Consider the following 40,724-nt stretch of genomic DNA (forward strand, 5'->3'; position numbering starts at 1 on the left):
GGCTTCCGGTGGGCGTCCGCGTCGGCTGCCTCAGCGGCTTCCCCAGTTCCGGCCGCCTTCCCAGCGGCCCGCCGGGCGGCGACAAGGTCGTCGAGCAGGCGCGTCCGGTCGGCGTAACGCTGCCGGTAACGGTCCGCCCGCTCCGCGGGCAGCCTGATCAGCCGCGCCGGGTCGCCGTTGTCGGCCATGTCCGCCCGCTTCACGGCGACGGCGAGATCGTCGGCGGCGACCCGGGCGAGGTAGTCCTCCACCGGCTCCCCCGGGCGGTGGCTGAGCGCGTCGACCGCCGCCACGACCGCGGGCGGGTAACCAAGCGCGACCAGATCGTCCAGGGTGATCGCGGAGTCCTCGACGACGTCGTGGAGCACCGCCGCCATCTGCGCGTGCTCATGGTCGGCCCCGACGCCGTCCGCGATGGCGGCAACCGCCCGCATGACCCGCAGCGGATGGCCGATATACCCCTCGCCGATCTTGTCAAGCTGGCCGGTATGGGCTCGGGTGGCCAGGGCCACCGCGTCGTCCAAGGACGGAGTGTCGGAGACCATCCTGGGCACGCTACGCGCCCGCCGGCCACCTCGCACATCGGTCCCGAGCCGGCGAAACATCTCTCACCAGGCCTTTGAGGCTCTCACCAGGCATCAGTTACTTTCCGCGACGACTACTCTCCGCGAAGTCAGCGTCTCGGAGTCCAACCGGGTCAGCTGGCGGGCTGTGATCGGCCCAGGCCGTTGGCGACCCGGATGACGTCGACCACGCTGTCCATGATCTCGGTGAGGCCGTAGTCCTTCGGCGTGTACACCTCGGCGACGCCGAGGGCCTTCAGCCGCTCGGCGTCCGCCGGCGGGATGATGCCGCCGACGACCACGGGCACCTCCCCGACGCCGGCCGCGCGCAGCCCGTCGAGTACCAGGGGCACCAGTTCCATGTGCGAGCCGGAGAGCACCGACAGGCCCACGACGTGGACGTCCTCCTCCACGGCGGCGGCGACGATCTGCGCGGGCGTGAGCCGGATGCCCTGGTAGACCACTTCGAAACCGGCGTCCCGGGCGCGCACGGCGATCTGTTCGGCACCGTTGGAGTGCCCGTCCAGGCCGGGTTTGCCGACGAGGAACTTCAGCCGGCGGCCAAGCTCCTTCCCGGTCGCCACGACCCGTTCCCGCACGTCGGAGAGCTGCCGGCCGCCCGCGTGCACCGAGGACGCGGCGGACACCCCGGTGGGGGCCCGGTACTCGCCGAACACCTCCCGCAGGGCACCGGCCCACTCACCGGTGGTGACGCCCACACGGGCGCAGGCGAGGGTGGCCGGCATCAGGTTCGCGTCGGTCTTCGCCGTGTCCCGCAGGTTCTGGAGGGCCTCGTCGACGGCGCGCGCGTCGCGGCCGGCCCGCCATGCCGCAATGTCGGTGCGGGCGGCCTCCTCCACGGCCGGGTCCACCGTCTGGATGGCCGTGGTCAGGTCGGCGAGCAGCGGGTTCGGCTCGGTGGTGGTGAAGGCGTTGACGCCCACCACCACGTCCTCGCCCGACTCGATACGCACCCGGCGGGTCGCGTGCGAACGGACGAGCTCGGACTTCATGTAGCCGCTTTCGACCGCGGCAACCGCGCCGCCCATGGCCTGCACCCGGTCGATCTCGGCCTGGGCGGCCTCGGCGAGCTCGGCCACCCGGCGCTCCACGACGACGGAGCCCTCGAACAGGTCGGGGTACTCCAACAGGTCGGTCTCGTGGGCGAGGATCTGCTGGATGCGCAGGGACCACTGCTGGTCCCAGGGCCGGGGTAGGCCGAGCGCCTCGTTCCAGGCCGGCAGCTGCAGCGCCCGGCAGCGGGCGTCCTTCGACAGCGTCACGCCGAGGGCTTCCAGCACGATCCGGATGACGTTGTTCTCCGGCTGCGCCTCGGTCAGGCCGAGGGAGTTGACCTGGACGCCGTAGCGGAACCGCCGGTGCCGCGGGTCCTCGACGCCGTAGCGGGTCCGCAGCAGGGTGTCCCACAGCCGCGTGAACGCCCGCATCTTGCACAGCTCCTCGACGAAGCGGACGCCGGCGTTGACGAAGAAGGAGATCCGGGCGCACACCTCGCCGGTGCGTTCCGCCGGCACCTGCCCGGAGGCGACCACGGCGTCGAGCACGGCGATGGCCGTGCACATCGAGTAGGCGATCTCCTGGACGGGGGTGGCACCCGCCTCCTGCAGGTGGTAACTGCAGATGTTGATCGGGTTCCATCTGGGGATCTCGGTCACCGTGTAGGCGATCATGTCTGTGATCAGCCGCAGCGATGGCGCGGGCGGGAACACGTACGTCCCGCGGGAGAGGTACTCCTTGATGATGTCGTTCTGGGTGGTGCCGGTGAGCGCGGCGACGTCCGCGCCCTGCTCCTGTGCGACGACCTGGTAGAGCGCGAGCAGCCACATGGCCGTCGCGTTGATCGTCATCGAGGTGTTCATCCGGTTTAGCGGGATGTCGTGGAACAGCGCGCGCATGTCGCCGACGTGGGCGATCGGCACGCCGACCTTGCCCACCTCGCCGCGGGCGAGCTCGTGGTCGGGGTCGTAGCCGGTCTGGGTCGGCAGGTCGAAGGCGACCGAGAGCCCGGTCTGCCCCTTGGCCAGGTTCCGGCGGTAGAGGGCGTTGGTCTCGGCCGGGCTGGAGTGCCCCGCGTAGGTCCGGATGATCCACGGTCGGTCCCGCTGGGGACGAGCCTGCTCGGTGAGGTCCTGCCGTGCCGCATCCGCCATCGCCGCACCCGTTCCCGAAGGGATTGTCGGACGTCCAGAAGCGTACCGGCGCGGGTCGTCAGCCGCCCGAACAGAGCGGAGGGCGACCCTGCCACACGGTGAACAGGCCGGTGGGCAGGCCGTCGCAGGCGCCGGGGCCCTGCGCGATCCGCTGCCACGGGCCGTTACCCGTCCGCTTCCACACCTGCGGGTTCGGCGGGGCCGGGGTGACGCCCGCGACCTGCGCGAGGCCCACGGCCCAGTACTCGTCGGCGGGGCTGTCGACACCCTCGACAGCCCCGTAGAAGAGCTTTCCCTGCGGTATGACGACGTCGTCAGTGGCCACCCCCGCGATGCCGCCTTCCCGCAGGGCGTACGCGAGGCTCGCGCTGAAGGCCCGCCTGTCCACCAGCCGCACCCGCATCTGGTGGGCCGCGCCCGGCTGGCGGCTGCCCTCCCAGGCGGACGGTTCCAGCGGCGGCTGCGCCTCAGCCGGAGGCGCGACCGTGGGCGCCGGCCGGGGGGCGGGTGTCTTCGTCGGTGCCGTGGCCAGGCCGATGGCCGCTCCCAGACCGATCGCGGCGGCGAACGCGCCCGCGATGACCAGCGGGCGGCGCGGGTCGGTGGGCTGGCCACCGCCTGCGCGGTACGCGGGACCATCCGCTGGGTTCAGCCGCTGCGCATCGACGTCGAGCATGTTCCTCCCCGGCCGGCTCCATCATCCCATGGTGCACGGCCGCGCCCCGTCACCGGGGCACCGCCGTTCACGCTGGTCGGCCACAGCCCACCACACCGGCCGATCCGACGTGCCGGCCGGTCGCCGCGTAGCGGCCGGTTACCGCGGATCAGGCATGACCGACATGGAACAGGTCGGCGTCCTCGACCTGGAGGAAACGTCCGAGACGGTTCGCCGACAGCAGCCGGCCCAGATCGTCGGGTACGTCCACGAGCACCATCGACCGCCCGGAACGCCGGGCCCGCCGCACCCCGCCGAGCAGCACGCCGAGCGCCGCCTGGTCGGCGAGCTCCAGACCGGCCACGTTCACCCGCAGCCGCCCCCGGCCGCAGTCGATCGCGGTGTGCAGGCGCAGCCGCAGATCACCGACCGTCCGCACGTCGACCCGGCCGTGCAGGCGCACAGTCTGCAACTCCCTGCCGCCGTCGTTACGAAACGTCACGTTTTTGCCCATCAGGCCTCCCGTCCCCCCGTCCCCCCTGATCCACGCCCTGACCGGTCGGGCATCCGCAAGCACCCGGGGCCTTCCTTCCGGCGACACGGGCGAAGCTGCGTTCGTGTCACCTGAAGGCCGGCCAGGGCATGCCCGGCGATCAGAGGTTGTCGGACGTGGCCGGCCGTGTATCTCGGCCGACGGTTTCCATACCCTCCGTTTCGATCCGTGTCACGTCAGCGGCGAAGCGTGTGACGCCTCATCTGTAATGCCAGTATCCATGGTCGCAGAGTGGCCGTTCAGATGGGCTGATGTGTACAACGGCAGGATTGTCACGCACGGAAGTACCGCAACTTGACAGGAATATAAACACGCAACACGAACAACTATAACGCTATGTTTACCCAAGATTACGCTTACGACTGCGACGCGACCCACGCGCGAACGCCTGCGCGCGGCCGGCGGCGCTGAGACGATGAAGACCGTCCGGCCCGCCGGCCCGGACAGCCGGGAGGTGACGGTGCCACTGAACAGCCTGCACTACACGATCGGTCCGGCCATCGCCGTCGCCGCCACCGCCGTACTCGTGGCGGTGTGCAGATGGGTCTTCACACCGACCCGGACGCGCGGCAACCCGGACGTCCCCTTCCAGCATGCCGACTTCGGCATGCTGGTACCTGTGGCCACGCTGCGCACATCATCGGACGCGGACCGGCTGCGCCAGCTCCTGCGCCAGCACGGGATCCGGTCGACCTCGGGCACGGCCGCACTCGGCCCGATCCAGGTGAACGCCGACGGGAAGCTACGGCGCCACCACACCGCCGCCTGGCACGTCATGGTGTTTCCCGAGGACTCCATGCGAGCCCGCGCGGTGGTGGCTGGCACGGAACGGGACTGGGCCTGACGGACAGGACCGGGCCTGACAACAGCCGGGCCCGCGTCCGCCCCGTGCCCGGTCCACGCCCGTGCCCGCTGGGCCCGGGCCAGCCTGCTCGACGGCCGGCCCGCTCAGCGATCGTCCCGCCGTGCGTCCGGCCCACCGCGTGGCTCCCGCCGGATGTCCGCGCCGAGCAGGCGCAGCTGCTCGGCAAAGGCGGCGTAGCCACGGTCGATGTGATGGACCTCGCTGACGCTGGTGATCCCCTCGGCCACCAGGCCGGCCAGCACGAGCCCGGCCCCCGCCCGCACGTCCGAGGCCGCCACGTGCGTACCGACCAGGCGGTCGCTGCGGCGCACCACGACATGGTGGCCGTCGGTGCGCAGGTCCGCGCCGAGCTTGCTCAGCTCACGGCAGAACACGAAGCGGCTGTCGAAGACGTTCTCGGTGATCAGGGAGACGCCCTCGCTGACCGCCTCCAGGGCAATGGTCTGCGGCAGGAGATCCGTCGGGAAGCCCGGGTAGGGCAGGGTCACCACGTCGATCGAACGCGGCGGGCGCTCCGCGCGGACCCGGAAGCCGTCCGGCCGGGTGTCCACGGTGGCGCCGGCCGTCGTCAGCTTGTCGAGCACGATCTCCAGATGGTCGGCGCGGCCGCCCCGGACCAGCACGTCGCCGCCGGTCATGAGCGCGCCGATGGCGAACGTGCCGGCGACGATCCGGTCCGCGACGGTGTCGTGCGTGGTCGGCCGCAGCTCGTCGACCCCCTCGATGACCAGCGTGGACGTGCCCGCGCCGTCGAGACGCGCGCCCATGGAGACCAGCATCGCGCACAGATCGGCGATCTCGGGCTCCCGGGCGGCATTGTCGATCACCGTGGTGCCCTTGGCGAGCACCCCGGCCATCAGCAGGTTCTCGGTGGCGCCGACGCTGGGGAAGTCCAGCCAGATCGACGCCCCCTGCAGACGGCCGGACGAACGGGCCACCAGGATCCCGGACTCGACGTCCACCACGGCGCCGAGCTTGGCCAGCCCGCTGACGTGCATGTCGAGCGCGCGCGCGCCGATGGCGTCCCCACCGGGAAGCGCCACCCGTGCCTCGCCGCACCGGGCGACCAGCGGCCCGAGCACCACCACCGACGCCCGGATCCGCCGGACGAGATCGCTGTCGGCCGCGGCGGTGGGCCGCTCCGGCACGTCGATCGACAGTGAGCCCTCGGCAACGTCCCGCTCGACGCTCGCCCCGAGCGCGCGCAGGACGTCGGCCATGACGTTCACGTCAAGAATGTCGGGTACCGAGCGAAGAGTCGTGCGGCCGCACGCCAGCAGGCTCGCGGCCATCAGCTTGAGCACGGAGTTCTTCGCTCCCGGGACATCCACCCCGCCGACCAGCTGACAGCCGCCCGTGGCGACGAACCGTTCCACGGAAGTCGATGGTAGGGCCTTGTCGGCCGCTGTCCGGGGTCGGCCCACCGGCACGGCAAGGCCGGATCGGCACCCGGCCGGCCCGCCCCGCCCGTCCCCAGCAGGGCCAACCGGCCGACTCGCGAGAAAAGCCCCGTCTGTCTCGGCCCACCGCGAAAATCCCGTGACCGCCATTCCCGTGCGGGAAGTTTTTGCCACCGAGAAAAATCCGCTCAAGTACTGATACGGGACCCGGGTGGCCGCCGGGGCCACCCCACCTGGCGGCACCAGCACCGAAACGCGGGCCGGCCGGCAAGCCGCGATCACAGGAACTCGCGCGCGTGAGAACCGGCGGAGCGCCTACAGTGTGGCGACATGGCCATCCACCTGACCCGGATCTATACGCGGACCGGGGACGACGGTACGACCGCGCTCGGCGACACCTCCCGAGTCCGCAAGACCGACCCGCGGCTGGCCGCGTACGCGGACGTGGACGAGACGAACGCCACCATCGGTGTGGCGCTGGCCCTCGGCGCCCTCAGCGAGGACGTTCGGGCGTTACTTGCCCAGGTGCAGAACGACCTCTTCGACCTCGGCGCCGACCTGTGCACACCGATCGTGGACAGCCCGTCGTTCCCTCCGCTGCGGGTGAGCCAGGCCTACATCGACCGCCTTGAGGAAGCCTGCGACCGGTACAACGAGCGTCTGCCCAAGCTGAACTCGTTCATCCTGCCGGGCGGTTCACCCGGCGCCGCCCTGCTGCATGTCTCGCGGACGGTGGCCCGCCGCGCGGAACGCTCGGCCTGGGCGCTGCTGGAAGACGATCCGGACCGCACCAGCCCCCTGCCCGTCCGCTATCTCAACCGGCTTTCGGACCTGCTGTTCATCCTCTCCCGTGTCGCCAACCCCGGCGGCGACGTCCTCTGGCAGCCCGGCGCGGGCCGCTGACAACCCAGCAGCTGACAACGCAACAAAGGCCGGTGGCGACGCGGTTGTGGTTCTCCGCGTCGCCACCGGCCTTCTCGGTGCCGCTGGTCCGGGTCAGGTGGTGGGGGTCGACAGGGTCGCGTGCTCGGCGAGGATGCTCACGCCCTGGTCGGTCACGGACAGAAAACCGCCGTCCACCGCGACGGTCAGGGTCTCGCTACCGATCTTGATCCGCACCTCACCGCCCTGGACGAGAACCCCGAGCAACGGGACGTGCCTGGGCAGCACCCCGATCTCACCCTCCGTGGTCCGAGCGATGACCATGTCGGCATCCCCTGACCACACCTCCCGCTCCGGCGAGACGATCGCCACCCGTATCGGCATCGCGTTGCCGTCCTTCCTGCCGTCACATCACAACGTTCGCGTTAGAGGAGTTCCTTGGCCTTCTTCTCGGCGTCCTCGATACCGCCGCACATGAAGAACGCCTGCTCGGGGAGGTGGTCGTAGTCGCCTTCGGTCAGTTTCTTGAAGGACTTGATCGTCTCTTCGAGCGGGACGAAGGTGCCCGGGATACCGGTGAACTGCTCGGCGACGAAGAACGGCTGCGACAGGAAGCGCTGGATGCGCCGCGCCCGGTTGACGAGAATCTTGTCCTCCTCGGACAGCTCGTCGATACCGAGAATGGCGATGATGTCCTGCAGGTCCTTGTAGCGCTGCAGGATGCGCTGCACCTCGCGGGCGACGTCGTAGTGCTCCTGCCCGAGGTAGCGGGCGTCGAGGATGCGGGAGCTGGAGTCCAGCGGGTCGACGGCGGGGTAGATCCCCAGGTCGGAGATGGCCCGTGAGAGCACCGTGGTGGCGTCGAGGTGGGTGAAGGTGGTGTGCGGCGCCGGGTCGGTGATGTCGTCCGCGGGGACGTAGATCGCCTGGAGCGAGGTGATCGAGTGGCCGCGCGTCGAGGTGATCCGCTCCTGCAGGACGCCCATCTCGTCAGCCAGCGTCGGCTGGTAGCCCACCGCGCTCGGCATCCGTCCGAGCAGGGTGGAGACCTCCGAGCCGGCCTGGGTGAACCGGAAGATGTTGTCGATGAACAGCAGCACGTCCTGCTTCTGGACGTCGCGGAAGTACTCCGCCATGGTCAGCGCCGCGAGCGCGATCCGCAGCCGGGTGCCGGGCGGCTCGTCCATCTGGCCGAAGACCAGCGCGGTGTCGTTGATGACGCCGGCCTCGGTCATCTCCAGGAACAGGTCGTTGCCCTCACGGGTACGCTCCCCGACCCCGGCGAACACCGAGACACCGCTGAACTGCTTGGCAACACGGTTGATCATCTCCTGGATGACGACCGTCTTGCCCACGCCCGCGCCGCCGAACAGGCCGATCTTCCCACCGCGGACGTAGGGCGCCAGCAGGTCGATGACCTTGATCCCGGTCGGGAACATCTCCGTCTTCGACTCGAGCTGGTCGAAGGCGGGCGCCGTGGCGTGGATCGACCGGCGCACGTCGGTGTCGACACTGGGGACGTCCAGCGGCTCGCCGAGCACGTTGAACACGTGCCCTCGGGTGGCGTTGCCGACGGGGACGGTGATCGGCGAACCGGTGTCCTGGACGGGCGCCCCACGGACCAGACCGTCGGTCTGCTGCATGGAGATCGTCCGTACGGTGTTCTCACCGATGTGCTGCGCGACCTCGAGGGTGAGAGTCGCGGTCTGTCCGTTGATGGTGCGGTCGACGCGCAGCGCGCGGTAGATCTCGGGGATCTCCTCGGGCGCGAACTCCACATCGACGACCGGGCCGATTACACGGGCGACCCGGCCGATCCCAGGGGCCTTGCCCTCCGCCGCGGCGGGCGAGGTGGTGGTGACGGTCATGGCGTCCTCAGTTTCACTTGTGCCCTGAAGTCACCGGCCGCTACCTGAAGGATGCCGGTGGCTTCGGGCAGTTTCACTTGTGCCCTGAAGCCACCGGCCACTCCGTGTGGATGCCCGCAACATCAGGTCTGGTTGATCTTCTTGGCTATGATGGTCGTCGATGCCGGTGCTTCCCTCGGGACCCGCCCACGCCAGAGGCATGGCCGCGCCGCCTTCAGCTCCGCTGCCCTGCCTGAGCCAGCTTAGGAGGCCTGAGCGAGTGCGTTGGCGCCTCCGACAATTTCCGATATCTCCTGCGTGATCGCGTCCTGACGGGCCGCGTTGGCCCGCCGGGTGTAGGTCTTGATCAGCTCACCCGCGTTGTCGGTCGCGGACTTCATCGCCCGCTGCCGCGCCGCCGACTCGGATGCCGCAGACTCCAGCAGGGACGCGTACAGCCGGCTTTCGACGTACCGCGGCAGCAGGGCGTCCAGGACACCTTCGGCGGACGGCTCGAACTCGTACTGCGGGAGCGGGCCACCGGGCGGGGGCTCGGTGGTCTTCTCCAGCACCAGTGGAAGGATGCGGTGGGCAACCGGCCGTTGCGTCAGCGTGTTCACGTACTCGGTGAAAACCAGGTGGATCTCGTCCACGCCAGCGGCCTCACTCGACTCGACGAACCGCGCGATGAGCGCGTCGGCGACTTCCTTGGCGTTGTCGTAACCGGGCTGCTCGGAGAAGCCGGTGAACTCCCCGGCCAGTTCCCTGCCACGGAACCGGTAGTAGGTGACGGCCTTGCGGCCGACCGCGTACAGGACCGGTTCCTTGCCCTCGGCGCGCAGCAGTTCCAGCAGCTCACCGGTGCGACGCAGCACGTTGGCGTTGTAGCCGCCAGCAAGACCACGATCGCTGGTGATCACGAGAACCGCCGCGCGGCGAGCCTCGGGGTGCTCGGTCGTCAGGGGGTGGCGGACCGTGGTCTGCGACGCGACCGCGGAGATCACCCGGGTGATCTCGTCGGCGTACGGCCGGGACGCGGCCACCCTTGCCTTGGCCTTGACGATCCGGGACGCCGCGATGAGCTCCATCGCCCGAGTGATCTTCTTGGTCGACTGTACCGACCGGATGCGGCGCCGGTATTCGCGGAGCTGACCGGCCATGGCTTAGTCCTCGTCCCGCGGCTTCGGCTGGTGCACCTTGATCGACTCCTGCTCCACCTCGGCGGGGTCCAGGGTGTCGGGCACCGGCTCGTTGATCAGGGGCTGACCGCCGGAGAGCGCGAACTCGGTCTTGAACTTCGCGATCAGATGCTCGAGCGCGGCAAGGGTGTCGTCGTCGAGCTTGCCGGTCTCGCGGATCGTCTTGAACAGCCCTGGCTGGGTCCGCTCGACGAACTCGAGGAACTCGCTTTCGAACCGGCGGATGTCGCCGATCGGCACCTCGTCGAGGTGGCCGGTCGTCCCCGCCCAGATCGAGACGACCTCGCGCTCGACCGAGAACGGCTGGAACTGCGGCTGCTTGAGCAGCTCGACCAGGCGCGCGCCCCGGTCGAGCTGGGCGCGCGACGCCTTGTCCAGGTCGGAGCCGAACGCCGAGAACGCCTCCAGCTCGCGGTACTGGGCAAGGTCGAGACGCAGTCGGCCGGCGACGGACTTCATCGCCTTGACCTGGGCGCTGCCACCGACCCGGGAAACCGAGGTACCGACGTTGATGGCCGGCCGGACACCCTGGTTGAACAGGTCGGTCTCGAGGAAGATCTGCCCGTCGGTGATGGAGATGACGTTCGTCGGGATGTAGGCGGAGATGTCGTTGCCCTTGGTCTCGATGATCGGCAGACCGGTCAGCGACCCGCCACCGAGCTCGTCCGAGAGCTTCGCGCAACGCTCGAGCAGCCGGGAGTGCAGGTAGAAGACGTCGCCGGGGTAGGCCTCACGGCCCGGCGGGCGACGCAGCAGCAGCGAGATGGCCCGGTATGCCTCGGCCTGCTTGGACAGGTCGTCGAAGACGATCAGGCCGTGCTGGCCGTTGTACATCCAGTGCTGGCCGATCGCGGAACCGGTGTAGGGCGCAAGGTACTTGAAACCGGCCGGCTGGTCGGCGGGAGCGGCGACAATGGTCGTGTAGGCCAGCGCGCCGGTCTCCTCCAGGGTGTTCAGAACGTCCCGGATCGTCGACTTCTTCTGGCCGATCGCCACATAGACGCACTTGACCTGGAGCTTCGGGTCCCCGGTCGCCCAGTTCTCGCGCTGGTTGATGATCGTGTCGAGGGCGACCGAGCTCTTGCCGGTCTGCCGGTCGCCGATGATGAGCTGGCGCTGGCCACGCCCGATGGCGGTCATCGCGTCGATGGCCTTGATGCCGGTCTGCAACGGCTCCTTGACCGGCTGGCGCTGCACGACCGTGGGCGCCTGCAGCTCAAGGGCCCGGCTCTCGGTCGAGACGATCTCCCCGAGGCCGTCGATCGGGCGGCCGAGAGGGTCGACGACCCGGCCGAGGAAGCCGTCCCCGACCGGGACGGAGAGGATCTCGCCGGTGCGGCGGACCTCCTGCCCCTCCTCGATGTGCTCGGACTCACCCAGCAGAACGCAGCCGATCTCGCCCACGTCCAGGTTGAGCGCGAGGCCGAGCACCCCGCCGTGGAACTCCAGCAGCTCGTTGGTCATGGCGTGCGGCAGACCCTCGACCCGCGCGATGCCGTCGCCCGCGACGACGACCCGGCCGACCTCCTCGCGCTCTCCGGCGGATGCCTGGTAGGAGTCGACGTAGTCCCGGAGGGCGGCGCGGATTTCCTCCGGTCGGATGGAGAGCTCAGTCATCGCTTTGGTCCTTCAGCAGATGGTGCGGGCACGTCCCGCAGATCGGGCGGCGAGATCTGGATGTCCACGGGAGCGCCCTACCGCAGCAGTCGCCGACGTGCGTCGGTGAGGCGGCGCAGGACACTGCCATCGACCACCTCGTCACCGACCCGCACGACGACGCCCCCGAGAACAGCGGGGTCGACGTCCACCTGGAGCTGCACATCACGGCCAAAATAACGGCTGATCGCCGTCCGCAGCCGGTAGATCTGGTCGCCCGCGAGTGGGACGGCGCTCAGCACCACCGCGACCAGACGGTTGCGCCGGGCCGCGGCGATCGTGGTGAGCTGTTCGAGCCGGCGCTCGAGGTCACCGTGGTAACGTTCGGTAACCGCACGCTGGACGAGCCGGACGGTTACGGGGTGGGCCTTGCCGTCCAGCAACCTGGCTACCAGCGCCTGCTTGGCCGACACCGGGGCGGCCGGGGCGCTCAGGGCCAGCGACAGCTCCGGCGTCCGGTTGAGCAGCCGGCCGAACCTGAACAGCTCGTCCTCGACGTCGTCGAGGACGTTGTTGCGCTGCGCCTGCGCGAGCAGGACCTCGACGGCGAGCTCGGCCAACGCCTGCTGGAGGTCCAGCGGCCGAGCCCAGCGCCCGGTGACCGCGACCTGCACGATCTCCAGTGCCGTTGGCGAGATCTTCGAGCCGAACAGCCTGGCAGCGAGCTCGGAACGGGCCGATCCGGGCACACCCGGATCAGTCAGCGCGCGGCGGACGACCAGCTCGCGGTCGAGCAGGTCCACCACCCCGTCGAGGTCGTCCGCGAGCCGGGCGAGGTTGGCGGCGGGCCGCGGGGTCGTGGTACCCGGCGGCGGGAGCGCGGTCAGCTCGTCGAGCCGAGCCCGCGCCACCGCCAGTGAACGACGGCTGGATCCGTCCACGCCTCAGCCCCCCGGGCCGGCCGGTGCCGGGACCGTCGTGCCGTCCGCCGGACGGTCCAGCCCGGCGATGAAGTCGTCGATGAGCTGCCGCTGGCGGTCGTCCCGCTGCAGCTCATGACCGACGATCTTGGTGGCGAGTTCGAGCGCGATCTCGCCGATCTCACGTCGGATCTGGGCGACGACCTGGGCCCGCTCGGCGGCGAGCTGAGCCTCGCCACGGGCCTTGATCTCGGCAACCTCTTCGCCGGCCTGCGCGCGTAGCGAGTCGAGAATCTGTTGCCCCTGCTCACGGGCGTCCTGACGGATGCGCCCCGCCTCGTCCTGGGCCTCGGCGAGCTGCCGGCGGTAGGAGACGAGCAGGTCCTCGGCCTCTCGCTGGGTGCGCTCGGCGCGTGCCAGGTTGCCCTCGATACGGTCGCTGCGCTCGGCGTACGTCCGTCTGATCTGCGGGTAGACCTTCCAGAAGAAGAAGGCCACCAGCAGACCGAAGGCCAGGATACCGATGAGCAGCTCGCTCACCGGCGGGACAAGGACGTTTTCGTCCGAGTGCCCACCACCCTCCTCGGCCGCGAGCAGCAGTGTCGAGATAGCCACGGTGTCTCCCCCGGCCTAGGGGAAGACGAACGGGACGACGAAACCGATCAGGGCCAGTGCTTCCGCGAGCGCGAAGCCGATGATCATGTATCGGAAAGCGACCTGCTCCGCTTCTGGCTGCCGGGCGATGGCCTGCACACCGAGCCCGAAGATAAGGCCGATACCGATGCCGGGCCCGATGGCCGCGAGGCCGTAGGCCACCGCGCCGAGAGAGCCGCTCACCTGGTCGGCAGCAGCAAGCACCAAAGAGGTGTCTGCCATGTCATTATTCCTTTTCCAGTCGGGCACCGCGACCTGCCGCGGTGCTGATCGGGGTGTCCGAACCTTATGCGTGTGCCGCGGCGGATGCGCCGCTGACGGCGGGCACCTGGTCGACCGAGTGCGAGCTGTCGTGCTCGTCCCCATGCTCCTCAAGCGCGCCGCCGATGAAGGCGGCCGTGAGAATAGTGATGATGTACGCCTGCAAGAAGTCGATGACGAGCTCGAAACCGGTCAGCACGATCGTCATGAGCAACGAGGCGACACCGAAGACGAAGGGCGGCTTCGGCAGCAGGTAGTCCGCACCGAGCGAGAACACCAGCAACAGGATATGGCCGGCGAACATGTTCGCGAACAACCGAACCGCCAGCGTGAACGGGCGCACGATCAGAGTCGACAGAAGCTCGATCGGCCCGAGCAGCAGCTTGACGGGGAAGGGCGCCGTCGGCGCCGGATTGACCATGTGGCCGAAATACGCGCGGGCGCCGACAGCCCTGATCCCGGCGCGGTTGAACAGCACGTAGGTGATGGCGGAGAGAACGATCGGAATCGCTATCCGCGAGGTCGGCGGGAACTGTGCGCCGGGGATGATCGCAAGCACGTTGGAGACCAGTACGAAGGTGAACAGCACCACCAGGTAGGGCGTGTACTTCCGGCCCTGCTCTCCGATGACGTCCCGGGCGATCGAGGTGTCGATGAAGTCGTAGATGGACTCACAGACGTTCTGCACCCCGCGTGGCACAACCGTCGCGCGCCGGAAACCCAGCCAGAAGACCACGCCGACGACGAGCGCGGCGAAGATCCCCAGAGCGGTCGCCTTGTTCAGGTAGAAGTCGACCGATCCGAGCTCGACGTCGAACCAGTGGGGTGTCTGGAACACCTCCTTGGTCGGGCCGTGGAAGCCCTCGTCCGCGAGGACCGGGGGGACCGGCACGACGTACACCTCCATGATCAAAATATACTCTCACCAGCGGAAAAGAGACGCAGCCGTACCAGCGGCGGCGTGGACTCACCCTATCTGGTCCAAGCGAACAGCCATGCCCGGCGCAGGCCGCATCCCACTCGCGCACCTGGCATACCAGACATGACGATCACCGGACACAGCCGGCCGCCAGGCATGACCATCTATCGATACCCTATGATCATGAACTGACAAGACCACCAAGAGATACGACTCACACCGGATGTCAGCGAGCCGACACTCGGTACTGGCGATACTATCCACACCCCGACGCCATCGGCATCAAGTCCGGGCCGAGCAGAGGTTGCTCACTCGCCCGTTCACACAAACGGCACCCAAAAGTTTCCTGCCGTTGCCCCAGGATAGACGCTTCGAGACCATGCGATCACACAGCGCAACAGTCCGCGCCTGCCCAACGGGCCAAAAGACTATCGATCATGATCGGTGTACACCCGGGAACCATCCGCACGGCACCGCCGGGCCGCGGGCCACCGGCCCGGGTCACTGGCGCCGCATCGCCCGGTAGATCACAAGATAGAGCGCGGCCCCCATCCCGACGACAACGCCCACCGGCAGGAAGACCGTGCCGATCCCGGTGACACGGTCGATCCCGTAGCCGACCAGCCCCCAGAAGCCGGTACCGGCGAGCAGCGTGCCGAACGCGCTCCACATCTCGCCGGAGATCAGGCCGGGCCGGTACGGGCGACGCGGCCCACCACCCGTACCGGAGCTGTTTCCAGCGTCCCCGGGGGTGTGTTCGGCGTCGCTCACGTGTTCAGGGTGTCATGTGGGGAGTCGCCCCGCGCGCGGAAGGCGTCCGGGTCGTAGAACGGGACCCGGGTGTGGGTGGCCACCCACAGCTCGGCACCGACCCAGCCGAGAACACCCACCAGGACGGCCCAGGAGAAGGCGATCAGGTCGACGCTGTCGGAGCCCTCCAGGGTCACCAGCAGAACACCCAGAATGATGGTCTTCATCAGATAGGTGCCCAGCGCCGCGGGCAGCACCATCGCCCGCATCCGGCGGGCGACCACGCTCACCGCGACCTTGCTCGCCGTAAAGAACAACGCGACGAGAACGAGACCGGCGGCAACGGCGGCGAGCCCATCCGCGCCACGGGCGAAGCCGGCGATCGGCAGTGCCGGGACCGCGACGGCGGCGAGCACCAGCAGACCGGTTCTGACCGTCCGCCCAGCAGCGGTGATCATGCGCGCCGCACGGATCGTTGACCGGCCAGCAACAGCACCAGCAGCCCCGCGAGACCAAGGCCCACAACACCGGCGAGGATCGGCAGCGGCTGCCGGGAAAAGGACGCGGCGACCCCGCCGAAACCAAGCAGCGCCGCCCAGAAGTACATGATGAGCACGGCCCGGACGTGGGATTTCCCGATTTCCAGCATCCGGTGGTGCAGGTGCATCTTGTCCGGGGCGAACGGGGACCGGCCGGCTCTGGTCCGGCGGACCACCGCCAGCCCCAGGTCGATGAAGGGCACGGCGAGCACCGCCAACGGGATGGCCAACGGGATCAGGGACGGCAGGGACCGGGACGGCCCAGCATATCCGCCATAGGCCACCTGGCCCGTCACCGAGATCATGGATGCGGCGGAGAGCAGGCCGACCAGCATCGAGCCGGAGTCCCCCATGAACAGCCTCGCCGGGTTGAAGTTGTGCGGCAGGAAGCCGACGCACACACCGGCGGTGACCGCGGCCAGCAGCGCGGCCGGCGCGGCCCGGGAGAAGTGGTTGATAACAGCGACCTCGTAGGCGAAGTAGAACGTGGAGCCCGCCGCGATGGCCGCGACCCCGGCGGCCAGACCGTCCAGCCCGTCGATGAAGTTCATGGCGTTGACCAGGATCACCGTGGCGAGGATCGACAGTGGCACGGCCGTCTCCGGCCCGAGGCTGAAGGTCGTGTCGCTGTCCGGGTTCACCGCGAAGGACCACTGGATGCCCAGCAGCACCATCACCCCGGCGGCCACGACCTGGCCCGCGAGCTTTGTCACCGCGTCCAGCGGCCACCGGTCGTCCACGACGCCGAGCAGGCAGATCAGCGCGCCGGCGATCAGCACCGCGTGCGGCTCGGCCCAGTCCTCGGAGACCGCGGAGAGGAACGGGAGCTGGTCGGCGACGAGCAGCCCGGCTGCCAGCCCGGCGAGCATGGCCAGACCGCCCAGCCGTGGCGTCGGGACCGCATGGACGTCACGGTCCCGGACACCGGCGACCGCTCCGACCCGGACCGCGAAACACCGTGCGACCGGCGTGCACAGGAACGTGATCGCCGCCGACACCGCGAAGACGAGCAGATACTCCCGCAATCTTCTAACGCACCCGCTTCTTGGGGCGTCCACCGCTTGCCGACGCCGACGCGCCCGCCTCCGGGCGCGTCCGTCGTGTCACCGTGGGTGCGGCCATCGCGAGTACGGTCACCGGGGGTAGGCGGGGTGTCGGGCTGTCAGGGCGGCGACGCTGGCGGCCACGTCGGCGGCCGCGTCGGGGTCACTGACGACGCGGGCGATGAGCGCGGCGATGTCCTTCATCTCGCCCTCCTTCATACCCTGGGTGGTCACCGCCGGCGTACCCACCCGGATCCCGGAGGAGACCGCGGGTGGCTGCGGGTCGTACGGGATTGCGTTCTTGTTCAGGGTGATGCGGGCGGCGTCGCAGCGGGCCTCCGCCTCCTTGCCGGTGACCCCGAGCGCGCGCAGGTCGAGCAGGGCGAGGTGGGTGTCGGTTCCGCCGGCGACCGGGCGCACCCCTTCGGCGGCGAGCGCGTCCGCGAGCGCCTGGGCGTTGCGGATCACCTGCTGGGCGTAGTCCTGGTAGGCGGGGGTGGCGGCCTCCCGCAGGGCGACCGCCTTGGCCGCGACCGCGTGCATGAGCGGGCCGCCCTGACTGAAGGGGAAGACCGCCTTGTCGATGCGCTGGGCGAGCTCCTCCCGGCAGAGGATCATCCCGCCCCGCGGGCCGCGCAGCACCTTGTGGGTGGTGAAGCTGACGACGTCGGCGTAGGGCACCGGGCTCGGGATGGCCCCGCCCGCGACCAGGCCGATGAAGTGGGCGGCGTCCACCATCAGCCAGGCCCCGACCTCGTCCGCGATCGACCGGAAGGCGGCGAAGTCGATCAGCCGCGGGTAGGCGGTGGCGCCACAGATAATCATTTTGGGCTGGTGCTGACGGGCGAGGTCGCGCACCTCGTCGTAGTCAATCAGCTCGTTGTCCTCGCGCACCCCGTACGCGGCGACGTTGAACCACTTGCCACTGAAGTTGACCCGGCTACCGTGGGTGAGGTGGCCGCCGTGTGGGAGGGACATCGCCAACACGGTGTCACCGGGCACCAGCAGCGCCGCGTACACCGCGAAATTGGCCTGCGCCCCCGAATGCGGCTGCAGGTTGGCGTGCTCGGCGCCGAAGAGCTCCTTCGCCCGGGCGATGCCGATCTCCTCCGCACGGTCCACGACCTGGCATCCGCCGTAGTACCGGCGGCCGGGATATCCCTCGGCGTACTTGTTCGACAACGTCGACCCGAGGGCCGCCAGCACCGCCGGTGAGGTGAAGTTCTCGCTGGCGATGAGCTGGAGCCCGCCTCGCAGCCGGTCCAGTTCGTCCAGGAGGACACCAGCGATCTCGGGATCCTCGGCGTGGAGCTGGTCGAAGTCCGGGCCCCAGAACGGGGTGCTCATAAGCTGCCTCTCCTGCTGCGTCAGTTCACTGTGCTGCGTCAGTTCACCGCGGCGGGTACCCGAAGTGATGGGACGACCGCGCGCAGCGCCGCCAGGTCGACGGCGCCGACCCGCAGAACCCGCGGGACGTCATCGGTGCAGTCGACGATCGTCGAGGCGACGCCGAGCGCGCAGGGCCCGCCGTCCAGGTACACCTCGACGGAGTCGCCGAGCTGGGCGAACGCGTCGTCGGCCGTGGTCGCCGGCGGCCGGCCGCTGATGTTGGCGCTGGACACCGCCATCGGGCCGGTCCGGCCGAGCAGTTCGATCGCCACCGGGTGCAGCGGCATCCGTACCGCGACCGTGCCCCGGGCGTCGCCGAGATCCCAGCTCAGCGACGGCGCGTGCCGCACGATCAGGGTGAGCCCGCCCGGCCAGAACGCCCGTACCAGGTCACGGACCTGCTCGGTCACCCGCTCCACCAGGCCGTCAAGGGTGCGCCACGAACCGATCAGCACGGGCACGGGCATCTCCGGCCCACGGCCCTTGGCCGTCAGCAGGGCCCGGACCGCGACCTGGTCGAAGGCGTCGGCCCCGATGCCGTACAGCGTGTCGGTGGGTAACACCACCAGGCCACCGTGACGGACCGCGCGGGTGGCCGCCTCGAGCCCGGCCACCCGTACCTCGGAGTCCGTGCAGTCGTAGCGTCTGCTCACCGCTCCTCCCCTGCTGTCCCCGCTGCCCCCCGGGCCGGGCCCGGCCCACCACGGGGCCGGCAGGTTGCCGTGACGAACCGGTCCCGTCCGGTCAGGTCCTGGTGGTCGTGGACATCATCCCAGCGACCGTGCGTCCGCAGCAGGGCAGGGGCCGCCGAGCCGTGCCGGTCGGCATGTTCGATCACCAGCCGGCCACCGTCACGGAGCAGGTCGGCCGCCACCGCCGCGACGGCGCGCACGCCGGCCAGGCCGTCCGGCCCGCCCCACAGGGCGGCCGGCGGGTCGTGATCGCCGACCTCCGGCTCGAGCGTGCCCCGTTCGTCGTCGCACAGGTACGGAGGGTTGCTCACCACCAGGTCGACCCGGCCGAGCAGGTCAGCCAGCACCTCGGTGGCGGCCATCACGCCCGCGGCGCCCGGCGTGCCGCCATGCCGGGACGCGGCGCCGCCGGACAGGTCGATCCCCACGTCGGCGTGGTGCACGGTTATCGCTCTTCCGGTGAGTACGACATTACGCTTCGCCCACAGCAGCGCGTCCGGATCGCTGTCGACGGCGTACACCCGGGCCCCCGGCAGCTCGTCGGCGAGCGCGAGGGCGATCGCCCCGGAGCCAGTGCACAGGTCCACGCAGACCGGCCTGTCCCACCCGGCCGCGCGGACGGTGTCGATGGCCCAGCCGACCACCGTCTCGGTCTCCGGCCGGGGCACGAACACACCGGGGCCGACGGTCAGGGTGAGATAGCGGAACCCGACCGTGCCCACCAGGTGCTGCAGCGGCACCCTGGCGGCCCGGCGGGCCACCAGGCCGTGGAGGAGTTCCCGCTCGGCCGGAGTCATCGCGCCCGCCAGCGCCAGCCGCCAGCGGGGCTCGCCGGTGGCGTGGGCGGCAAGCTGCTCCGCGTCCGCCCGGGGGCTGGCCACCCCGGCCGCGGACAGCACGGCGGCCGCCGCGTCGATCTCGGCCCGCAGGTCCGGGCCCGGCTCAGCGCCCGGGCGCCAACCCGGAGCGTGCGGAGTGCGCGGAGCGTGCTGAGAGTGCTGAGAGTGCGGAGCGTGCTGAGAGTGCGCCGAGGGTGTCCGTACCCGTGCGCCGGCCCGGTCCGGCCCGGCCGCGGCGGAGGTCACGTCGCCACCTCGACCGACAGCCTGGTCTGGAGGTCCGCCGCAATCAGCGCGTTGAGGACGTCGTCGAGCTCACCGTCGAGCACCTGGTCGAGGTTGTACGCCTTGTAACCGACCCGATGGTCACTGATCCGGTTCTCGGCGAAGTTGTAGGTACGGACGCGTTCGGAGCGGTCCACCGTGCGGACCTGGCTCGCCCGCGCCGCCGACGCCTCGGCCTGCGCCCGCTCGCGGGCCACCGACAGCAGCCGGGCCCGCAGGATGCGCAGGGCCGACTCCTTGTTCTGCAGCTGGCTCTTCTCGTTCTGGCAGGACACCACCAGCCCGCTGGGCAGGTGGGTGATCCGCACCGCCGAGTCCGTCGTGTTCACGCTCTGCCCACCGGGGCCGGAGGAGCGGTACACGTCTATCCGCAGGTCGTTGGGGTCGATGTCGACCTCGACATCCGCCGCCTCGGGCAGCACCAAGACGCCGGCCGCCGAGGTGTGGATGCGGCCAGCCGACTCGGTGACCGGCACCCGCTGCACCCGGTGGACCCCGCCCTCGAAGCGCAGCCGCCCGAAGACCCCCTCGGAGGCGCCTCGGCCGGCCTTCACCGCCACGCTCACGTCCCGGTAGCCGCCGAGGTCGCTGGGGTTCGCGTCGAGGATCTCGGTTCGCCAGCCGCGGCGTTCGGCGTAGCGCAGGTACATCCGCAGCAGGTCGCCCGCGAACAGGGCCGACTCCTCACCGCCGGCGCCCGCCTTGATCTCCAGGATCGCGTCCCGGGCGTCGTCCGGGTCGGTGGGTACCAGATGGGCGCGCAGTCTGTTACGCAGTGTCTCCTGCTCGGCCTCCAGTTCCGCGACCTCCGCGCGGAACGAGGTGTCCTCGGCGGCGAACTCGCGGGCCGTCGCCAGATCCGCGGCCACCCGGTCCAGCTCGCGGGCGGTCTCCACGGCCGGGGTCAGCTCCGCGTACCGGCGGCCGAGGCTGCGGGCCAGCGCCGGGTCGGCGTGCACCGACGGGTCGGCGAGCCGGCTCTCCAACTCGGCGTGCTCGGTGAGCAGAGCGTCGAGCGGAGTGGTCATTTCGGGCGTCTCCTGGTCCTGGGACGTTCGATCAGCGGGCGGCGCCGGGCGTCACGAGCCGGACGGCGCTGTTCCCGGGTGCTCCCAACGTCGAACTGTAGGCCCGGCCGGGCCAAGCCGCAGCCGGGACGAGCCGCAGCCGGGACGAGTGCGCCCGTGCCGTCACCGCTACGGCACGGGCGCGTGCTGTCTGGCCGGCCGCGGCGTGTTGTCTGGCCGCGGCGTGCTATTTGGCCGTCGTGCCCGGCTTGTCACCGGGACGGCGGCGACCGAAACGCCGTTCGAACTTCTCGACCCGACCACCAACGTCAAGAATCTTCTGCTTGCCGGTGTAGAACGGGTGGCACTGCGAGCACACCTCTGCGTGGATCACAGCGTCCGACTTGGTGCTACGGGTAGTGAACGTGGAGCCACAGGTACAGACGACCGTGGTCTCGTGGTACGTCGGGTGAATGTCAGCCCTCATGATCCTTCTTCCCGAAATGGCCGCCGGGTCGCCCTGTCCCCTGAACGAGGGCGTGAACCGGTGCCGGGTGTCGACGCTCCAGTCTGCCAGAGCCGGGCGCGCCCTCGGGGCGGGCATCCCGCGGGGGGTGTCGCGGGAACCCTGGACGATCGGTCCCGGCTCGGCCCCCGTCCTGGTTCAGTCCTGGCCCGGGGTGGTCTTCGCGATCTGCATCAGGAACTCGTAGTTCGTCCGCGTCTGCTTCAACCTGTCCAACAGAAGATCCAACGCCTGCTGGGACTCCAGGGTGTGCAGGACTCGACGCAGCTTGTGCATGATCACCAGCTCGTCGGGTGCGAGGAGGATCTCCTCCCGACGGGTTCCGGAGGGGTTGACGTCGATCGCGGGGAAGACCCGCTTGTCAGCGATCTTACGGTCGAGCTTGAGCTCGGCGTTGCCGGTGCCCTTGAACTCCTCGAAGATCACTGTGTCCATCGTCGAGCCCGTCTCCACCAGCGCCGTGGCGATAATGGTCAACGAGCCGCCGTTCTCGATGTTCCTGGCGGCGCCGAGGAACCGCTTCGGCGGGTAGAGCGCGGTGGAGTCCACACCACCGGACAGGATCCGGCCGGACGCCGGCGCGGCCAGGTTGTACGCCCGACCGAGACGGGTGATCGAGTCGAGCAGGACGACGACGTCCTCGCCCAGCTCCACCAGCCTCTTGGCCCGCTCGATGGACAGTTCGGCGACGCTGGTGTGGTCGGACGGCGGCCGGTCGAACGTCGAGGCGATCACCTCGCCCTTGACCGACCGCTGCATGTCGGTCACCTCTTCGGGACGTTCGTCGACGAGAACGACCATCAGGTGGCATTCCGGATTGTTCGTGGTGATCGCGTTCGCGATGGCCTGGAGCACCATCGTCTTGCCTGCCTTGGGCGGGCTGACGATCAACGCGCGCTGGCCCTTGCCGAGCGGCATCACCAGGTCGATGACCCGGGTCGTCAGCAGCTGCGGCTCGGTCTCCAGGCGCAGCCGCTCCTGCGGGTAGAGCGGGGTGAGCTTGGTGAACTCGGGGCGGCTGCGCGCCTCCTCCGGCTCCAGGCCGTTGACCGTGTCCAGCCGGACCAGCGCGTTGTACTTGTCCCGCCGCTGCTCGCCCTCCTGCGGTGCCCGGACCACCCCGGTGATCGCGTCACCGCGGCGCAGACCGTGCCGGCGGACCTGGGCCAGGCTCACGTAGACGTCGGTCGGGCCGGTCAGGTAACCGCTGGTACGCACGAACGCGTAGTTGTCGAGGACGTCGAGGATGCCGGCGACCGGCACGAGCACGTCGTCCTCGCGGACCACCGGCTCCGACTCGGTGAAGCCGCCGCCCTGGCGTCCACGGTTACGGCCACGCTCCCGGAAGCGGCCCCGGTTACGCCGGTTCCCCCCACTGAAGTCGTCGTCGCGGCCTGCCTCACCCCGGTCGGGCTGAGCCCGCTCGGTCTGGCCACGGTCGGAAGAACCACGATCGGACTGCCCACGATCGGACTGGCCGCGATCGGAAGAACCACGGTCGGAAGAACCACGATCGGACTGCCCACGATCAGACTGGCCGCGATCGGACTGGCCGCGATCGGAAGAACCACGCCCCTGGCGGTCGTTCGCCGGGCGGTCGCCCTGCTGGCGCCCCTGACGTTCACTGGACGCGGGACGTTCGGCTGACGAACGGTCGCTATCGGGCTGCTGACGGTCACGCCTGTCCTCGCGGGCCCGGCCGTTACCGTTCTCCGACGGGCGGGGAAGGCTGGCCGGTTCAGCCACCACCGTCTCCGCCGGCACGGCGGTCACCGGCGCATCCTTCACGCTGGGTAGTGATTTGGTGGGCACGTTGTCCGTCACGGCGGCGGGCTCGGCCGTAGCCGGTGCCACAGCCGGTGCCACGACGGCTTCCAGCGTGCCGGCGGCTCGCGGGCTGTCGGCGCTGCTCGTCGCATCGGAGGCGGCCACGGCAGCGGGCTGGCCCTGTCCGGGGCCGGCCAGGGCGTCGGTCAGGGTCGCCTGCTCGGCCGGGGCGACGGACGGGCTGCCCGACCCGCGGGAGGCGGCCCGGCGGCTGCGGCCACGCGTGGGTGCCTCGGTCGGCGCGGCCGCTGCTGGCGCGCCGGTGACCGGCGCGGTGTCGAGTGCCGACGCGGCCGGCTCCGGCTGCGCGGCGGGAACAGCCGCGGCGGACGACGTCACGGCCGAGGCCTCGCCGCCGGCCGCGCTGTTGGGAGCCTGCACGTTCTGGATCGCCGCGATGAGCTGCCCCTTTCGCAGACGTCCCACGCCCTGGATACCCAACGAAGCCGCCATGGCCTGCAACTCCGGTAGCAGCATGGCCGAAAGGCCGGTGCCGGAGCGCCGGCGTCGTGTGGAGCCGGTGTCCACGGACGACGTCGGTGTCTGTGACCCCGCAGACTCACGTGCGCTGTCAGGCAGCACGTCGGTGGTGTCGCTCAAGATGTTCCTTCCCTGAAGGGACCGGCTTACGGGAGCCGGGTGATACTTGTTGACCTTCTTCGCCTGGGCATCCCACATGGAAACGATGTTCAGCGCCGGTGGGCAGGCAGAGCGCCCATAACGGCGCCAACGGCTGAGTACCGCGTGCGAACTCGTCTGTCCCGCTGAGGACTTGACCGGTGCTGGCCGAGGCTTCGATGACGAGGCTGAGGCACCAAGTCCGGTACCAGGTTCCGGCTACGAGGAGCCGGTGGCACCGGCGGGCGAGCACGCGCCGCGGCGGCAGCGGGTGCAGTCATCAGACTATCCAGACGCAGTCACCTGGGCAACATCCTTGCCGACGTATTGCTTCGGAGTCATCCGTTTCCCACCCGGGCCGGGGCCATTTCAGCCAGCGTGCCGTACTCGCGAGGAGCGTCCACCGGACTTACGGGACATGCCGGACAGGCGCACCGGGCGCGGAACGGACACGCCCGCGCCTACCGCCCGGGGAGCTGTGGAGGATTCCCCCCGCCGCGGCGGTCACCGGTCGTGACGCCGCCCGCCGGCCAGGCACCGGCGGCGGTGGAGGCAGCGGCGGCGCTGTCAGCCGACGACGAGCTCGACCCGCGCCCCGTCTCGGTCGACGGGCAGGTCGAACACGCTGAAATCGCTGCCGGCGCAGGTCCGCGCGAGGGCGGCCTGGTCCTGGTCGACGGCCAGTGCCAGCACCGTCGGTCCGGAACCCGACAGGACGGCCGCCAGCCCCGCCGCCCGCAGCCGGGCGAGCAGATCGCTGGTCTCGGGCATGGACGGCAGCCGATAGGGCTGGTGTAGCCGGTCATCGACGGCCGCCAGCAACGCGTCCCGCCAGGACACAGCGCCCGGCCGGACGTGTTGATTCCCGACCTGCTTCCCAGTCTGGCTGCCGGCCGGCCTCCCCGCGGAGAAGCCGGCCAGCCGGTCGTCGGCGAGGCCGGCGTAACCGTTCTGTCCGTCGCCACGCCGACGGCCGTTCCCCGGGCCGGCAGCGGCGCGGTCGTTGTTCTCCGGCCCGGGCGTCCCCGGGGAGGCCACCGCGGCGGTACCGGCTCCGCCGGAGCGGGGCCGCGGGCCTCCCGACATCGCCATCGCCAGCAGCGCGGCCCGCCCGGCGCTCATCGCTGCGTCCGCGTGGGGCACCCCCGCCGGCAGGGCCACCCGTGACTGTGCCGTCGACTGACGGCGGGTGGGCACGAACACGACCGGTCGCAGATCCTCGGGAGGGTCGGTACGGGCCACCCGCGGCGGGCCGTCGCTGTCGTGCCAGGCGATGGTGAAACCGCCGTAGAGGGCGGCGGCGACGTTGTCCGGGTGCCCCTCGAGCCGGCAGGCGAGCGTGAAGACCTCCGGGATGTCCGGGCGGCCGCCGCCCAGCGCGCTCGCCGCGAGCAGGCCGCCCACGATCGCCGCGGCCGACGAGCCCAGGCCACGGCCGTGCGGGATGCGGTTGACGCAGTTCAGCCGGATCCCGGCCGGGGTGATGCCGGCCGCGGCGAAACCGGCCCGCAGGGCACGGACGACCAGATGGGTCTCGTCACGGACGCCGTCGTCCTCACCGGTCACCTCGATCGACAGGCCGGCACCGGTGACGGTGACGGTGAGCTCGTCGTACAGGCCGAGCGCGAGGCCGCAGGCGTCGAAGCCCGGGCCGAGGTTGGCGCTGGTCGCCGGTACCCGCACCCGGGCCGCCTGGGCCGTCCGGGACGCGGCCAGGAGTGGCGCGGCCGCCGGGCGGTTCACGACCCGTGCAGGTCGAGCGCCGTGGCCGCGGCCGCCACCGTCGCCGGTATGGTCACCGGCCTGGCCGCCCCGCTGATCGCCCACTCGGGGTCCTTCAGCCCGTTGCCCGTCACGGTGCACACCACCCGCTCGCCGGCCTCGACCCGGCCCGCTGCCCGGGCCTGCAACAGCCCGGCGACGCTCGCCGCGCTGGAGGGCTCGACGAAGACGCCCTCGCGGTGCGCGAGCAGCCGGTAGGCCGCGAGGATCTGCCGGTCGGTCACCGCGTCGATCCCGCCGCCGGAGTCGTCCCGGGCCCGCACGGCAAGGTCCCACGACGCGGGATTGCCGATCCGGATCGCGGTGGCGATCGTCTGCGGACGGTCCACCACGCTGCCGCGCACGATGGGGGCGGCACCGGCCGCCTGGAAACCGTGCATGCGAGGCCGGCCGGCGCCGCTGCGCGCGTCCTCCTCGACGTAGCCGCGCCAGTAAGCTGTTATATTTCCCGCATTTCCGACAGGCAGGCAGTGGACGTCGGGAGCCGAGCCCAGATCTTCGACGATCTCGAAGGAGGCGGTCTTCTGCCCCTCCAGGCGGAACGGGTTCACCGAGTTGACAAGGGTGACCGGGAAGGTGTCCGCGAGTTCGCGGGCGACCCGCAGGCAGTCGTCGAAGGAGCCGTCGAGCTGTAGCAGGCGAGCCCCGTGGACGAGGGCCTGCGCCAGCTTCCCCAGCGCGATCTTGCCGTTCGGCACCAGCACGGCGCAGGTCAGCCCGGCACGAGCGGCGTACGCGGCGGCGCTGGCACTGGTGTTGCCGGTGGACGCGCAGATCACCGCCTGGGAACCCGCCTCGACCGCACGGCTGATGGCCATCGTCATCCCGCGGTCCTTGAACGAACCGGTCGGGTTGGCACCCTCGATCTTGAGATGAACATCACAGCCGGTCAGGTCGGACAGGTGAGCCGCGGGCAGCAGCGGGGTCCCGCCCTCCCGGAGGGAGACAACCGGCGTGTCCGGGGAGACCGGAAGCCGATCACGGTACTCCTCGATCACTCCCCGCCACACCCGTCGCGTCCTGGCGGCCGGGGGCGCCTCGGGGGCGTGCGCTCCTCCGGCGGCCCCTGCCTCCCCGGCCGCGAGTGCCGCCACGGTCGCTCGTGCCGTTGTCGGCGCCGTCGCGGCACGCGACTCGGTCGGCACCGTCCCTTCTGGGGATGTCGTCGGCGCTGTCGCCGCGCGCGATGTTGTCGTCACAGCTCACCTCCCTCGACCCGCATCACGCTCGCGACGGCGCGGACGACGTCCAGTTCCCGCAGCTCCTCGACGGTCGCGGCCAGGGCCGCGTCGGTGGCCGCATGCGTGATCAGGACCAGACTCGCGTCGTCGCCGTGACCGTCCTGGCGGACGCTCTGGATGGACACGTCCTGGCGCGCGAACGCGGCGGCGACCGAGGCGAGCACCCCGGTCTTGTCCGTCACGTCCAGGTTGATGTGGTAGCGCGTCACGGTCGCGCCCATCGGCAGGACGGGCAGGGCCGCGTAGGCGGACTCCCCCGGGCCACGCCGGCCGGCCAGCCGGTTGCGCGCCACCGCGACCAGGTCGCCGAGCACCGCGGACGCCGTGGGCGAGCCACCGGCCCCACGACCGTAGAACATCAGCTGGCCGGCCGCCTCCGCCTCGACGAACACCGCGTTGAACGCGTCCCGGACCGCCGCCAGCGGATGCGCCCGCGGGATCATCGCCGGATGCACGCGCACGCTTACTCCAGGTGCCTCCACCGACCGTTCGGCGATGGCGAGCGCCTTCACCGTGCAGCCCATGGCGCGGGCGCTGGCGATGTCCGCGGCGGTGACGTCGCCGATGCCCTCCCGGTGGACGTCGTCCAGGGTCACCCGGGTGTGGAACGCCAGCTGCGCGATGATCGCCGCCTTCGCGGCGGCGTCGAAGCCGTCGATGTCCGCGCTCGGGTCGGCCTCGGCGTATCCGAGCGCGGTCGCCTCCTCAAGGGCCTCGGTGAAGCCTGCGCCGGTCTCGTCCATCCGGGTGAGGATGTAGTTGGTGGTGCCGTTGACGATGCCGAGCACCCGGCGGACCCGGTCACCGGCGAGGCTCTCCCGCAGCGGGCGCAGCAACGGGATCGCGCCGGCGACCGCCGCCTCGTAGTAGAGGTCCACGCCGTGCGCGGCGGCGGCGTCGTACAGGGCCGCGCCGTGGGTGGCCAGCAGCGCCTTGTTCGCCGTCACCACCGACTTTCCCGCGCGCAGCGCGGCGAGCAGCCAGCCGCGGGCCGGTTCGATGCCGCCGACCACCTCCACGACGATGTCGATGTCGTCCCGGGTCGCCAGCGCCGCCGCGTCCCCGGTGAAAACCGCTGGATCGACTGGGATGTCGCGCGCGATGGACGGGCGGCGGACGGCCACGCCGGCCAGTTCCAGCGGCGCGCCCACCCGGGCGGCGAGATCCTCGGCATGGGTGTGCAGCAGCCGGACGACGTCGCTGCCGACCACACCACACCCCAGCAGCGCAATCCTCATCATCGCCGGTTCCTCATCGCGGATTCCTCACCGGATTTCTCACCATGGCCTGCCCCACCATGACCATGCCCACCGTGCGTCGCTCCCGTCGGGAGCGTCGGCGCCGGCCGCGCCGACGTGGGGACAAGACACCTCGTGGCGCCGACGGACGCGCTGGCACAGCCGCCGGTGGGCGCCGGCTGGCGGACGGGTGAACGGGCCTGGTCACGCACGACAGTCACATCCTCGTCGGAGCCGACACGCCCAGCAGGTGGAGACCCCCGGCAAGCACGATCCTGGTCGCGTCGGCGAGTAGCAGCCGCGCCCCGGTGAGCGCCCCTGCCGCGTCGTTTCCACGGGGCAGCACCTCGCATACCCCGTGGAAACGATGGTAGGTATCGGCAAGCTCTTCGAGGTAACGCGCGACCCGGTACGGTGCCCACAGCTCAGCCGCGGCCGCGACGGCCCTCGGCAGATCACCCAGCGCCCGCAGCAGATCGCCCTCACGCGGATGGGTCAGCAGGGACACGTCCGCGCCCTCGACATCCACCCCCAGCCCCAACTGCCCGGCATTACGCAGCAGCAGACAAATCCGAGTATGAGCGTACTGGACGCGGAAAACCGGATTGCCGTTGGCCTGCCTGGTAATGACATCGAGGTCGATGAGGTCGATATCGCGCGCGCCGGCGCTGCCCGGTGGGAGGCGGGCAAGCGAATAACGGGCCGCGTCCGTTCCGACCGTGCTCACCAGATCGGCCAGGTCAGCCAGGCCAGTGTCAGCCAGGTCGGTCGGGTCGGCCGTCGAACCGGTTACGGCGCGCACGCCGCCAGCGTGATCGTCGCCGTCACGGCGGCCGGCGTGATCATTATCGCCATCCGGCCACGGGCGACCGGGCGTGACGCCGCGGGCCGCGGTGTCACGGGCCGCGGTGTCACGGACATAGCCGTCGCCCGCCCGCACGATCATCCGGGCGATCTCTCCGCGGGCGTCACTCGCCAGCCGGATGTTCAGGAAGCCGCCAGCGGCGACATCGACGCCGGACACCGCCTGATCCAGCCGAAGCCGGGCCGCGACCGCTTCCGCGATCTCCCGCGGTGGCCGCCGCGCCGGCCGGGCGAGCCGGAGGGCGATCGCGGTGGTGTAGTCACCATGGCCGGCGATCCTGGGACGTTCGACCGGCACCATCGTGGGTGCCTCCACGTCGAGCTCATCGTCGGCGACAAGATCGCAGACGATGGCCCGGAGGGTTTCCGCGAGATCGGCCGGGGTCATGGCGTGATGCTATCGGCGCGCAACGGTCCCGGCCGGGCTACCGAACCTCGGACAGGCCGGCCGTGGCCTCAGACCGGCTGGTCACGGCCGGCGGCGAGGCGGCGCACGACCCCGATCAGCTCGTCCGGATCGAAGGGCTTGGTGAGGTAGTAGTCCACCCCCAGCCGCTCCCCACGCCTGAGGTCCGCGGCCTGGGCGCGCGCGGACAGCAGGATCACCGCGATGTCCGCCGTGGCGGGATCCTCGCGCAGGCGGGCGACCACGTCCCAGCCGTCCAGGTGCGGCATCATGACGTCCAACGTGATCACATGCGGCGCGACGGCCCGGACCCGCTCCAGACAGTCGAAGCCGTCGACCGCGGTGTACACCTCGAAGCCCTCCAGCTCGAGGTTGACCACCACAAGCTGGCGGATCACAGCGTCGTCGTCGACGACGAGGACGCGCGGGGCTTCGCAGTACACATCCGGAGCTTACGGCCACCTGGCCGGATGACTACCCCCACGGGCCTGGTACGGTAAGACCCGTCGTCCTGGAGCCCCCGTAGCTCAGGGGATAGAGCACTGCCCTCCGGAGGCAGGTGCGCAGGTTCGAATCCTGCCGGGGGCACACAGCGTAGTATCTTAGTTATAGAGAGTTCATAAATCGAGTGCTTCTCACTCAGACTAGCTATTTTGGGGCACAGGTCGACTGCCTTTCGCTGGTTCTGAGTTCGATTCTGTCACCCAAGTCAGGCAAAGATTCCTCGTCGGGTTACGCAGGTTCGAACCCGGGTTTTTCCGGTTCCCGGCGGGTCGCCCCCTCCGGCGGGTACGGCACCCGCCTCGCCAGCGGCTCCGTTGGGCGGGCCGACCCCTTCCCCGCCCGCCTGTTCCCCCGCACCCACTGACCGGGCCTGATCCTCGACGCCCACGCTGTTGGGCCGGATATTTGCCGTGGCGGACGAAGTACCACTAGCTTGGGCGGGCCTGTTGGCGGCGCCAGCGGGCTAGCAGGGCTGGCATTTCGGCCTGCAGGAACTCGAAGAACGCGAGCGACTCGGCCAGCCGCGTGCCGGCCGGGCTGGCGGCCCCGACCGCGTCGATACCGGCCCGGGCGGTGACGATCCACCGGTCGAGCACCTGCTCGCGGCGGGCGACCATCTCGTACCAGCTGTCGTCCTCGAAGACGTAGTGCTCCCGGCGGGAGCCCGGCTGGCGTTCACGGCGCAGGATGCCCAGACCGGTCAGATAGCGCACGGCCGCGGAGACGGCGGCCCGGCTGATCCGCAGCTGGTCGACGAGTTCCTCGGCGGTGAGCCGGGCGTCGTCGGTGGCCAGCAACGCCGCGAACACGAGCGCGGGCATCCGCGGCATGCCGGCGTCCACGAGCGCTCCGGCGAAGCGTTCGACGAACCGCTCCACCGCTCGCGGATCCCCCTCCGGCCGGCGTCCTTCAGCTGCCTTCACTTCGCCGCCTTCACTATGTTCATAAAATCGTGAAAGTTCCGTAGAATGTAAAGATCATGTATGCAATCTACACCGAGGGCCTGACCAAGCACTACGGCGACACCGTCGCCCTCGACCGGCTCGACCTGGCGATCGCGCCCGGTGAGGCATACGGCTACCTCGGCCCGAACGGCGCAGGCAAGACCACGACGATCCGGCTGCTGCTCGGGCTGCACCGCCCGACGGCCGGCCGGGCCCGCCTGTTCGGGATCGACGCCTGGGCGGAGCCGGTCGCCGCGCACCGGCGGGTGGCCTACGTCGCCGGCGAACCGGCGCTGTGGCCGTCACTGACCGGGACGGAAACACTGGAGTTTCTGGCTCACCTGCACGGTGGGGTGGACGTGGCCTACCGCGACGAACTGGTCAGCCGCTTCGAGCTCGACCCGCGCAAGAAGGTACGTGCGCTGTCGAAGGGCAACCGGCAGAAGGTCCAGTTGATCGCGGCCCTGGCCACCCGCGCCGATCTGCTCATCTTTGACGAGCCGACCAGCGGCCTGGACCCGCTGATGGAGGTGGAGTTCCGCCACTGCGCCGAGGAGGCCAGGTCACGCGGCCAGACGATCCTGCTCTCCTCGCACATCCTCAGCGAGGTCGAGGCCCTCTGCGACCGGGTCGGCATCCTGCGCCGCGGCCGGCTGGTCGACGAGGGCACCCTGGCCCAGCTGCGGCACCTGCACGCCCAGACCGTCGAGGTCACCTTCACCGGCCCGGCGCCCCAGCTGCCGCCGTTGCCCGGTGTGCAGGTGCAGCCGGTCGGCCCGAGCGGCCTGCGGCTGCGGACCACCGGGGGTGTGGGCCCGGTCATCGCGGCGCTCGCCGGGCACCCGGTCGCGACCCTGACCAGCCAGGAGCCCTCCCTGGAGGAGATCTTCCTGCACCACTACGCCGACCCGGCCCGGGGCAGGATCGATGACTGACCCCACCGTGACGGCCCCGCCGGCCGTGCCGGCGGCACCCCGCTCCTGGCCGGGACCCGGACGCGGACGCGGTGGTGGCGTGATGGTCCCGCTGGCCGGGCGGGCCCTACGTGACGCCCGGACCCGCACCGTCGTGTTCGCCTACCTCTTCGCCGTCTACTCCTACGTCCAACCGGTCGGATACCGGCACACCTATCCCGAGACCGCCGACCGGCTGGCGTTCGCCCGCGGCTTCGCCGACAACACCGGCCTACGGCTGCTCTACGGGCAGCCCCACCAGATCCAGACCATCGCCGGCTACGCCGCCTGGCGGGTCGGCGGCGTGCTCGCGATCGCCGCCGCCGTGTTCGGGCTGCTCGCCGCCGTGCGGGCGACGCGCGCCGAGGAGGACAGCGGCCGAACCGACCACCTGCTCGCCGGCCCGGTCTCCCGCCGCGTCCTGTACACCGCCGCCTACACGGCGATCGCCGCCGGTGTCGGGGCGCTGTGGCTCGCGGAGTTCGCCGGCCTTGTCGTCACCGGGCTCCCCGTCGCAGGCTCGGCCTGCCTGGCCACGGCGGCCGCGTCGGTCGCGGTGACCTGCGCCGGTATCGGCGCGCTGGCCGGCCAGCTCGCCGCGTCCCGGCGCGCCGCGCTTGCCCTCGGCGGTGCCGTGACCGGCGTGCTGCTGCTCCTGCGCGTCCTCGCCGACACCGTCGCCGGGCTCGGCTGGCTGCGCTGGCTGACCCCGCTGGGGTGGGCCGAGCAGCTGCGTCCCCTCACCGGGGCCCGGCCGCTGGTCCTGCTCCTGCCGGTGGTCGTCACTGGCGTGCTGCTGGCCGTGGCGACCCGCCTGGTCCGCGGACGCGACATCGGCGCCGGGCTGCTGCCCAGCCGCGACAGCGCCGACCCCTGGCTGCACCTGCTGCGGTCGACCACGTCGCAGGCGCTGCGTGGCCAGGGCGGCGTCCTCGCCGCGTGGCTGGGCACGGTAGCGATCTTCATGTTCGTCCTCGGCACGGTCTCGCACAGCATCTCCAGCGCCGACGTGCCGCAGAACGTGCAGCGCGAGATCGCCAAACTGGGCTCCGGGTCGATCCTCACGCCCACCGGCTACCTCGCGTTCCTGTTCCTGTTCGTCACCCTGGCGGTCAGCCTGTTCGCCTGCGTCCAGATCGGCGTCCTGCGTCAGGACGAGGCACAGCATCTGGAAACCCTGCTCGCGCAGCCGCTCTCCCGCGGGGGCTGGCTCGCCGGACGGTTCGTGCTCGCCGGCGTTGCCGCCACCGCCATCGCCCTGACCGCCGGCCTGGCCGCCTGGGCCGGCGCCGCCGCCTCCGGTGTGCGCGTCGCGCTGCCGAGCCTGCTCGAAGCCGGTGCCAACACCCTTCCCACCGCCGGCCTGTTCCTCGGCCTCGGCGCCCTTGGCTACGCGCTCGTGCCCCGGGCCGCCAGCGGCATCGCCTACGGTCTGGTCGCGGTCACCTTCCTCTGGCAGCTCGTCGGCTCTCTGCTCAGCCCACCGCGGTGGCTGCTCGACCTCACTCCCTTCGCCCACGTCGGCCTCGTGCCGGCCCAGCCGTTCCGGCCGGTCGCGGCAGCCGTCATGGTCGGCATCGGGCTGCTCGCCGGCCTCGGCGCGCTCGCCTCGTTTCTGCGCCGTGACCTGACCACTACGTAGGAAGCGCGGGGACAGCGGCGCGAGGGATGCGGGAGGGATGCAGGAGGCCCCGCCTGGGCGGCGCGGGACGCCGTCCGCGCTGCCCGCCCCAGCCGCGGTGTCGGCCCCGCGCCAGCCTGTACCGGGCGCGTACACGCACGTCCGGCCGCGTTCGCCCCTGCGCTGTTCCCGCTCCGGTCCTGCGTCGGTTTTATGCCAGTCTTATGCCAGTCTTGTGGCGTCCTTGTGGCGAGCGTCCACCGCCGGTCAGGTACTTTCCTGTGGAGGCCGCACCCACCCGGAGATCTCTTCAAGATCACCAGGAAAGTATCGGAAATTTACGCCAGCCAGCGTCAAGCACGTTCCCGCGGACAGGTCGAACCATTCTCGCCGGCATCACTCGGCAAGATCATGATTAGGATTCCTTGACCCGAACACGGCTCTGCTCCTAACCTGTTACGCGCTGCCGTTCCCCTCGCATTATTTGATGGCGAGGAGACGCCCAGACATGACACGTGCGGGCGTGGAGAAATCTCAGCGGACGCTGTCGGGTTATCTGTGCATATCCGCGGCGTCGGCGCTCTTCGGGCTCGCAGGCGCGGTCGCGAAGGTGCTGTTCAACGACAATATGTCCGCGGTTTCGCTGACCGCTCTGCGCTCTTTCTGCGCGGCCGTCGCGCTTGTCCCGGTCATCGTGTTCGCGCGCGCCAGAATCCTCCCGGTGAATCGGGCCCAGCTCGGGCATCTCGGCATCATGACGATCCTGTTGATCATGGTGAACCTGACATTCTACATAGCCATCAGCAGGACCGACGTGGCCGTCGCCATCATGCTCGAGTACACGGCACCGGTCTTCGTCATCCTGATCGGGCTGGGCCAGGGCACTCATCTGCTCAACCGGGCTAGCGTCACCGTGCTCGGTATGAGCGTCCTCGGCTGCTATCTGCTCACGGGCGCGTACGACGCCGACATCTTCCGGGCCAACCGGTTGGGGCTCGCGGCCGGGCTGCTGTGCGGGCTCGCCTTCGCCCTTTACAACATGGCCGGCAACCGGGCACGACGACTCGACCTTGAGACAACGACCCTCACTTTTCACACCTTCGTGATGTCGGCGGTCGGCTGGCTCGTACTCGTCCCCGTCCTCCCGCTCGACCGGATCGACTATCGACCGTCCACCGTTGCCTACATCCTCTTTATCGGGGTCTTCGCCACGGTCGTGCCGTACTGGCTGCTGTTGCGCGGACTGCGACAGGTGGACGCGTTCCCGGCGACGGTCATCGGCATGCTCGATCCCGTCGTCGCGGGGCTCGCCGCGTATCTGCTCGTCGACGAACGACTTGCGCTCCCCCAGCTCGCCGGTATCGCACTGCTCCTGGTCGCCCTCGTCCACATGCACTGCAACGAGCGTTTCCTGCTTCGGGAACGTCCCGGCGAACCGGCGGGAACCGGGCAACGGGAAGAGGCCGTCGTGAACTGACCGGCGGACCGGGCGTCAACCGTTCTGGTGCCGCGCCGGATCCACCGGAGAAAGGGCGTGAGAACCCATGGGCAAGAGCATCACCGTGGCCGATCGGAAGAACCTGCCGCACATCGTCGCGGCCCGCCAGCGAATTGAGGATCTCTGGGCCAGGGGCACCGACTACTGCGAAAGCACGGTAGCCGAGGCACAGGCGCATGCACGCATGCTGCACCTGGACATGGACTTCACCGGCGAGTGCCAGCTCAAGTGCTTCTACTGCGACCGCACCCCGGACCGCTACAGCGACGTGCCGAACCGCACCGAGCTGACGACCGAACAGCACAAGGACATCATCCGCCAGGCCAGGGAACTCGGAGCCACCACCATCGAGTTCCCCGGGGCGGGCGAACCGATGATCGATCCCGGTTTCTGGGAGATTCTGGAGTACATCCACGACAACGGCATGATCCCGGTCGTCTTCACCAGCGGCTGGCATCTCAACGAGCTGACGATCGACCGGCTGTACCGGCTCGGCGCAACCATCTTCATCAAGCACAACTCCGACGACCCACGGGTGCAGGACAAGATGGTCGGCGTCAAGGGCTACGGCAGGGTCGCCACCAGGGCGCTACACCTGCTCGTCGAACGGGGATTCGCCTCGACGATACCCACCCGCATGGCCATCGACATGGTCGTGACCCTGCATTTCCAGGACATGGAGGAGATCGACACGATCTTCCGCTGGTGCCGCGACAACAACGTGCACAACTACATCATGACCCTCATTCCCGAGGGTATGGCCGACCACCGGCAGGTTCTCTTCGAGAAGCGGCGGGCCGACGAGCTCATCGAGTTCATGACCCGGATCGACCGCGAGGAATACGGCCTGGAATACGTTCCCAGCCGGCCCATGGGGGGCGGTTACCGGTGCCGCCAGGTCAACGTGGGCCTGTTCGTGAACCTCTTCGGCGAGGTGTACGACTGCAACGGCCTCGGCCGCCTGCTGGGCCATCTGCGCCACGACAGCCTGGCCGACATCTGGCAGTCGACCTATGCCCGGCGCGTGCGCCAGCCCGACCAGAACGGCTTCTGCCTGCTGCGCGAACGCCAGTGGCGGGGCGTCGATCTCGGGCCGATGGACCGCAAGACCGAGCAGTACCTGCACTGGCGTAACCGGCACGAAGCCGACCCGGTGATGGAGAACGCGCTGGACGAGATCTCACAGGTCGAGATCCACCGGCGGGGTGCCCGCAGCCGGGCGGTCGACGTGGAAATCCTGCCGGCGGGCGCCCGCCCCGCCGACACGCTGCCCGCGCAGGCGCCCGCGAAGCCGTAGGCGAGAAGATACCGGCGAGAGGAAGAACGCACGATGCACACGAAGGTCGTCGACGACCCGACAATATGCTGGGTCGCCGACAGCTGGGTCGACCAGACCACGCCGGACGACGCCGTCTTCTCGTTCCTGCGGATCCCGTTCGACTACGCGGTGAGCCATCGACCGGGAACCCGTTTCGGGCCCGAGGGCATTCGGACCGCGTTCAACGGGTTCTCCCTCTACTGCACCGATAAAAGAGTCTCGCTGGACCACGTCCGACTGGTCGACCTCGGCCGGGTCGACGTCGTCCACTCGCTGCCGGAAACCTACGCGAATATCACCGAAGCCGTGGCCGGAATTCCCCCGGAACAGCATCCGGTCTTTCTCGGTGGTGACCACTCGATCGCCGACCCGATTTTCCGCGGCCTGCTCCGGCGGAACCCGGGCCGGCGATTCGGACTGATCGTTTTCGACGCCCATTTCGACGCCCGCCCGCCGATCCCCAGGAAGGAACACTCGGGCCACTGGATGAAGACCCTGGAAGATGTCATCGACTACTCGGTGACCGCCCAGCCCGGCATCAGCGCCCCCATCTACTCCGAGTACTACATGCGTTCCGCGGAGGAGCAGGGGGTGCTCGTCCGCACGCCCTACGAGATCCGTCGGCGTGGCTGGTGGGAGACTCTGGAAGAAGCGATCAGCCATGTGTCCCGGGACACCGACGGCGTGTACATCTCCGTCGACATCGACTGCCTGGACCAGGCGTTCGCACCCGGCACCAGCGTCCCGAACGGCAGCGGTCTGCTCACCCACGAGGTGGCGGACGCCGTCTTCGAGATCAGCGGCGCCGTCCCCGTGGTGGGCATCGACATCAACGAGGTGAGTCCCCCGCTGGACCGCCTCGACCAGATCTCCCAGCTCGCGGCCCATCTGCTCCTCAACCACATGGCCGGTGTCGTCGCCGGCAAGTGGGCCTGACCGGATCCATGCCCCGTCACCCGCGTCCCCCACCCACAGCCCGTCGCCCGCGGCCCGCCGCCGTGGTGACGGGCTGGTTGCCTGGCTGCCACGGCCCGGCCTCCCAGAGCCCGCCCCCGGCCGCGCGCCGGTCGGGGGCGGGCTCTTGCGTTCCGACGTCGAACCCGACGCGCGGACAGCTGTCTGTCACCGCCCCGGCTGCCCGATACCCGCGTTGGCCGGTAGCCGCCGGCTGTAGGTGGAAACCGCTGCCATCGCGACGCTTTCCACCTACGGCTTCCGCGCCTGTAGGTGGAAAGCGCTGTCATCACGACGGAATCCACCTACGGCGGAGGCTGAGAGCAGCGCGGCCGGCGGCGGACACTGGCGGCGGCTCGATCCGGCCGGGAGCGTCGCGGGCATGTCCGTCGTCGACAACGAACCGGCCACCGGGCGGGGCATCACGGCCTATTCGCGTCCTGGGTCATTCGCGTGCTGCCGGCGAAACTGGCGCGATCGGGAGGCAGGTGACCGATCAGCACAGTAAAATCGTATTAATTCCAATTATCTTTAGACAGATCGAAAACGCCGCGACCACCAGCCGAAGAACCAATCGAGGAGACGTGCGTGCCACCGCCGCCGAACGAACAACCCGACGACTGGACGGAGCCCGGCGCACACCCGGTGGCGGCCGGGGTCTACCGCATCCCGCTCCCGCTGCCGTACAGCGGTCTGCGCGCGGTGAACGTCTACGTCGTGCCGGACGTCGACGGCCTGGTCGTGGTGGACTCCGGGTGGGCCATGCCGTCCACCGAATCCGCGCTGGCCACCGCTCTGAGCACGCTCGGCTACCAGCTCGACGACGTCTCCCGCGTGATGGTGACCCACGCGCACCACGACCACTACACCCAGGCCCTCGCCCTGCGCGCGCGGTTCGGGACGAAGGTCAGCATCGGCTGGGGGGAGCACCACTCGATACTCGCCGGTGAGAAATCCGAGGTCCTCACCCGCCCGCAGATCGCGATGCTGCTGCGCTGCGGTGCCCCCGAGCTGGCCGAACGCTACGCCCGATACCTGGTGCACGAGACGGACCACTCGCAGAACGCGCCGTGGGGTCCCCCCGACAGCTGGCTCGACGACGGCGATGTCGTCGGCCTGGCGGAGCGCAAGCTCGACGTCCTCGCCACCCCGGGGCACACCCGCGGCCATGTGGTGCTCCGTGACAGCACCAACGGCCTGCTGTTCGCCGGCGACCATGTGTTACCGCACATCACCCCGTCGCTGGGGTTCGAGTGGGCGCCCGAACCGTCGCCGCTGCGCAGCTTCCTGCAGTCGCTGCGGCTGATGGGCGGTCTGCCCGACACACTGCTGCTGCCCGCGCATGGCCCGGTCACCACCAGTGTGCACCGGCGGGTCGAGGAGCTGCTGGCCCATCACGAGGCCCGTCTGGACACCGCCGCCCGCAATGTTCGCGCGGGTGCCGAAACGGCGTTCCAGGTCGCGGCGGCGATGCGCTGGACCCGCCGGGAACGCCGACTGGACGAACTCGACACGACCAGTCAGACGCTGGCCGTCCTCGAGATCGAGGCGCACCTCGACCTGCTGGTGGAGCACGACCAACTGGTCGCGGCCACCGCCGGGGACGGCGTTGTGCGCTACGCCACGCGAAACTGAGCTCCCCGAAATCGGGGATCCGGTACTGGACGACGGCTACCAACAGACGCGGCGACCAGACACGATGGCCGGCGGCGGAGAAACGGGCCCATCATGACATATCATCCTAAAAATAGATCTACTCCTGTTAGGATGCTGGAACGTCGCTTGTCGGCGCTAGGTGTGCGCACAGGGGCGTGTTACGCTGCCCTCCGCCGGAGGGGACCGGACATGTAAGGACTCGTGTTGCCCAGACTTCAGTCCTCCGCACCGACCAAGTCCAGATTCAGGACTCGGTGGCGGCTCCTGGCGATGACGTTGACACTACCAGTGGGTGTCGCCCTGGCGGGCTGCCAGGCTCCTCGCACGTCCACGTCACCGGAGTCCTCCCCGTCTGTTTCGTCTATCGGGCAGCAGGCCGCCAAGGCCTACCTGGCAGCGCATCCGTCGCCCGGCGCGTCCGCGTCCGCGGCCGCGGGCGATCAGCCGGCTCAGTCAGCACCGCCCACGGCGGGGCCGGCACAGCAGGCAGCGCCCACACAGGCCCAGGCCCAAGCCCCGGCCCCGGCCCCGCCGGCGGTGAATCCGCTTCTCCCGCTGCTCGCGCCCGCTCCCGCCACGCGGCCACCAGGGCTCGACGACAGCTGGCGCCTGGTGTTCGGCGACGAGTTCGACGCACCTGTGCTGGACACCGCCAAGTGGGTCACCAACGTCTGGCAGGGCGCCCAGTGCGGGGCCAACTCCGGCAACCACGGCTCGCAGAACTGCTATTCGCCGTCCGCGGTGACGCAGAGCGACGGCAAGGCGCACCTGACCGCGAGCAGGGCTCCCTACAACTTCAAGGGCAGGACGTTTCCGTACACCAGCGGCATCATAAACAGCGACCAGCGGTACTTCTTCACCTACGGTTATGTGGATGTCCGCGCCAAGTTGCCGAAGGGCAAGGGGTTCTGGCCCGCGATCTGGCTGTACAACCCGGCCTACACACTCGATGAGATCGACATCATGGAATTCATCGGTGAGGACCAGACGACCATCTTCCAGACACTGCACACCAGGCACGGCAGTGAGAACCAGTTCAAGACCAGGCACTCGGACTGGAGCGCCGACTATCACAACTTCGCCGTCAGGTGGGAGCCAGGATCGCTGACCTTCTACATCGACGGCGTGCAGACCGGTCACCTGACGAGCCTGGTTCCTTCGGAAAAGATGTACCTGATGGTGAACCTGGACGTGGGCGGCTCCTCCAGCTGGGGCGGTGCGCCCAACAGCGCCACTCAGTTCCCCAGCAGCGTCGACATCGACTACGTCCACATCTACCAGCAGGCCCCATAACCGCCGACAGGCCCCATGGGCCACAGCCCTGCCGAGCCGGCACGGGTTGCCGGATCGACCGGTCACCGCCACCGGTCAATCCGCACCGGCCGCGGTGACCGGCAGACTCGACAGACCGCTCCGACAGCCTGCATTTCCCCCGCGGTTTCCCTGTCAGGCGGGCGTGCCGAAAACCTGAGTCCAGTAGATGCCGTAACTACCGCCACGCGCGTAGCCGACCCCGATCTGGGTGAACTCCCCGTTGAGGATGTTCCGACGGTGGCCGGGGCTGTTCATCCAGCCGTCCATCACCTCCGCCGGGCTGTTCTGACCGGCCGCGACGTTCTCACCCAGCATCCGGTAACGGTAACCGGACGCGGTCGCACGGTCGGTCATCGTCCGGCCGTCCAGGCTGACATGGTCCATGTAGCTGTTCGCCGCCATGTCCTCGCTGTGCCGCTGCGCCGCTAGTG

General features: G+C 69.9%; 38 protein-coding genes and 1 tRNA gene. 10 read left to right on the forward strand and 29 right to left on the reverse strand.

Annotation, left to right across the window (positions count from 1 at the left end; all coding sequences use genetic code 11):
- The 4 genes from CM1CMNOD_RS17850 to CM1CMNOD_RS17865 form a co-directional block, all read right to left on the reverse strand.
- The coding region (locus CM1CMNOD_RS17850) for an HD domain-containing protein (protein WP_131774096.1) at positions 1 to 545 on the reverse strand (545 nt) is incomplete at its 3' end.
- 152 nt (positions 546 to 697) lie between these two features.
- On the reverse strand, positions 698 to 2,734 hold the full coding sequence (locus tag CM1CMNOD_RS17855) for a protein meaA (RefSeq protein ID WP_013874992.1): 2,037 nt from the start codon (positions 2,732 to 2,734) through the stop codon (positions 698 to 700).
- A 58-nt stretch (positions 2,735 to 2,792) separates the two neighbouring features.
- Positions 2,793 to 3,410, reverse strand: a complete 618-nt coding sequence (locus CM1CMNOD_RS17860) for a hypothetical protein (RefSeq protein ID WP_013874993.1) — start codon at positions 3,408 to 3,410, stop codon at positions 2,793 to 2,795.
- Between the two features lie 148 nt (positions 3,411 to 3,558).
- Positions 3,559 to 3,891: an STAS domain-containing protein gene (locus CM1CMNOD_RS17865; protein ID WP_241245663.1), complete on the reverse strand. Its 333-nt coding sequence runs from the start codon at positions 3,889 to 3,891 to the stop codon at positions 3,559 to 3,561.
- A gap of 466 nt (positions 3,892 to 4,357) precedes the next feature.
- On the opposite strand from CM1CMNOD_RS17865, the gene CM1CMNOD_RS22560 reads away from it, so the two are divergent.
- On the forward strand, positions 4,358 to 4,786 hold the full coding sequence (locus CM1CMNOD_RS22560; protein WP_013874995.1) for a hypothetical protein: 429 nt from the start codon (positions 4,358 to 4,360) through the stop codon (positions 4,784 to 4,786).
- A gap of 104 nt (positions 4,787 to 4,890) precedes the next feature.
- Here CM1CMNOD_RS22560 and murA read toward each other — a convergent pair whose 3' ends face one another.
- A complete protein-coding gene (gene murA / locus CM1CMNOD_RS17875; RefSeq protein ID WP_013874996.1) occupies positions 4,891 to 6,183 on the reverse strand; it encodes a UDP-N-acetylglucosamine 1-carboxyvinyltransferase in 1,293 nt (430 codons plus the stop codon).
- Positions 6,184 to 6,537: 354 nt separating this feature from the next.
- Here murA and CM1CMNOD_RS17880 point away from each other — a divergent pair, with 354 nt between their 5' ends.
- Positions 6,538 to 7,110 carry a cob(I)yrinic acid a,c-diamide adenosyltransferase gene (locus CM1CMNOD_RS17880; protein WP_013874997.1) on the forward strand — a complete coding sequence of 191 codons (573 nt, stop codon included), beginning with the start codon at positions 6,538 to 6,540 and terminating at the stop codon, positions 7,108 to 7,110.
- 93 nt (positions 7,111 to 7,203) lie between these two features.
- On the opposite strand, the gene CM1CMNOD_RS17885 is transcribed toward CM1CMNOD_RS17880, so the two are convergent.
- The 22 genes from CM1CMNOD_RS17885 to CM1CMNOD_RS17990 all read right to left on the reverse strand — a co-directional run bounded on the left by CM1CMNOD_RS17885 (position 7,204) and on the right by CM1CMNOD_RS17990 (position 29,974).
- Positions 7,204 to 7,473, reverse strand: coding sequence for a F0F1 ATP synthase subunit epsilon (locus CM1CMNOD_RS17885; RefSeq protein ID WP_013874998.1), 270 nt, complete (start codon positions 7,471 to 7,473; stop codon positions 7,204 to 7,206).
- A 41-nt stretch (positions 7,474 to 7,514) separates the two neighbouring features.
- On the reverse strand, positions 7,515 to 8,957 hold the full coding sequence (gene atpD, locus CM1CMNOD_RS17890) for a F0F1 ATP synthase subunit beta (protein ID WP_013874999.1): 1,443 nt from the start codon (positions 8,955 to 8,957) through the stop codon (positions 7,515 to 7,517).
- 242 nt (positions 8,958 to 9,199) lie between these two features.
- Positions 9,200 to 10,096: a F0F1 ATP synthase subunit gamma gene (locus tag CM1CMNOD_RS17895; RefSeq protein WP_013875000.1), complete on the reverse strand. Its 897-nt coding sequence runs from the start codon at positions 10,094 to 10,096 to the stop codon at positions 9,200 to 9,202.
- A 3-nt stretch (positions 10,097 to 10,099) separates the two neighbouring features.
- Positions 10,100 to 11,752, reverse strand: a complete 1,653-nt coding sequence (gene atpA / locus CM1CMNOD_RS17900; RefSeq protein WP_013875001.1) for a F0F1 ATP synthase subunit alpha — start codon at positions 11,750 to 11,752, stop codon at positions 10,100 to 10,102.
- Positions 11,753 to 11,829: 77 nt separating this feature from the next.
- On the reverse strand, positions 11,830 to 12,672 hold the full coding sequence (locus CM1CMNOD_RS17905; protein ID WP_013875002.1) for a F0F1 ATP synthase subunit delta: 843 nt from the start codon (positions 12,670 to 12,672) through the stop codon (positions 11,830 to 11,832).
- 3 nt (positions 12,673 to 12,675) lie between these two features.
- Positions 12,676 to 13,266 carry a F0F1 ATP synthase subunit B gene (locus CM1CMNOD_RS17910; RefSeq protein WP_013875003.1) on the reverse strand — a complete coding sequence of 197 codons (591 nt, stop codon included), beginning with the start codon at positions 13,264 to 13,266 and terminating at the stop codon, positions 12,676 to 12,678.
- 15 nt (positions 13,267 to 13,281) lie between these two features.
- Positions 13,282 to 13,527, reverse strand: coding sequence for an ATP synthase subunit C (locus CM1CMNOD_RS17915; protein WP_013875004.1), 246 nt, complete (start codon positions 13,525 to 13,527; stop codon positions 13,282 to 13,284).
- 64 nt (positions 13,528 to 13,591) lie between these two features.
- Positions 13,592 to 14,473 carry a F0F1 ATP synthase subunit A gene (gene atpB, locus CM1CMNOD_RS17920; RefSeq protein ID WP_043603997.1) on the reverse strand — a complete coding sequence of 294 codons (882 nt, stop codon included), beginning with the start codon at positions 14,471 to 14,473 and terminating at the stop codon, positions 13,592 to 13,594.
- A gap of 513 nt (positions 14,474 to 14,986) precedes the next feature.
- Positions 14,987 to 15,256, reverse strand: a complete 270-nt coding sequence (locus CM1CMNOD_RS23315; RefSeq protein ID WP_013875006.1) for an AtpZ/AtpI family protein — start codon at positions 15,254 to 15,256, stop codon at positions 14,987 to 14,989.
- Positions 15,253 to 15,693 (reverse strand): hypothetical protein, encoded by a 441-nt coding sequence (locus CM1CMNOD_RS17930; RefSeq protein WP_013875007.1) that lies wholly within the window; start codon positions 15,691 to 15,693, stop codon positions 15,253 to 15,255. Before CM1CMNOD_RS17930 ends, CM1CMNOD_RS23315 begins: the two co-directional genes overlap by 4 nt.
- Positions 15,690 to 16,799 (reverse strand): MraY family glycosyltransferase, encoded by a 1,110-nt coding sequence (locus CM1CMNOD_RS17935; protein ID WP_043603998.1) that lies wholly within the window; start codon positions 16,797 to 16,799, stop codon positions 15,690 to 15,692. Before CM1CMNOD_RS17935 ends, CM1CMNOD_RS17930 begins: the two co-directional genes overlap by 4 nt.
- A 108-nt stretch (positions 16,800 to 16,907) precedes the next feature.
- Positions 16,908 to 18,164: a serine hydroxymethyltransferase gene (glyA, locus tag CM1CMNOD_RS17940; protein ID WP_013875009.1), complete on the reverse strand. Its 1,257-nt coding sequence runs from the start codon at positions 18,162 to 18,164 to the stop codon at positions 16,908 to 16,910.
- A gap of 38 nt (positions 18,165 to 18,202) precedes the next feature.
- Entirely contained in the window at positions 18,203 to 18,859 is a 657-nt protein-coding gene (locus CM1CMNOD_RS17945; RefSeq protein WP_013875010.1) for an L-threonylcarbamoyladenylate synthase, read from the reverse strand.
- Positions 18,856 to 19,983: a peptide chain release factor N(5)-glutamine methyltransferase gene (gene prmC, locus CM1CMNOD_RS17950; protein WP_013875011.1), complete on the reverse strand. Its 1,128-nt coding sequence runs from the start codon at positions 19,981 to 19,983 to the stop codon at positions 18,856 to 18,858. Before prmC ends, CM1CMNOD_RS17945 begins: the two co-directional genes overlap by 4 nt.
- On the reverse strand, positions 19,980 to 21,050 hold the full coding sequence (prfA, locus tag CM1CMNOD_RS17955; RefSeq protein ID WP_013875012.1) for a peptide chain release factor 1: 1,071 nt from the start codon (positions 21,048 to 21,050) through the stop codon (positions 19,980 to 19,982). Before prfA ends, prmC begins: the two co-directional genes overlap by 4 nt.
- Before the next feature lie 226 nt (positions 21,051 to 21,276).
- Entirely contained in the window at positions 21,277 to 21,516 is a 240-nt protein-coding gene (rpmE, locus tag CM1CMNOD_RS17960; RefSeq protein WP_013875013.1) for a 50S ribosomal protein L31, read from the reverse strand.
- A gap of 177 nt (positions 21,517 to 21,693) precedes the next feature.
- Positions 21,694 to 23,982, reverse strand: coding sequence for a transcription termination factor Rho (gene rho, locus CM1CMNOD_RS17965; protein WP_043607090.1), 2,289 nt, complete (start codon positions 23,980 to 23,982; stop codon positions 21,694 to 21,696).
- Positions 23,983 to 24,567: 585 nt separating this feature from the next.
- Positions 24,568 to 25,743 carry a homoserine kinase gene (locus CM1CMNOD_RS21945; RefSeq protein WP_013875015.1) on the reverse strand — a complete coding sequence of 392 codons (1,176 nt, stop codon included), beginning with the start codon at positions 25,741 to 25,743 and terminating at the stop codon, positions 24,568 to 24,570.
- Positions 25,740 to 26,876 (reverse strand): threonine synthase, encoded by a 1,137-nt coding sequence (gene thrC / locus CM1CMNOD_RS17975; RefSeq protein WP_431307098.1) that lies wholly within the window; start codon positions 26,874 to 26,876, stop codon positions 25,740 to 25,742. Before thrC ends, CM1CMNOD_RS21945 begins: the two co-directional genes overlap by 4 nt.
- 101 nt (positions 26,877 to 26,977) lie before the next feature.
- Positions 26,978 to 28,261 (reverse strand): homoserine dehydrogenase, encoded by a 1,284-nt coding sequence (locus tag CM1CMNOD_RS17980; RefSeq protein WP_013875017.1) that lies wholly within the window; start codon positions 28,259 to 28,261, stop codon positions 26,978 to 26,980.
- A gap of 217 nt (positions 28,262 to 28,478) precedes the next feature.
- Positions 28,479 to 29,513, reverse strand: coding sequence for a DALR anticodon-binding domain-containing protein (locus tag CM1CMNOD_RS17985; RefSeq protein WP_013875018.1), 1,035 nt, complete (start codon positions 29,511 to 29,513; stop codon positions 28,479 to 28,481).
- Positions 29,514 to 29,581: 68 nt separating this feature from the next.
- The gene (locus CM1CMNOD_RS17990) at positions 29,582 to 29,974 is read right to left on the reverse strand and encodes a response regulator transcription factor (RefSeq protein WP_013875019.1); all 393 of its coding nucleotides are present in this window, start codon (positions 29,972 to 29,974) and stop codon (positions 29,582 to 29,584) included.
- A 73-nt stretch (positions 29,975 to 30,047) separates the two neighbouring features.
- On the opposite strand from CM1CMNOD_RS17990, the gene CM1CMNOD_RS17995 reads away from it, so the two are divergent.
- Positions 30,048 to 30,119 (forward strand) — tRNA-Arg (locus CM1CMNOD_RS17995).
- A gap of 344 nt (positions 30,120 to 30,463) precedes the next feature.
- Here the strand turns inward: CM1CMNOD_RS17995 and CM1CMNOD_RS18000 are convergent.
- Complete coding sequence (locus CM1CMNOD_RS18000) at positions 30,464 to 30,958, reverse strand: GbsR/MarR family transcriptional regulator (protein ID WP_013875021.1); 495 nt, start codon at positions 30,956 to 30,958, stop codon at positions 30,464 to 30,466.
- A gap of 56 nt (positions 30,959 to 31,014) precedes the next feature.
- Between CM1CMNOD_RS18000 and CM1CMNOD_RS18005 the strand changes: the two genes are divergently transcribed.
- The 7 genes from CM1CMNOD_RS18005 to CM1CMNOD_RS18040 all read left to right on the forward strand — a co-directional run bounded on the left by CM1CMNOD_RS18005 (position 31,015) and on the right by CM1CMNOD_RS18040 (position 40,272).
- A complete protein-coding gene (locus CM1CMNOD_RS18005) occupies positions 31,015 to 31,914 on the forward strand; it encodes an ABC transporter ATP-binding protein (RefSeq protein ID WP_013875022.1) in 900 nt (299 codons plus the stop codon).
- Complete coding sequence (locus tag CM1CMNOD_RS18010) at positions 31,907 to 33,574, forward strand: polyketide antibiotic transporter (protein ID WP_237702852.1); 1,668 nt, start codon at positions 31,907 to 31,909, stop codon at positions 33,572 to 33,574. Before CM1CMNOD_RS18005 ends, CM1CMNOD_RS18010 begins: the two co-directional genes overlap by 8 nt.
- 487 nt (positions 33,575 to 34,061) lie before the next feature.
- Positions 34,062 to 35,030 (forward strand): EamA family transporter, encoded by a 969-nt coding sequence (locus CM1CMNOD_RS18015; protein WP_013875024.1) that lies wholly within the window; start codon positions 34,062 to 34,064, stop codon positions 35,028 to 35,030.
- Positions 35,031 to 35,097: 67 nt separating this feature from the next.
- Positions 35,098 to 36,348 carry a radical SAM protein gene (locus CM1CMNOD_RS18020; protein WP_013875025.1) on the forward strand — a complete coding sequence of 417 codons (1,251 nt, stop codon included), beginning with the start codon at positions 35,098 to 35,100 and terminating at the stop codon, positions 36,346 to 36,348.
- Between the two features lie 33 nt (positions 36,349 to 36,381).
- Positions 36,382 to 37,305: an agmatinase family protein gene (locus CM1CMNOD_RS18025; RefSeq protein WP_013875026.1), complete on the forward strand. Its 924-nt coding sequence runs from the start codon at positions 36,382 to 36,384 to the stop codon at positions 37,303 to 37,305.
- Between the two features lie 606 nt (positions 37,306 to 37,911).
- On the forward strand, positions 37,912 to 38,958 hold the full coding sequence (locus CM1CMNOD_RS18030; RefSeq protein ID WP_013875027.1) for an MBL fold metallo-hydrolase: 1,047 nt from the start codon (positions 37,912 to 37,914) through the stop codon (positions 38,956 to 38,958).
- Between the two features lie 558 nt (positions 38,959 to 39,516).
- Positions 39,517 to 40,272, forward strand: a complete 756-nt coding sequence (locus tag CM1CMNOD_RS18040; protein ID WP_043604002.1) for a glycoside hydrolase family 16 protein — start codon at positions 39,517 to 39,519, stop codon at positions 40,270 to 40,272.
- Between the two features lie 153 nt (positions 40,273 to 40,425).
- On the opposite strand, the gene CM1CMNOD_RS18045 is transcribed toward CM1CMNOD_RS18040, so the two are convergent.
- Positions 40,426 to 40,724, reverse strand: a 299-nt coding sequence (locus tag CM1CMNOD_RS18045) for a CAP domain-containing protein (RefSeq protein ID WP_131774098.1), incomplete at its 5' end; no start/stop codon positions are given.

It is taken from the genome of Protofrankia symbiont of Coriaria myrtifolia (genome assembly GCF_900634755.1).
GTDB classification, from domain to species: Bacteria; Actinomycetota; Actinomycetes; order Frankiales; family Frankiaceae; genus Protofrankia; species Protofrankia coriariae.

Coding starts and splice junctions, on each gene's coding strand:
- CM1CMNOD_RS17855 (WP_013874992.1), bottom strand. CDS start 2,734: ATGGCGGATGCGGCACGGCAGGACCTCACCGAGCAGGCTCGTCCCCAG.
- CM1CMNOD_RS17860 (WP_013874993.1), bottom strand. CDS start 3,410: ATGCTCGACGTCGATGCGCAGCGGCTGAACCCAGCGGATGGTCCCGCG.
- CM1CMNOD_RS22560 (WP_013874995.1), top strand. CDS start 4,358: ATGAAGACCGTCCGGCCCGCCGGCCCGGACAGCCGGGAGGTGACGGTG.
- CM1CMNOD_RS17880 (WP_013874997.1), top strand. CDS start 6,538: ATGGCCATCCACCTGACCCGGATCTATACGCGGACCGGGGACGACGGT.
- CM1CMNOD_RS17885 (WP_013874998.1), bottom strand. CDS start 7,473: ATGCCGATACGGGTGGCGATCGTCTCGCCGGAGCGGGAGGTGTGGTCA.
- atpD (WP_013874999.1), bottom strand. CDS start 8,957: ATGACCGTCACCACCACCTCGCCCGCCGCGGCGGAGGGCAAGGCCCCT.
- CM1CMNOD_RS17895 (WP_013875000.1), bottom strand. CDS start 10,096: ATGGCCGGTCAGCTCCGCGAATACCGGCGCCGCATCCGGTCGGTACAG.
- atpA (WP_013875001.1), bottom strand. CDS start 11,752: ATGACTGAGCTCTCCATCCGACCGGAGGAAATCCGCGCCGCCCTCCGG.
- CM1CMNOD_RS17915 (WP_013875004.1), bottom strand. CDS start 13,527: ATGGCAGACACCTCTTTGGTGCTTGCTGCTGCCGACCAGGTGAGCGGC.
- atpB (WP_043603997.1), bottom strand. CDS start 14,473: ATGGAGGTGTACGTCGTGCCGGTCCCCCCGGTCCTCGCGGACGAGGGC.
- CM1CMNOD_RS17930 (WP_013875007.1), bottom strand. CDS start 15,693: ATGATCACCGCTGCTGGGCGGACGGTCAGAACCGGTCTGCTGGTGCTC.
- glyA (WP_013875009.1), bottom strand. CDS start 18,164: ATGAGCACCCCGTTCTGGGGCCCGGACTTCGACCAGCTCCACGCCGAG.
- prfA (WP_013875012.1), bottom strand. CDS start 21,050: ATGACCACTCCGCTCGACGCTCTGCTCACCGAGCACGCCGAGTTGGAG.
- rpmE (WP_013875013.1), bottom strand. CDS start 21,516: ATGAGGGCTGACATTCACCCGACGTACCACGAGACCACGGTCGTCTGT.
- CM1CMNOD_RS17980 (WP_013875017.1), bottom strand. CDS start 28,261: ATGAGGATTGCGCTGCTGGGGTGTGGTGTGGTCGGCAGCGACGTCGTC.
- CM1CMNOD_RS17985 (WP_013875018.1), bottom strand. CDS start 29,513: ATGACCCCGGCCGATCTCGCGGAAACCCTCCGGGCCATCGTCTGCGAT.
- CM1CMNOD_RS18005 (WP_013875022.1), top strand. CDS start 31,015: ATGTATGCAATCTACACCGAGGGCCTGACCAAGCACTACGGCGACACC.
- CM1CMNOD_RS18010 (WP_237702852.1), top strand. CDS start 31,907: ATGACTGACCCCACCGTGACGGCCCCGCCGGCCGTGCCGGCGGCACCC.
- CM1CMNOD_RS18015 (WP_013875024.1), top strand. CDS start 34,062: ATGACACGTGCGGGCGTGGAGAAATCTCAGCGGACGCTGTCGGGTTAT.
- CM1CMNOD_RS18020 (WP_013875025.1), top strand. CDS start 35,098: ATGGGCAAGAGCATCACCGTGGCCGATCGGAAGAACCTGCCGCACATC.
- CM1CMNOD_RS18025 (WP_013875026.1), top strand. CDS start 36,382: ATGCACACGAAGGTCGTCGACGACCCGACAATATGCTGGGTCGCCGAC.